This is a genomic window from Desulfobacter curvatus DSM 3379, assembly GCF_000373985.1.
Taxonomy (GTDB): Bacteria; Desulfobacterota; Desulfobacteria; order Desulfobacterales; family Desulfobacteraceae; genus Desulfobacter; species Desulfobacter curvatus.
The window spans coordinates 1-57,671 of record NZ_KB893024.1 but is presented as its reverse complement, the minus strand read 5'-3'; the positions used below and the strand labels follow the sequence as shown (position 1 = coordinate 57,671).

Here is a 57,671-nt window from a genome sequence, read left to right as displayed (position 1 = left end):
CGACGTAGGCTAACATGGCGTGCTGGGTAATAAAACTCAGGAATGTGTTCAGATAATGGTGCATGGGATTTTTTCCTTTGCATCGGTTTTGATGAGTTGAAGCAGCCGACAGGTGATAGGGTTGATCGTCCGAATCAACCGTTTGTTTAAGGGCATCAAAAATATTGGAGCCAAGTCCGTGAATCCGGCGCTTAATAAGCTATCCACAAGGTTCCCCGCCAAGCCGTCGTTGGCGCCATGTATTAAGGGCAAGGCCCACCATAGCCAAAGCTGCAAAGGCTGCACCCGTATAGAAAGCAAAGGCTGCACCGAAACGATTCCACAACAGCCCGGCTGCAGCACTGGCGATCAACATGGCGATGCCGCCATCCAATCGTAAAATCCGGATTTTTCCGGCATGACACCTATGGAACGGCGAATGGCAACGGCGTTCTCAGCCGGATCGCTCCCCAGCACACGGATACGGCCGCTTTGCCGGGAACACAGCCCCAGAAGGGAGAAGATGGTGGTAGATTTGCCGGCTCCGTTCGGCCCCAGCAGTCCATAAATTTCTCCAGACGCCAGGTGCATATCAATGCCTTTAAGAATTTCTTTGCCTTCGACAGTTAATCGAAGGTTCTCTATACTGATCATGGCATAATACTCCTATTTTATTCTCAAACCGGTAGCCGCAATGGCCGCCGCACAGGCGAATTTCCTCAATGTCCCGTTGGTCAATCGGGAAAACCTTGCAGGCATCGGGACGACACATCCCATAGACAAGACATTTACCCTGCTTTGTCAGTGCGGGACAGGTAAAAAGCAGATTGCAGCAGGTTCCGCATTGTCGGCAACTGCCCCGGCGGTTAAAAAGCTGGGTTTGAACGTATTGTTTTTTGAAATGAACCAGCCGAAAGCGCCGAATCTTTCCGATGCCGTGGAGAACAATGCGGCTGTCGGTGAAAACCCGGGCAACAGCGCCGGCCAACCGGTCAAATGAGGCCGTCAAAACGGAAGTCCGGCCGGCCCATCTATCTATATTTAAACCAAATGATTTCATATTTGTTCCTATTGTAATAACTGATAATCGTTTCAGACCCCGGATACCTTCTATGAAAGTACCAATAAGTTGTTATATTACTTTCATGTTTTGTTGTGGGGTTAAAGCCTGAGTGTTGATAGACCAAATCGGCCCATGGCTGTTATTGAATCCATATCTTCTCCGCCGTCAGTAGGAATACCGTCGTGACCACGGCAATGGCCACCCGGTAATAACCGAAGACTTCCAGGCCGTGCCTGGACAGGTAACGCACCATCCACTTCACGGAAACCAGAGCGGCGAAGAAGGCAACCGCCACCCCGACAATCAGCGAATAATGATCAAAAATCTGCAGCATCATCCGGCCATGTTTCAAAACATCGTACGCCGTGGCGGCCCCAAGCGTCACAACCCCCAGCAAAAAGCTGTATTCAACGGCCGCCTCCATGGTCAGGCCGACCAGCAAACCGCCCATAATGGTGATCAGACTGCGGCTGACACCCGGCCACATGGCGATGCATTGGGCAAAACCGATGACTAATGCCATTTTCCAGGTCATATCATCTACCGGGATGCAGAATCGTTTTTCCTGAGACGTTCTTCGATTACGCCGGCTCACAGCCAAAATGGCAATGCCTCCGGCCAGCCAGGCAGCCACGACTGGCCAGGGCCCGAACAAGTATGTTTTGATCGCATGATTGAACAATAGACCGATAACAGCCGCCGGGAGAAACCCTGCCGCCACGCTGATCAGCAAACGGCGCCCGCCGGCATCATTACCCGATATTCCCAGCACCATTTGTTTGAGCCGGCCAAAGTAGAGCCAAAGTACGGCCAAAATCGCCCCAACTTGAATGCAGATGGTATACGCATCCAAAGCGTCCTTGACTTGCAGCCTTTGGGCCGGAGATAAATACGGATTCCGGCTGATGCCCAAAATTTTTTCCGCCAGTAACAGATGACCGGTGGAACTGACCGGCAGGTATTCGGTCACGCCTTCGACAACCCCCAAAACTATGGCCTGGGGGGTTGTCATGATCTTTTGCTCAACCGCCGCAGCATTGCTTCCGGATAATCCCCGGGTATTTGCAATGGAAAAAAAGAGCGGCAGAATCGCCATAGCCGAGAGGGCGATGGCGAAGATTCGTTTATCCATGGGCATGACCGCCCTTTATTTGTGACGGCGTAGAATTCAATGTATCAATGACTGTAAGCAATGAATGAAGAGATTCCTGACAGGCAACGCTATCCTGATGGAATGCCCGAAGCTGCCTTAGAACGGTATCAATTGCATCATCGACCTCCGCCCACTTTTCTTTGTTCATGCGCTTGAGTGCGCCGGCCGCATTGTCCCAGGCAGTTTCCAGATCTCTTACCTTTGTTTTTGCGGCGGACAGATTTCCGGAATCAACGAGTTCAAGGGTGGCCACGGTTATCGTTTTGAAAGGCGATAAGTCCCCCAGGGGCCGAAGATCTGATGCCGAAGTTTGTCCCAGGGCCTGTGTGGCTTCGGCTGTGGTGGAGATTTGGAGCCCGGCACGAAGCCAATGGTATCCGCCCCAGCAAATAAAAACCAGCGAGCTCAAAACCACCACAACCTGGGCGAACACAGTTCTCGGGGAGGAATTGACTTTCTTGTCGCCATCATCATTTTTGACAATCATATCCCGTTTGGTAATCGTCAAAAAGATAACAGTAAACAATATGGCTGAAAGAAAGATCGCGCTTGTCAGTGTCGGACCTAAATCAAGCCCGCCGTTAGCAGTCGATTGAGACATGTAATCGCCAAGACATGCGCCGAGCGGTCTGGTCATAATGTAAATGATCCAGAAAGAGAGGATTGAATCAAGTCCTGATTTCCAGGCGACTGAAATGACGAAAACCAGGCAGCAGACGAGGATGCCGGTAACCAGGTATCCCAAACCAAGCCCTTCGGCCATAAGGTCGCCTGTAGCGGTTCCCAGGGCAAATGTAAAAAGGATGGCAATCCAGTAGAACGACTCTCTTCGTGCCGTGAAAATCGAATGAATGGAAAGTGTCTTTTCGAACCCATACCAGACCGCAAAGGTGACAGCCAAAGCCGCACTGAAAAAAAGTGTGCTTGTTTCAAGCGGGACCTGTAGTGCGTCGGTAAGAAGGTCGGTAACCAAGGTCCCGAAAATACTTATGAGCACAACCGTCAGCCAGTATATGCCGGGAACGTATTTAGGTGCCCGGTATTGGAAAACAAGAACGATCGTGAGCAAGACGCCCATGACGGCAGAGGTTCCGCCAAGACCAAACCCGAGACCCATATTAAGAAAATCCGCAGCTGTTTCTCCAACTGTCGTACAAAGCACTTTGATGACCCAGAAGTAAATGGTTACCTCCGGGACTTTACTCAGCAATTGTCCTAATTGCTTTTTTTCAAGGGAATTCATTACCACTCCTTTAAATTTATTTATTCCATTATGTGCAACAATGTGCCGGCCGGGGAACAATTCCCGTTTACAGTGAACTTGCTGGTGAATATACCGTACGGGAGTTTACTGGAACATTCGCTAAAGTTTACTTTTTGGTAAACTTCAGGAATAATGCCGCGAAGATGGGGAAGCCGGCAGAAGAAAGGTGAAGGTGGCGCCTTGGTCTGAACTCGTTACCGTAATATCACCGCCATGGGCATGAATGATGGCCATGGCCAGGCTGAGCCCTAACCCGTTTCCTGAAGTCGACCGGCTTTTGTCGCCGCGGAAGAAACGCTCGAAAATATGAGGGAGGTCGCTTTCGCTGATGCCGATGCCTGTGTCGGAGATTGAGACCCTCACATCCCCGGCGTCACTCTTGATTGTCACGGTTATGATGCCGCCATGAGGCGTATATTTGACGGCATTATCCAGGATGTTCGATACCACACGTTGAAGCCTCCGCCGGTCACCGGTGACCTTCGCCGCCATAGCAGGTTTATTCAGGCGGATATGAATGCGCTTATCCTCGGCTACGGGCATAAAGAGGTCAACCGCGTCTTCCACAAGTTCAATAAGGTCCAAAGAAACCGGATCAAAATCGAAATTGCCGGAGTCTGTCTTCGCGATTTCGAGCATGGTGCCGATAATCTCAATGAGATCGTCGCATCCGTCAATGACCGAAGCCATTGTTTCCTTATACTCGATTAGATTATCGTCTCCCTTGAGTGTTGTTTCAGCCATTCCCCGGATTCGGGTGATGGGGGTACGCAATTCGTGGGCGACATTGTCGGTGACCTGCCGCACCTCACTAAAAAGGATCTCGATCCGTTCGAGCATGGCATTGAACGCCCGGGCCAAGGCGGTTATCTCTTCCCCCTCATCACCCAGCGGCACCCTTCCGGCCAGATCGCTTCTTCCGATACCCGTTGCCGTATCCGTGATCCTTTGTACGCCTGCCATGGCCTTCCGGGCCAGCAAAAAACTGAGAAGGCCGCCGAGACTGCCCATGACCATGAGCGCAACGCCGAAGGTTTCTCGATATTTCTCCAGAATGAGTTCCTCGCTGTAAAGGGTCTTACCGACTTGAAGCACTTCTCCGCCACCGATCGGCATGGAGATCATTCTGATTTGAAAATCCCGTTCATCCTCTTCACCCTTTCGGCCATGCTCCTCTTCGGGCTTTCGCAGGTGGAACGTATAATACGCCGACCGGGTTCCCTGGGCCGCAGGTTTGCTGGGGATAGATAAACCGCTCTCCCGTAATTTACTCAAATCAGAGGATGCCAGGGGCGTTCCATCGGACGAAAGCAATCGGAAAAATACACGGCCCGAGCCTTGGGACTCCGCCTCGCGCTCGAACTCATACTGAAGCGCCGCAATGCCCTGTTGCCGATAAATTGCAGCAGATTCTTCTGAAGTAGTCAGGAGAGCCTTGTCCATCTGTTTCTGAAGGCGCAGGGCCAGGGACGCATAAACGACAAGGAACACCGCAACGGAAAGGGTGGTGAACACTCCAAGATTCAAGAAGGTCAATCGAAAGGTTGTCGTTTGAAAAAATCGGATGTAAATCGAGGCTGACAGCCAAGGTTGCATAAATTTATACGCCTCGGCCAATATGCGTCGAATGCTCTGCCAACGCATCTTTGCCATGTGGCGGAGTCTCGGAAGAAAATCACTCATCCCTTTCTTCCAGACTATATCCGACGCCCCGGACCGTGTGAATGAGTTTTTTTGCGAATGAACGGTCAACCTTGTCCCGCAGCCGGCATACCCGCGCTTCCACAACGGAAGTCCGGGGATCGAAGTTGTAATCCCAAACGTGCTCCATGATCATCGTCTTCGATACCACTTTCCCTTGGTTCCTCATCAAATACTCAAGCAATGCAAACTCCTTGGGCTGCAAATCTATGGATACGCCTTTCCGAAAGACCTTTCGCCTTGCCAGATCCATTTCGAGGTTGCCGACGGTGAGAGATGTCGGGTCATCCTCGCGGGTGGCCCTTCTGATGAGGGCCTGAATGCGCACGACCAGCTCAGAAAAAGCGAAAGGCTTTACCAGATAGTCGTCACCACCCGCCTGCAATCCTTTGATACGGTCATCCACCGATCCCCTGGCGCTTAAAACGATAACAGGGGTATGAACCCTGTTACGGCGCGCCTCATCAATCAACGTCAGCCCATCCAGTTTGGGGAGCATAATATCAATCACTGCAGCATCATAGGGCTCTGTCAATAAAAAATGAAGTCCGTCTTCGCCATTGGATGCGAGGTCCACGGCAAAGCCTTCTTGTCTCAGACCTTTTGAGATAAAGTGGGCGGTCTGTCCGTCATCTTCAACGATTAATACCCTCACGCCACCTCCCTGAAAGATTCCTGATTCATTTTTGTTCAGTTTTCAATTCGGATAGACAGGACGCCGGCCCGACCCGGTGTGAATCCACAGGGAAATCACTATATTCCGGTTGGATGCCATCATTGCCCAGGAGTATTGTCCGCCGTGAACGGCTTTTCCATTTGCGCCAATAAAAGAACACGATGCCAGCGCAGGCGACAACCAAAAACAGGGTGACCCAGCTCAAATTTTGCAGCACAAGCTGTTCGTTACGGCCGAACCAGTACCCCAAACCGGCCAGCAGCGACACCCATAGCCCCGCCCCCAGAACCGTGGCCGCGCAAAAGGAGAAAATATTCATTCGAGATAAGCCGGCCGGCAAAGAAATATATTGGCGGATTCCCGGCAGCAGGCGCCCGATGAACATGCTGATATGGCCGTGACGATTAAAAAAGCGATCGGCTTTTTCCAGGGACCCGGGGCTGACCAGCAGGTATCGCCCGTACTTTTCAAAAAACGGCCGTCCGAACCTCAGGGTAATCCAGTAGTTGAACAAAGCACCCAGCAGACTTCCCAGTGTTCCGCAGAGAAGGACCATGCCGATGTTCATTTTTCCCGTGGCCGCAAGATATGCGGCCGGCGGGATGACCACCTCACTAGGAAAGGGGAAGAAAGAGGATTCCAAAGCCATAAGCATCACGATACCGGAATATCCCCACTGCCCAACAGTATTTGCAAGCCAGGCGACAAATTGGTGAAACATCTTACACTCCTTTGATACGGTAAACATTATACCGATTTTTTTCAACCTATTGATTTCACAAGGTTCATGACTTTCAGATTGAATAAAACCAACCCGTTGGTCCAAATCGGTATAATGTATAGTAAAGTCATACCCCGAATCAGATCGACACGCTGCTGTTCAGGATACACTGATTGGATTAGTCCTCATGACCCCGGTCATTATCTTCCCCGGCATCACGATCCTCATCATCATCCCTGTGATCCCGCTCCATGGCCAGCACCTTGCCGGAACCGGCATCCACTTTTACGTCCATGACGGCCTTGTCGGCGGTCACCACTTCAATTCCGTAAACCAGAAAACCGTTTTCATCCTCAAGTTCCGTTTTCAAAACCCGGCCCTGAACAGAGGCCAGGGCTTGCTGAACAGCCTGATCCATCGAAATTTTTGCCATTGAAGGAAATTCGGCTTCAGACTGTTTTTCAATCCGGATGGTGCCGTTGCGGATCTCAGTTTTATCGGAACCGGCCAAACTCACCCCGGCCACTGCGATACTGAGGAATAATGTCCCGGCGCCAGCCATAACAATTAATCTTTTTTTCATGATGATATCTCCTGTTTTTAGATTACAGCGGCAGCGGTATCACCAGTCTAAGCCTCACGCTAGCCTGGCGGCTGCCGTTTTTATCAATATACTCTCACCATTATGAAGAAAGTATGAACAAAAAGAGGCCGAATTTTGCCGGTTTGTATAGAGAGGTTTTTCGAATTCGGGAAGGGCTAAGCCCAAAACCGAGGTACATAACCCACCACAGGATTGATCATCTCGTTTCTAAATTTTAATTTTTCCTGCAAATCTTCACGAAATCTTCATTTTAATGGTCTATTTTATAGGTGCGTCATGGATCTTTAAGTTTGTCGAAGAAAGGAGAACAATATGATTACAAAACGGATGGTCTCTAATTACAATAATTCTAAGTTTTCCTTTTGCTATTTTTAATCAATATTCCATATCGTCTCAAAAAGAGGAAGCGTTATGAAAAAAGTGTTCCTGATTTTAGTTTTGTTTTCATTAATTATGACGGGATTTTTTTGGCAAGTACTCCAAAAGGGCTTGAAAAAAGGGATAATACTCACAAAGGAAGTAGTATATTAATACAGGGTAATTCATATCCCCAATGGATCTCTGCTTTTTTCCTTTTAGCCTTTTTAAGTATCGACAGGTATTCTTTATCAAGCCATGCTTTATTCGATGTAAATTAAAAAAATACCTCCAAGGCAAAAAAAGACCAGATTGCTGACCCAGGCGGCCACCATCGGCGGCAGGATTTTGGAGTATCCTAGAGCGGTGCACAGTCCGAAAGCAAACCAATACAAAAAGCTGATGACTATGCCCACCCCGACCGCTACGGGCAGATTTTTTCGGGATAGGGAACTCATACCCGTCGCCGCCCCGGCCAGGGCCAGGATCACACTGATAAACGGAAACGCAAGCTTTCCATTCATGTCCACCCTGTAGGTTGTGGCGTCATATCCTTCTGCCGTAATTTGCCGGATATAGGCCCGAAGCTGAGACCAGCTCATTTCTTCAGATTGAAGAACCACGGCCCCTAAGTTTTTGGGGTTAATGCCCAACTGCAGCTCCATGGTTGGCAGATTCCGGACTATATAGTCTTTTTTTTCAGAGCTGAGTACCTGCTCGGTTACCTCTGTCAAGCGCCATTTTCCATCATGGTATTCACCGGTTTTGGCATCAACTCTTCGAAGTATTTTGGACCCCTTTCCCAGAGTGGTTGCAGTGATCCCCGCGATTCGTTCATGGACCGGGTCGAAAAAGTCAATATGAAGCATGCGTTGATCCGATTTAATCCAGATATCCGACCGTCTATGCGAAACGTTTTGGTTTCCCGACCTTTCTTGATTCCAGATATGATTGGAAAGGCCCATGGCCGACGGAACAACGGTTTCCCCCAGGAAAAATGCAGCCAGCGCAAGGACTGAGCCGGCAAGAAGCGCAGGCTTGATCAGGAAATATACAGAAATACCTGAGGCCTTCAGCGCCATCAGTTCTCTGTTCCGGTTCATGACGCCAAAGGTGTAGATTACTGCCAAAAGCAGGCAGGCCGGTGCAAACTGGACAACCATGAAGGGCAGCTTCAGCAGGACACACAACAGCCCCCGGGTCATGGTGACATCGGAATTAAAAAAGTCATCAATCCTGGACAGGTAGTCGATAAAAATAAAAATGGTCAGCAGAATGATCTGAATGATGCAAAAATATCTTGAAAATTCTTTGAGCCAGTATCTGTGCAGGCAGGCTTTCATAGAGACAGATCCTTTACGCCGTTACCACGGCCTTCCAGTCTGGTGTTGGTTTTCATACCAGACCTTTTTGCCGTGAATACGGCAGATGGACGATGACTTTTGTCCATTCGTCCATACGGCTTTCAGGGGTCACTTTAGAAAAATCCCGGTTTTAACAGTCATGGTCTCCCCTCTTTCCCAGCTGCTCATGCTGAGCGGGTGATCAGCCAGACCCCGCTGCAGATAACGGCAATTCCGATCCAGCGCGTCAGGCTGATGCTTTCCTGGAAGAAGAACCATCCGGCAAAAGCCGTGACAATGTAGCCGATGGACAGCAGAGGATAGGCATAACTGACCTCAACCCTGGAAAGCACCAGGAGCCAGACCACCACACTGATGACGTAACAGGACAATCCGGCAAGAATATAGGGACTTGAGGCCACGGCAAAAAAAATGTGGCTGCTGTTCTGCAGGGAAAATTCAAAGTAACCGATTTGCCTCATGCCCTGCTTGAGTGCCAGTTGGGCGGCCGCGTTCAGCAGGACGCCGAAAATAATCAAAGGAAGATAGCTGGTCATGTTTTTTCCTTTTAATACCGCCAGAACACATACCCTGTGGGACCGTTCTGGTCTTGAAAAACAGGGGTGGGAAGTTGGCTCTGCCATTGCGCCGCATGTCTGATTCGGGCAACCAAAACCGTCTTCCCGGGGTTTTTTCGAATCAGGTCGGCCGCGGCTTTGACATCAAGCTGCCTTCCATTGGCATCCGGGTATGTCAATCCGTAATCCATTTCACCGGCCCCGCCGAGTATATAGACATCGCTTCGTTTCAAATACCAGCAAACCGCCCTGAGCGAATTCTCATCGGAAATGATGATGTTGTCACGGGTAACGCTTTGCCTGTATTTTTCCAGAATAGGTCCGGGGGATTTGACTTCACGGGTCAGATCCGGAATGGTGAAGTGAACCATGAAAAAGAAAAACAGGGGGGCGGCCCCAAATAGAAGGAGCTTGCCCCGCAGATGACGGCTTTTTAAAGACCAGACACAGAGCAGCACAAAAAAGGCCAGGCCGTTAATGACCATTATCACCTTCCAGGATTCTCTGAAAGGCCGGAACCCGTCGAAGCCAAAAAACTGGACCAGGGGGAAGGCAAGCAGAAGGACTGCGAACAGCATGGCGGTTACAGCCGTCCCTCCCTGAAAAAGCCGGTTCGGCCCCGACGTTTTAAACAGGTGCCGGAGCCCGGACGCCATGAGAATGGCAAAGGGCGGAAAACAGGGCAGAATATAGGTGAGAAGCTTTCCCCTGGACAAAGAGAAGAACAAAAAAGGCAGGACCAGCCAGCAGAGGCTGACCCGCAGCAGCCGGTTTTTTGGATCGTCCCCGCTGAACTGGGCAGCGATCCCCCGGACAGCGGCCGGGGTAACAAATGTCCATGGAATGAACATCGCCGGAGCGGTTAAAAAGAAAAACCAGAAGGATTCGCGGTGCTGGGCGTTATCTGCCAGGAACCTGCGGATATGTTCGTTCCAGAAGAAAAAATGCCAGAAATCCGGTTCTTTTAAATGAATCATGATACCCCAGGGCGCGGCGACAATCACAGCCGTCAGGATCGGCAGCCAACTCATCCGGAACAGATCCTTGTATCTTCGTTCCAAAACCAGATAGGGGGCAAGAGTCAGTACCGGTACGGCCAAAGCAAGAAACCCCTTGGTCAGGAAAGCAAAACCGCAAAAAAGACCGGACACCAGGAGCAGTAACTTTTCCCGTATCGAACCCGGCACAGCTTCTGACGATAGAAAAAAACAGGCTACGGTGGCTGTCAGAAAAAATGAAAACAGATTGTCCAGTACAGCGGTATTGCCCACACCAAAAACCTCAAAACAAGACAGAAAGATCAGTGGGGCCAGCAGGTTGTAAAACCTGTCCTCTTCATCCTCCCGGCGGCCTGCATTGCGCATCAGCAAAAAGATCAGGACCGCGGACAGGCCGACAGAAAGCGCTGACGGAAAGCGCACGGCAAAGTTGTTCTCCCCGAAAGCTTTAAGGGATGCGGCATGAACCCAGTAGCCCATGACCGGCTTTTCAAAGTAGCGCAGCCCGTTGATATGGGGGGTAATCCAGTCGCCGCCTGCGATCATCTCCCTTGGTACCTCGGCATATCTGGTTTCATCCGGCACCACAAGATCTCTGACCCCCAAAGGCAGGATATAGGCCAGCAGGAAAAAAGAGACCAGCAGCAGGACGGTAAATTTGTTTATGTTGCTCATCGGGACAATTCCTCCAGGTGGGCGCAGGGTTCGGACAGAACATCCTGGCAGGAGATCCATCCCTCCCTGCCGGGCGCAGTCGCTTGAGTCATGTATGATATTTCAATCTCAGGGATGCCGGCATATACCTCACCCAAGGGGGCAAAGCCGATTTTCCGCTGCCCGGCGCGGCTCAAAAAATCATCGAACAGGTCCAGGCAGATGATGCCCTCCGCCTCGGCATGAATGGTCAGCACGTTAAACCGGCCGGGTTGAATCAAACTCAGCAGATGATCGTTGTAGTTTTCCGGCGTGCATTGCCGGCCCACCAGTTCATCATAGGTCGGCAGGGTGGTTGGGATCTGGGGGTGGCAATAGCAGCGCCGGTCTATTACCGGATAAAAGGGGGTTGTTCCCCGGCAGTTGGACTCAAACCGGAAGGGAAACTGTTCCAGAGCGGACAGGGCCTGCGGGGTGACCTTCCAGGCCGGGGCGGCAAAACAGTCCGGTGCCCTGCCGATGATCTTCTCCAGCAGTTCATACCCTTTGCGGATTTCTCTTGCAACGGCGGCCGTGTCCAGTTTTTCAACGTTAATCTGCCAGCGGTGGTGGTCCCAGGCGTGGAGTCCCACCTCATGGCCCTCTTTTGCAGCCCTGCACATGGGTTCAGGGCTCTTTTCGCCGATAACGGGTCCGGGGCACAGGGTTCCCTTAAGTAAAATGTCCCATCCGTAGAGGCCGGCAGCCTTTGTCCTGAACATTTTCACCAGAAAAGCCGGCCGCACCAGCCGCCAAAGGTGGCGGCCCATATTGTCCGGCCCCACGGAGAAAAAGAAGGTGGCACGGACCTGATGACGCGCCAGCAGGTCCAGCAGCGCCGGAACCCCTTTTCGGGTGCCGCGCAGGGTATCCACATCTATTCTTAAGCCGACCCGGGTCTTCATTCTTGAGTTTCCACGACAGCCACAGAGTTAAGGAAATATTCCAGGGTCTCTGCCACGGATTGTTCAAAGGGAACCGTTGGGGTCCATCCCAGTATTTTTTGGGATAACCGAATGGATGGACGCCGGTGCTGGACATCCTGGTAACCGTCCCCGTAATAGGTCCGGGCTTCGATGCATTCTGTACCGCTGTCCGGCGGGAACTGAGACCTTCGTGGATGTGCTGCGAATTTTTCTCTGAGAATGTCGGCAAGGTCGGCCATGCTGTATTCGTTATCCGGGTTGCCGATATTGAAAATTTGCCCGTTGCATTGGCCGTTTTTATCTTCAATAATTTTAAACAGGCATTCCACCCCGTCTCTGTAATCGGTGAAGCAGCGTTTCTGCAGACCTCCGTCCACCAGGCGGATGGGCGAACCCTCCACCAAGTTTAAGATAAACTGGGTAATCACCCGGGAACTGCCGATTCTGGCCGATTTGAGGGAGTCCAGTTTGGGACCGACCCAGTTGAAGGGCCGGAAAATGGTGAAGGGCAGTCCCTGGGTTTTCCCATAGGCCCAGATAACCCGGTCCAGCATCTGTTTGCTGCAGGAGTAAATCCAGCGCTGCTTATGGATGGGACCCAGGACAAAGTTGGAACGATCCTCGTCAAATTCATCATCAGCGCACATACCGTACACTTCTGAAGTGGATGGAAAAATCAGCCGCTTCTTATATTTAACGCAGTACCGGACGATACGCAGGTTCTCTTCAAAATCCAGCTCAAAGACCCGCAGGGGGTTCCTGACATACTCGATGGGGGTAGCAATCGCCACCAGAGGCAGGACAATATCGCACTTTCGAACGTGGTACTCAATCCACTCCCGCATAATGGAGATATCGCCCTCCTTGTAGTGAAAATCCGGATGTGCAATTAGATCCTGAATGCAGTCCGACCTTAGATCCATGCCGTGGACCTCATAGCGCCCGCTGTCCAGAAGCCGTTTGCTCAGGTGGTTGCCGATAAAGCCGTTGACGCCGAGAATCAGGATATGCCGCTTGCGGCGCACGCCGACTACAGACTCTGTTTTGCCGTCAAAAAGCATGCCCGGAGCAAGTTTCATCTCCTGGGCAAGCTGTGTTCCTCTCATGTAGAGACCGTTTTCCTCCTGGCCATACCGCACCTCCACCGCATCGGTACCGCAGGCGATACACAAAGGATCTATGGAGAGGATAGTGCCCGGAGGCGCATCCGGCACCGAGGGTGTCTCTGCCACATCCCAGAAAAGGCATTTCCGGGTACCCAGGAAGGAAAAGGCCCCGGGATAAGGACGGGTCACGGCCCTAATCAGGTTCCTGACATCATGTGCACTCCGGGTCCAGTCGATCTGTCCGTCTTCGGGCCTTCGGCCTCCGAAATAGCTGGCCATGGCGTTGTCCTGGGGGATACGCGGTGCGCGGCCGGCAAGAATTTCGGGCAAAAGCGCCGCCAGCAGGCCTTCGGCAGCCGTACCGATTTTATGGTGCAGGGTCAGGGCCGTGTCCGTTTCATGGATAGACACCTGTTTTTGCCCCACGATGTCCCCGTCATCGGGCCGGGGGGTCATGTGGTGGAGGGTGACGCCTGTCTCGGTCTCCCCGTTGACCAGGGCCCAGTTAACAGGACACCGGCCCCGGTAGCGGGGAAGAAGAGAGCCGTGCAGGTTCATGCATCCCTGGGAAGGGATGGCCAGGATTTCGGGCCCCACCATATGGCGGTAGTAAAAGGAAAAAATCTGATCCGGGGCCAGGTTCCTGATCCGCTCAACCCAGAGGGGGTGGTTGATATCTTCGGGGGCATAGACCGGGATACCGTTGGCTGCAGCCAGTTCAGCCACAGACTCAAACCAGACGGCTTCATGGGGATCATCTTCATGGGTAAAGACCGCCTGAATTTCGTATCCGTGGTCCAAAAGTGCGTTGATGCCGATGCATCCGATATTGTGATAGGCCAGTACAATCGTTTTCATAATAATTACTCCTTGGTATCATCAAGGTCTGTTTGAGATCCACAGTTTGCACCTGTGATTTCCTGGATAAAAAAGCGGGGACGTTCCCGCACATCGTGATAGATCCGTCCGAGATACTCCCCGAGAAGCCCCATGCCGACAAACTGGGCTCCGATAAAGAAAAAGAGTATTGCAAACAGGGTGAATATGCCTTCGGCAGCCCACTGGGACCCCCAGACGAACCGCAACACGATCAGCAGCAGACCGAAGCCGATGCCGCCGGCCGCGATCACCGATCCGATCAGAGACAGAAGCCGAAGTGGGTAGGTGGACATGGAAGTGAGCAGATCAAACTGAAGGGAAATCAGCTTGAAAAAGCTGTACTTGGACTCTCCGTGTTCCCGTGAAGCGTGATTCACAGGGATCTCAACGGTACTGCCGGCAAAACTGTTGGCCAGAATGGGAATAAAGGTGGACCGTTCACGGCACTGGAGCATGGCCTGGATAATGGGTCGCCGGTAGGCCCTGAGCATGCAGCCGTAATCGGTCATCATCACGCCGGTGGCCTGCCGGACAAGCCGGTTGATCACGGAGGATGCGCCACGGCGGAACAGGGAATCCTGACGATTCTGACGTACCGTGCCGACCACGTCCACACCGCGGTCCATCTCCGCCACCAACCTGGGAATCTCTTCCGGCGGGTTCTGGAGGTCCGCATCCAGAGTGACCACAATGTGGCCGCTGCTATGTTCCAGTCCGGCAAAAACCGCCGGATGCTGGCCGTAATTCCGATTTAAAAGAATCCCCACGATTTCCGGGTGATGGTCGGCTGCGTGCCGAATAAGCTCCCGGGAACCGTCCCGGCTGCCGTCATCCACCAGGATGATTTCAAAGGACCTTCCTATGGGCTTCAAGGCGGAAAGGCAGCGGTCCACAAGTTCAGGGAGATTTTCCCTTTCGTTATATACCGGGATGACAATGGAAATATCCGGTTCCTTCACGCCAGCACCTCCTTAATGGCGTCCACAACGCTGTCAACGTCTTCCGGCGTCATGCCGGGAAACAGGGGCATAGAGCAGATCCGGTCTGAATTCCACTGGGTGTGGGGCAGTTTTTCCCCGGCAAAGGGCATGGTTTCCCGATAATATTTCTGGGTATGGACGGCCTTAAAGTGGATGCCGGTGCCGATATTTCTACTTTTAAGTTCATCCATAAAGGTTGCCCGGTCCATACGCGCCCCTTTTGTATCCAGACGAACCACAAACAGATGCCAGGCATGGCGCATGGGGTAAGAAGGCATGGACAGGGGCAAAATTTCATCCACCTGGGCCAGACGTTCCAGGTAGCGGCGGGCCAGCAGGGTCCTTTTTTCGATAAATCCCTCCAACCTTTTCAGCTGGCCCATGCCCAGGACCGCCGCAATGTCGGTGAGGTTATACTTAAATCCGGGAGCCAGCACTTCCGCCTGGGGCGACCGGCCCTGCATGGTCCTGTCATAGGCGTCCACCCCAAGGCCGTGAAATTTAAGCCGGCGGACCGCTGACAAAAGTTCGGGATCATCTGAGCAGACCATGCCGCCTTCGCCGGATGTCATATTTTTAATGGGGTGAAAGGAAAAAATGGCCGTTCCCCTGCAGCCGATCCGCTCTCCCCGGTATTCAGTGCCTGCAGCATGGGCCGCATCTTCGACCAGAGGTATCTTTTGTTCCCGGGCCAGGCGGCGTAAGGGTTCCATGTTTGCTGCGGCACCTGCAAAATGCACCGGAATGATCAACCTTGTCCGTTCCGTGATGAGCGGTTCGACGGTCTCAGCAGAGATCATCAGCGTGTCACGGTCTGCATCTGCAAAGACGGGGACGGCACCGGCCAGCTTGATGAGGTTGACTGTGGAGACCCAGGTCATGGACGGGGTGATCACCTCGTCTCCGGGGCCGATACCCAGGGCTGTCAGCACAAGATGCATTCCGCCCGTGGCCGAGCACAGGGCAACCCCACCCTCTGCACGGCAGTAGGCAGAAAACGCGTCTTCAAATTCAGCCGCCTTTGGCCCGGTCGTGATCCAACCGGATCGCAGGACATTTGCGACGGCTTCAATTTCAGGCTCGCTAATGGATGGTCTGGAAAACGGCAGAAAGTCAGGTCTCATATGCCCCCTTTTTTTTGAACTATTTATTTTCAAACAAAACACCTTTCGGATATATGACTTTAGGTAGAGCCTAAACGAAAACCCGTGATTGGACGAAAAATCATCAGATAAGCAGGCGACTATGGCCCATAACTATGTCATCCAGACAATGAAGATTTTATGAAGAAGTTGAACATAATGCTGACTCCGAACGAATAACACCCAGCCACCACAGCGAACTTTATAGAACTTTATAGATTGATGAATCACGTTAAATCGCCGGAGCGGCTGGTGTGACAATGCATATTTGCATCAAGTCTTCTCTAAAAAAAAAAGTCCGCCTGTCCATCCCTCGGGGGGACAGACAGGCGGACAGGATAATTTAGATAAGCAGGTTCAGGTTCAGTATGAGAGCATCAGCATCAGGATCAACAATTATCCAAAAATTTACCGCTTCTATATTATCGAAATTTATTCAAGTCAATGAAAAAATCATAAACAATTTAAAAAAATCAGGTAAATTAAACGGTGATCAACGGATAAAACTCATCTTTCGGCGGGGCTCAAATTCCGGATCGGGAACCCTATAAAAATTGGTCCCACCGGGAGACCAATTGAAAACAGCCGGCAATTCCCATCTGACCTTAAGCCGGGCCGACGAACCAATTCGGCCGGGAATTGACCTTTCAAAAATCGGTACTATTTTTTAATTATTGGTTCAGCATTTCACTTATGAAGGAGAGGTGCGGTATGGGGAAAAAACTTAGAGCCTGTAAGGCATGTAAAAATAAAAAAGAACATTTGCGCAAATCATCCGATACATCAAAAGCCTTTGTCTGTAAAAATTGTGGTGCATCGTCAACCGAAGCCAAGATGGTTTGCAAACCGGTCATGCAGAAATTGACCTATTCATGTCAAAAATGCAAAAGATTGTCAGATAAACCCAAACGGTTGTGCAAACCTGACAAAATCACCTAACGTTCATCTTAACGATGGGCACATGGCATCAAAATTTTGATATTAATCCTGAACCGGTGGAGCACCCCCCTTTTTTATAATACGCCTGCATCACCGGCTCAGGCACCATGCCCCCGCCCGTAGCCCAGACGAGGTGGGTGGCCTCTGCCATATTTTCAATTAACCCCTGACGGCGAATGTAGACTCTGCCTTCCGGCGAATTCAATAGCCCCGTGGGCCCTGACAATCCTGCAGCGGCAGAGGGCTCAAGAGAAATGGACTCCTGATCCGCCATAGTGTGCAAAAGCCGGTAAAGGGTTTCGTCTGTCATCGTATATGAGCCGCTGATCAACATTCCCAGGGTTTTGCCCACAAGGCCCGAGGGACGTCCCACGGCCAAACCGTCCGCATCCGTGAGATTGGACAATCCGAAATCGTGCACACAGACCTTATCATGAAGCCCTGTCATCAGACCGATGAGCATACAGGCCGAAGCGGTGGGTTCTGCAAAAAAACAGTGGACATGATCACCAAAAACGAGCTTGAGCCCCAGTGTTATCCCGCCGGGCGCACCGCCCACCCCACAGGGTAGGTAAACAAACAGCGGATGTTTTTCATCCACCACCCGGCCTAAACCGTCGAACTGCTCTTTCAGACGGCCAGCGGCCGTAGCATACCCCAACAGCAGATCCAAAGAATTTTCATCATCAATAAAATGCATCGTGGGATCGGATTGGGCCTGTTTTCGGCCTGCTGCCACAGCCCGGTTGTAATCGGTTTCATACTCCACCACGGTGACACCGCACTGCCTTAAGCGCTCTTTTTTCCAAAGGGCGGCATCGGCAGACATATGCACAACCACCTTAAACCCAAGGGCGGCACCCATGATGCCGATACTCAAGCCCAGGTTACCGGTGGACCCCACGGCAATGGCATAATTGGAAAAAAACCGCTTAAACTTGTCCGTGGCAAAAATTGAATAATCATCCCCAAAACCAAGCAGCCCCTTATCAACAGCCAGGGATTCGGCGGTCTTCAAAACCTCATAGATCCCACCCCTGGCCTTAATGGAACCGGACACGGCAAGCAGGTTGTCGCATTTGAGCAAAAGTGTTCCACAAACAGGAAATTTCCCCTGTAAATTCAGTTTTGCCTTCATGTTAGGGATTGACCGCAACGGCGATTCAATAATGCCGTTATCCCCACGGGTCCGGGGGAAGACCTTTGCAATAAACGGGGTAAACCGTTTCAGCCTTGCTTGCGCATCGGCCACATCTTTGTATGACAAGGCAATGGACTTAAATGCGGCGTTTACGGGCCGGCACTCCGGATTTGACCAAAACACCTCTTGACCTGCCATAATCTCTTTAAGCAGGGGAAGAGTCTTCTGCCATTGTTCAATTGTTTTTCCTGCAATACGTTCAGTGTTCAAAATCAGTGTTCAAAATTTTTTAAATATCGATATTTAATCATATATGGTATGTACGAGCTAATATTAACAGGATGCTGTTACTATGGACACCGAAAAAGATAAATCATTCCGGGGAAATTATGATCTGTTCAGGGAACTGGACCCGGATGTTCTTCAAAAAAAATTTCTAAATGCACTGCTCGAAATCCAGAACGTCAGACGTGGATCAATCTGGATCAAACGAGGCCGGACCTATGTCTGTGTGGAGGCCGCCGGTATTGACAGCGAAAATATAGTGGGGGTTACCCTGGATGCAGGCTCACCCTCCATTGTGGGCTGGGTGATTGAAAACGGCAGAATGACCATTGCCAAAGCGGGCTCCGACCGCCGTCACAACCGGGAGGTGGAAGCCAATTTTGCCATAAAAAGCAACCAGATCCTGTGTTTCCCCTTGCTGATAGACGGACAGGTTTTTGGGGCGGTACAGATCATTGACACCACCCCTGACAGTATTCAACTTAATCTGGATTCTTCATACCTTGCCCATGTTCAATCCCTGGTTGAAATCTGTTCCATCGCCCTGGGTAACGCTCTATCTTACTCAAGGGAACGGAAAAAAAATCGCAGGCTTTCTTCGGCCCTGTCCAGAATGGAAAAGGAAAACATTATTATCGGCCAAAGCAAAGCCTTTCACAAAAGCATGGATCTTATCAAAAGCTATGCAGATACCGACTTTAATGTGCTGATAACGGGCGAAAGCGGCACGGGCAAGGAACTTGTGGCAGAGCGTCTTCACACGGGCAGCGCCAGGGCGGATTATCCCTTTTTGGTCCAGAACTGTTCGGCCATTCCCGAAACCCTTCTGGAAAGCGAATTATTCGGGTATAAAAAAGGCGCATTTACCGGTGCAACCCGGGACCGGGCCGGGTTGTTTGAAGCGGCTGACGGCGGCACAGTGTTCCTGGACGAAATCGGAGATATGCCCATGAACACCCAGGCCGGACTCCTGCGGGTGCTGCAGAAAAATGAGATCAAACCATTGGGCGCCAGCCAAATCCGGCATATCAATGTCAGAATCGTTGCCGCCACCAATAAGGATCTTGCCGGAATGATCCGGGAAAATCGATTCAGACAGGATCTTTATTACCGCCTGTCCGTATTGCCGGTTCACCTGCCGCCATTGCGGGAACGTAAGGAAGATATTCCGTTGCTGGTCCGACATTTTTTGACCACGGAAGGCCGGAAAACAAAAATTTTTGAAAAAAAAATATCCCCTGACACCATACATCACCTGGTGGCTTATACATGGCCGGGAAATATCCGTGAGCTGGAAAATCTTATCCGGTATTTAATGGTTACAGCCCCAAAAGACGTTATAAGACCGGAGGATCTGCCCGAACATATCCGTAAATCCGGCCAGGATGGGACCACAGAAGACACGGACACAATGGATTCAGCGCCCCAGGCAAGTGGGGCACAATGCCTGCACGATATTTCCGCCATGACCTGGCCGGATCTTGAAAAGGCCTATGTCAAGGCGCTCATGGAAAAATTTAACTGGAATATCACCTGGGCGGCAAAGGCATCGGGTATCAACCGCTCAACCTTTGCCTCGCGCATGCGCAAACTTAAGATTCACCGGGGTACGGGGGCATCGTCATAGATAGCACCAGACACGTCAAAATATTTTTATCAACGTCATAAATGTTCTGTTTTTTTTCAATTGTATTCTATGTTATAGTGCATCATCCTGAAATAATAAGAGAGTAGTGCCATGGCCAAAACATCAAATCGCACCGTAAGCGTTTCCTGCCGTCTCAAAGAACTGCGGACCCAAAAAAAAATGACCCAGTCTGAACTTGCCGGCCTTGTGGGAATCAAGCGCCAGGCTGTTTATGATATCGAAGCCGGCCGTTACCTGCCCAATACCGGTGTTGCCCTTGCAATGGCCCAGGTGCTGGGCTGCCGGGTGGAGGATATCTTTTATCAGGCAGCGGGCCAGGCCCGGGACGTGGTCCTGGTGGACGAAGAATTTGCCTGGGGTCCGCGGGTGAACATCGCCAAGGTCCGGGAACGCCACTTTGCATACCCCCTTGTGGGCACCCATGCCAGGATGGAGGACATGGGCGCTGCAGACGGATTGCTTGAACCGGGCCAGGCCAGGGCAAAGATATTATTACCCGAAGAACGGGTGGCATCCACAGCCCTGCTTCTGGGCTGTGATCCGGCCTTTTCCGTCCTGGGTCACCGGGTCCGTGAGACCCCGGGAAATGCAGGCCTGAATGTCAGATTTGCGTCCAGTCAACAGGCTGTCATCCGGGTGGCCGCAGGCCAGGCCCATATCGCAGGGACCCACATGCATACCCGGGGAGGTGATGATGGAAACAAATTTCTGGTCACCCAGACAATGAAAGATATCTCAGGTTTTCTGATTGCATTTTCCGCCTTTGAGGAAGGGCTGCTGGTTGCCCCTGGGAATCCTAAGGGGATTCAGGGCGTTGCCCACCTGGCACGCAAGGACGTCCGGCTTGCCAACCGGGAGGAAGGGGCTGCGCTCCGCAGTCTCCTGGATGATTTGCTTGAAGAGGGCAACATTCCTGCAACGGCAATCCTGGGATATGAATACCTGGTGCATAGCCATGCCCAGGGGGCCGAGGCCGTGCGCCATCACGTCTGTGATGTTGCCCTGGGATTGCGGGCCGTGGCCGTGACCTATGGGTTGGATTTCATCCCCCTTTCCCATGTTCGCTGTGATCTTGTCATTCCTTCTGACCTGATGACCCATCCCGGTGTTGCAGCAGCCCTGGATATTATCCAGACCCGGGCATTCAGAGAGGAGCTTGCCTGCCTGCCCGGTTATGAAACTTCGGACACCGGCCGTATTATTGCAGAATTGTAAGATGAAATATTAGTAGAATTGTTAAAACGATATATTCATTAAATTTAAGCATTTTCTTTACCGTTTCTATTAATTCTAACAATAACGTTTTTACCTCTATCTCTTTACAAAAACACAAAATTGTTGTCTTGTATTTTTACAGCATGCTAAATTCATTTTCACCCCTTATCTTTGCTCATTAAGTAACCCATTTGTTTTTCAGATAAATTTTAAAAATTATTTTTAAATTTATTTTTAGAACCAAAAGGCACATTTTGTGCATATTTTAAAATTCATTAAAAAAACTATTGAAAAGCAGTTAAAAATAGAATAGATGTTCCGGTCCCTAAGCTCTATGCCGGTTTTTCATAACAAATAAACAGACAATAATGTTGGATAAAATTTATACTTCTAAAAAAATGACAAAGGTGCTGTTTTCGCTGGACACCCCTTGGACAACCTGGTGCCTGTATTAAGAAAATTGTTGGAGCCGATCATGAAATTTTCAAATTATAAGCCGACAGAATACTATGATGAACTCTTCCACAAGGACGGCACTGTCAGGGACGGTGCTAAAAAACTAATCAATCAAATAGAGTCCCTGCCGGAAAATGCGCTGTTATTAAAGCAACAATCTGCGGAAACCTCACTTCTGCAGTTAGGTAACACCTTTAATGTGTATGGAAGTGAGGAAGGAACAGAAAAGATCCTGCCCTTTGACATTATCCCAAGAATCATTGAGGACAGGGAGTGGCAACACATTGAAAGCGGGTTGCGGCAGCGTATCCATGCCCTGAATCTGTTTCTTGAAGATATCTACCACGATAAAAAAATTATTAAGGACAAGGTAGTCCCCGAAGATCTGATCATGTCCTGCGCCGCTTACCGCAAACAGATGGAAGGGTTTACACCGCCCAAAGGCGTCTGGTGCCATGTCACGGGCACGGATTTGATCCGGGATACGGACGGCGAGTTTTATGTACTTGAGGACAATCTGCGCTGTCCATCCGGCGTATCCTATGTGCTTGAAAACCGCCAGGTCCTTAAACGCACGTTTCCCGAAGTTTTTGCAAGCTCACAGGTCCGGGCCGTGGATGAATATCCCCACAAACTTCTGGCCACCCTTGAAAACCTTTTGCCCTCCACAGGCTCCAACCACAAGATCGGGGTGCTTACCCCGGGGCGGTATAATTCCGCCTATTTTGAACATTCATTCCTTGCCCAGCAGATGGGCATTGAATTGGTGGAAGGCCAGGACCTTGTGGTGTCCGATGACAGGCTTTATATGCGGACCACTAAGGGACTTTCACCCATTGAGGTTCTTTACCGCCGCATTGATGATGATTTCATTGACCCCAAAGTGTTCCGGTCCGATTCCATGCTCGGGGTTCCGGGTATTATGTCGGCCTATTTCAAGGGCCGGGTGGCCATGGCCAACGCACCGGGCACCGGCGTAGCGGATGACAAGGCCGTGTATGCGTATGTGCCGAAAATTATTTCATATTACCTGGGGGAAGATCCCATTTTACCCAATGTGCCTACTTATGTGTGCTGGGATGAAAAGGACCGCGCCCATGTGCTTGACAATCTGGATAAATTTGTGGTCAAGGCAGCCAATGAAAGCGGCGGATACGGTATGATGATCGGCCCCCATGCCGACAAGGCCGAGCGCGAGGAGTTTGCCCGCCGTATCAAGGCCAGCCCCAGGACCTATATTGCCCAGCCCACCATCAGCCTTTCCCAGGTGCCCACCATTGTGGGGGATCATTTTGAAGGGCGGCATGTGGACCTTCGCCCCTACATTCTTTACGGCGAGGATATCTATGTGCTTCCCGGCGGGCTGACACGGGTGGCCTTGAGAAAAGGATCTTTGGTGGTGAACTCGTCCCAGGGGGGTGGCACAAAAGACTCCTGGGTTTTAAGTGGCACAGATTAATTATTGGGGTAAAAATTAGGGAGATATCATGTTAAGCCGCGTTGCAGATTCCATCTACTGGATGACCCGTTATATTGAAAGAGCCGAAAATATAGCTCGTTTTATTAATGTAAACCTTAACCTGTCCCTGGACATGGCCTCAGGAATGGCCGGGGCCTGGCAGCCCCTGGTAATGACCACAGGCGACCATGAAGTGTTTGAAAAACGGTACGGTACAGATTATTCCAGGGAAAATGTGATCCAGTTCCTGGCCCTGGACAGGGAATACGGCAACTCCATTATTTCCTGTGTAGCCGCTGCCAGGGAAAACGCCCGAAGCGTCAGGGAAATCATCTCATCGAGCATATGGGAACAGATTAACCGCTCCTATCTTCTGCTCAAGGATGCAACCCAAAACCGTGTGGCCCACAAGGACCCACACGGCTTTTTCAAAGGCATCACCGATATGAGCCATATGTTCACAGGCCTGTTGCATGCCACCATGTCCCGGGGGGAGGCCTTTCATTTTGCCTTGCTCAGCCAATTTCTCGAACGGGCTGATAAGACCTCCCGAATACTGGACGTTAAATACTTCATGCTGTTACCCACACCCGAAAATGTCAACTCCCCTTACGATGTGATCCAGTGGGGCGCTGTGCTCAAATCCACCTCCGGGTTTGAAATCTATCGGAAACAATTTCACCGGATTGTACCCAAACAGGTGTGCGACTTTCTAATCTTTGATCCGGACTTTCCCAGATCCATCCACTGCTGCCTGACAAACGCCAAGAGCGCCCTGCACGAAATCACCGGTACCCCCAGGGCTGCTGTATCCAATCCGGCGGAAAAAAGCCTGGGCCGGTTATGCGCGGATCTGGATTATTCGGATATTGATGATGTAATTTCCACAGGCATGCACGAATACCTTGATGATCTGCAGACAAAGATTAACCAGGTTGGGATCGGCATCCGCGAGGTATTTTTCAAAATTCCCGACAACCAGACGGAACAGACCTCTGTCCAAGTCCAGTAAAACAAACCGGACCTACCCTTTAAGGAGTATTTACATCCATGGCAATTCAAGTGGCCTTGTATCATAAAACCGAATATAAATATGATCGCAAAATCCAATTAGGCCCCCAGGTGATCCGGCTGCGCCCCGCCCCCCACTGCCGGACCCCGATTTTAAGCTACAACCAGACGGTTTTACCGGACGACCATTTTATCAACTGGCAGCAGGATCCTTTTTCCAACTATCTGTCCAGGCTTAATTTCCAGGAAAAGACCGATCATTTTTCCATTGTTGTGGATCTTGTTGCCGAAATGGTCACCATTAACCCCTTTGATTTTTTTCTGGAGGAGTATGCCCGGGAATATCCATTTAAATATTCATCGGAGGTCAAAAAGGACTTGGGGCCTTTTTTACAAAAAACCCGTGTGGGCAGCAAATTTACCGCCTATCTTTCCCAGATCAGCCGCAAAAAAGAGAACACCATTGATTTCCTGGTCCGTGTGAACCAGGATCTGCAAAAGGCCATCAGCTATAATATCCGCATGGAGCCCAATGTCCAGACCTGTGAGGAGACATTGACCAAGCGGTCGGGCTCCTGCAGGGATTCGGCCTGGCTGCTGGTCAACATTTTACGCCATCTTGGATTAGCATCCCGGTTTGTATCCGGGTACCTGATCCAGCTCGCCGCCGATGTCAAATCCCTTGAAGGGCCTTCGGGACCGGAACAGGACTTCACAGACCTTCATGCCTGGGTAGAGGTGTTTCTACCCGGAGCCGGCTGGGTGGGGCTGGACCCCACATCCGGACTTTTGGCCGGTGAAGGCCATATCCCCCTTGCCTGTACCCCGTTTCCCAAAAGCGCGGCGCCTGTCACAGGGGGGCTTGAGAAGTGCGAGGTAGAATTTTCCCACACCATGCGCGTGACACGCATCCACGAAGATCCCAGATCCACCAAACCCTATCCCGAGGAGATCTGGACAAAAATTCACGATCTTGGCTTCCGGGTGGATGAAGAGATTAAAAAGGAAAACATCACCTTGACCATGGGCGGAGAACCCACCTTTGTATCGGCCACGGACATGGACGCCGATGAATGGAACACCGCCGCCGTGGGGCCCACCAAAAAAATCAAGGCCATGGAACTGCTACAGCGCCTGCGGGGCAAATGGGCCCCGGGCAGCCTGCTACACATCGGCCAGGGCAAATGGTATCCGGGCGAGTCCCTGCCCCGCTGGGCCCTGGGTTGTTACTGGCGAAGGGACGGCACCCCCCTTTGGCAGGATCCGTCCCTTCTGGCGGATGACACCAGGGACTACGGTTTCGGCCCTGCCCATGCACAAGTCTTGATCCAGACCGTCACCCAGGTACTGGGGGTGGATGAACAATATATCATACCGGCCTATGAAGATGTATTCTACTGGCTCTTAAAGGAGCAGCGCCTGCCGGTCAATGTTACCCCGGAAGACTCCCGGCTGAAAGATCCCGAGGAGCGCGCCCGTATGTCCCGGGTATTTGAACAGGGCATTGGGACGGTCACGGGCTTTGTACTGCCCATTAAGAAAGGATCATGGAAAAGCTGCGCCTGGGACTTGCGTTCCAGCAATTTATTTCTGGTGCCCGGAGATTCGCCCATGGGGCTTCGTTTGCCCCTGGACAGTCTGCCCTGGATATCTCCCAAAAAGTATCCCCATGTGGTGGAAGAGGACCCCATGGGAATCCACGGCCCGTTCCCTGATCCGTTGACAACCGATTCGGACAAGGAACAGTTGCGCCGGGTGGAAAGGGAAAAGGACGGTCAATTCAATATCCCGGGACAACCGGAAACACAAACCCGGGATGATGTTGTCTCCCAAACCCTTGGGCCCGTAGTCCATCCGGCCTATGACGCCGACGGCACCGAGCCGGTCATCCGGACGGCCATTTGTATCCAGCCCAGGGACGGACGGCTCTATGTATTCATGCCTCCCATGGCCAGTGCAACAGATTATTTCGAACTGATTGCCGCAGTGGAACAGGCCGCCCGCACCACAGGTTTTCCTGTAATCATTGAAGGCTACACCCCGCCCTTTGATCACCGGATCAACGTCCTCAACGTCACCCCGGACCCCGGGGTAATTGAAGTGAACATTCACCCGGCAACCACCTGGGGCCAGATGGTGGATGTGACCTGTGATCTGTACGAAGAGGCGAGACAATCAGGCCTTGGCACGGAAAAGTTCATGCTAGACGGACGGCACTCCGGCACCGGCGGCGGCAACCACATTGTCATGGGCGGCCCCAGTCCCGGCCAAAGCCCCTGGCTTGCCCGGCCGGACCTGTTGCGCAGTTTTTTAGCGTTCTGGAATAATCATCCATCGTTGTCCTTTCTCTTTTCAGGGTTGTTCATGGGGCCCACCAGCCAGTCCCCAAGGATTGATGAAGCACGCCACGACACCCTGGATGAACTGGACATTGCCTTTGCCGAGCTTGACAACCAGATGTCATCCTATCAATCCAATTTTCTGCCCGGCTCAGATATTGGATTGCCGTGTCCGCCCTGGCTGGTGGACCGGTTGTTCCGCCACCTGCTCACGGATCTTACCGGCAACACCCACCGGGCTGAATTCTGCATTGACAAATTGTACTCCCCGGACTCCGCTTCCGGGCGGCTGGGGCTGTTGGAGTTTCGCTCCTTTGAGATGCCGCCCCATGCCAGAATGAGCCTTGCCCAGCAGTTGCTGCTGCGCATATTCATGCTCAAATTCTGGAAAACACCTTACAAAGAAAAACTGGTGCGGTGGGGAACGACCCTGCACGACAAGTTCATGCTGCCCTTTTATGTGTGGCAGGATTTCTGCGATGTGCTGGATATTCTGCGCCGGGACGGCTATGACCTGACGCCCGCATGTTTTCACCCCCACTTTGAATTCAGGTTCCCCTTTATCGGAAAAGTCTGCCATGCAGGTGTGGAAATGGAACTGCGCACCGCCATTGAACCCTGGCATGTACTGGGGGAAGAACCCGGCGGCGGGGGTACGGCCAGATATGTAGACTCCTCTTTAGAGCGCCTCCAGATCAAGGTAACCGGCATGACGGATGACCGTTACCAGGTGCTTTGCAACGGGCGCCCCGTACCCTTTCACCCCACAGAGATCAATGCCCAGTCCGTGGCCGGAATCCGGTACCGGGCCTGGCAGCCCCCGTCCTGCCTGCACCCCACCATCGGTGTACATACCCCGTTGGTCTTTGACCTGGTGGATACCTGGAGTATGCGGTCACTGGGCGGATGCACCTATCATGCATTCCACCCGGGTGGGCGAGGTTATGACATTTTTCCAATTAACGCCCTGGAAGCCGAAGGCCGACGGATTTCCCGGTTCAGGGATATTGGTCACACCCCGGGCCCGTTGAACCAGATACCCAACGAACCGTTAAACCCAAGGTTTCCATATACCCTGGACTTAAGGACCCGCTATTAACAGCATGAGCCGAGCAACTGATAGACCAGGCTCGGCTCATGACTGATTTTAAAAATTAAGCGACGTCTGAATATTCGGCATCAATGATATCATCATCGTCCTTGGACACTGTGTTCCCGGTGGTTTCGCCGGGACCTGAAGACGGTCCCTGGGCCTGGGAATACGCAGCCTGGCTCATGGTGTTCAAAGCCTGATTCAGGCGTTCAGTTGCTGTGTTTATCCGGTTCACATCATCTGACTTTACTGCCTCTTTCAAATCATTGGACAATCCTTCCAAACGGCCCCGGGTATCTGCATCCACAGGGATCTGTGATCCGCTGATTATTTTTTCAGTCTGGTAGATCAGTTGATCCGCCTGGTTTCTGGCCGTTACCAGATCTTTTTTGCGTTTATCCTCTTCTGCATGACGCTCAGCATCTTTAACCAGGGCGTCGATCTCTTCCTTTGAAAGACCTGAGGAAGACGTAATCTGGATGGACTGCGCCTTGCCTGTTGCCTTATCTTTGGCAGACACGTTAACAATACCGTTGGCATCAATGTCAAAGGTGACTTCAATCTGAGGGGTACCTCTGGGGGCGGCAGCAATACCGGTCAATTCAAACTGGCCAAGCAATTTATTATCTGAAGCCATCTCACGCTCACCCTGGAGCACATGTATGGTAACAGCCGGCTGATTGTCTTCAGCCGTGGAAAAGACCTCACTTTTCTGCACCGGGATGGTGGTATTTTTCTCGATCAGCCGCGTCATCACACCACCCATGGTCTCAATACCTAGAGACAGCGGCGTAACATCCAGCAGCAGTACATCTTCCAAATCGCCTTTGAGGATACCGCCCTGGATGGCGGCACCCAACGCCACCACTTCGTCCGGGTTTACCCCCTTGTCCGCAGGTTTGCCAAAGATCTTTTCCACCCTGGACTGAACCGCAGGCATCCGGGTCATGCCGCCCACAAGGATCACCTTGTCGATGTCGGAAAAATTAAGACCCGCATCTTTAACGGCTGTTGCACACGGCCCTTCCAGCCGGTCCAGCAGGTCGGACACCAGACTTTCAACTTTGGCCCGGGTCAGCTTAATATTTAAATGTTTCGGGCCTGAGGCATCTGCGGTGATAAAGGGCAGATTAATCTCTGTTTCCAAAGAAGAGGAGAGTTCCTGTTTTGCCTTTTCCGCCGCCTCTTTAAGCCGCTGAAGCGCCATAGCATCATTTCGCAGATCAATACCCTGATCTTTTTTGAACTCATCGGCCAAATAGTTGACAATCTGCAGGTCAAAATCCTCGCCGCCCAGATGGGTATCGCCATTGGTGGCCTTTACTTCAAAGACACCGCCGCCAAGCTCCAGAATGGAGATGTCAAAGGTGCCGCCCCCAAGGTCAAACACGGCAATCTTCTGTTCATCTTTCTTCTCCAGCCCAAAGGCCAGGGAGGCCGCTGTGGGCTCGTTGATGATGCGCAGCACATTCAGTCCCGCAATTTTTCCGGCATCCTTTGTGGCCTGGCGCTGGCTGTCGTTAAAATAAGCCGGAACTGTGATCACGGCATCCGTCACCTTTTCCCCGAGATACTCTTCAGCCGTTTTTTTGATATTGGCCAGAATAAAAGAGGAGATCTCCGCCGGGGTGTGATCCTTGCCGTTCATCTGAACAGCCACCCCGCCGTTGCCGGCCTTCTTAATTTTATAAGGAAGAATGGAGATGTCCGCCTGAACTTCAGGGGAATCAAAATGCCGCCCGATTAAACGTTTTACCCCAAATACCGTATTTTCCGGGTTGGTCACGGCCTGGCGCCGGGCTGCCTGCCCCACCAGACGCTCCCCGTTTTGGGTCACGGCCACCACCGATGGTGTGGTTCTTCCCCCTTCGGGGTTTGTAATAACAACTGGTTTACTGTTTTCGAGTATGGATACGCAAGAGTTTGTGGTACCCAGGTCGATTCCGATTATATGACTCATGTCTTACCTCCGTTGGTTTATTGTTTACGGGATAAAGGTATGACACGATCAATCCATGTCAATAAATTCTCATTACTTTTTTACATTTTTATTTTCAAGTAATGTGAATATTCTTAACTTAAAGCATGGAATAGGGATCCACATCAACTGCAATGGACACAGACGAAACCTTTTGAATTGCAGGGTCCCGGACCATGGCGGACACCATCCTGCTAAGATTACCCGATGAAGCGCCCTTGATAAGAATCTGCCATCGATAACGGGCGGAAATTTTCTGGATAGCCGCTTCAATGGGTCCCAAAATCTGGGCTTTGGGTTCCAGGGTATTGAGTTGTTCAAGGATATCTGCGGCAAGCCGGGCATGATCCCTTGTTTTATCTGCATTTTTTCCTGAAATCTTGAGCTGGATCATCCGGGAAAACGGGGGATACATTAACGCCTTTCTAAAGGGGGTTTCCTGGTTAAAAAATTCAAGGTAATCCTGATTTTGGGCGGCTTTAATGGTGAAGTGTTCCGGGTTAAAGGTCTGCATGATCACCTGGCCCGGTTCTTCTCCCCGGCCGGCCCGGCCCGCCACTTGTGCCAGCAGTTGGAAGGTGCGTTCACTTGCCCTAAAATCGGGCAGGCTTAAGCTTAGGTCCGCACAGATCACCCCCACCAGGGTAATGGCCGGATAATCGTGACCCTTGGCCAGCATCTGGGTGCCCACAATAATATCCACGGTGCGGTTGCGGATTTGACGTAAAATGGTCAGGGTGCTGCCCTTTCTGGCCGTGGAATCCTGGTCCATCCGGGCCACCCGGGCATCTGGAAACAGGGTTTTCAGCATGGATTCAATTTTCTCCGTGCCAAACCCGAAATTCCTGATTTTCCCGGTGCCGCAGTCAGGGCAGCGGATATCAGAGGTAAAAATATGACCGCACAAATGACATTTATAATGATCCGCGCCCTTGTGGAGGGTCATGGTCACATCACAATGGGGACAGCCCAGGGTCTTGCCGCATGAGGCGCAGACCGGAAAGGTGGAAAACCCCCGGCGGTTTAAAAAGATCAAAGCCTGGTTACCTTTTTCAAGGCAGGCACGGATGCCCCGGCCAAGCTCCGGGGTAATAATACTGTCTGTTCCCCAGGTTCCCTGGTACTTTTTCATATCCACCAGGGTGATCTCAGGCAGCGTCTGGTTATTCACCCGCCGGGTCAGTTCCAGCTTGAATAATTTTTCCAACATCACATTCCGGCAGGACTGCACCGAAGGCGTGGCAGACCCTAACACCACAGGACAGTTGTGCATTTTCGCCCGGACCACGGCAAGATCCCGGGCATTATACCTCAAGCCCGATTCCTGTTTATAGGAGTAGTCATGTTCCTCATCCACAATAATGATACCGATCTCCCGGATGGGCGCAAAAATCGCAGACCTTGCACCAATAACGATATTGACCTTGCCAAGGCTGATTTTCCGCCATTGATCCAGGCGCTCACCCTGGGAAAGCATGGAGTGGATCACCGCAATTTTCTCGCCAAACCTTGCCCTGAAACGCCTTTCGGTCTGGGAAATCAAGGCAATTTCCGGCACCAGTACAATGGCCCCCCTGCCCTTCTCCACAGCATCGGCAACCAGGCGCATATACACTTCAGTCTTACCGGAGCCTGTCACCCCCACCAGCAAACAGGGGAAGAAGTGACCTGCGCGGTCCTGAATCTCTTTTACAACAGCTGCCTGTTCATCGGTGAGTTCAGGCGGGGTATCCGGTGTTACCGGGTCCCCTAAAGGCCCCCTGAACACCCGGCGGCTGACCACATTCAGCCACCCGGCCTGGGCCAGGGGTTTGACCAAATTGGGTGCTGTGGGGACTTGCCGCCTAAGGATTGTCAAAGAAATTTCACCAGCCTCCCGGACAATGGAAAGAATCTTCTGACGTTTGACCGACATCCGGATTTGCCGGATCGGCGTCTGCCCGGGCAGGGAAATGAATTTTTCGGTTTTTATCCCGGCGGTCTCCTTTTGAAGTATGGCAGTGACCTGCACCAGCTCTTTTTTTTCAAGCCGGCGCAGAACAGCAGCCCCTGCAGGGTCCCGGCGGGAAAGGGATTTTAAAGAAATTCCGTCCTTTTCAGCGGCCAAACCCAGTACCCTGGCCTCTTCATGGGACAGGTCCCCGGCATCAAGAGCCTTTGCACCCTTTACCGTGACAAAGGCGCAAGAGACATCCATGCAGGAAAGACCCGCAGGTATTGCCGCTTTGATGGTTTCCCCTAAAGGATAGATATAATATGCTGCCACCCATTTAAAAAAAGCAATGTCGAATTCGGGAAACAGGGGATGGTCATCCAGCAAATCCAGCATATCTTTGGTCTGATATGGCCCGCTCTCCTTTTTTCCAGATAGGATATAGCCGGTAATCCGACGCCGTCCAAAGGGCACCAGAACACGCATGCCCGGGCAGGCATCAGCCCGGAACCTATCGGGAAGCCCGTAAACATAAGTCTGGTTCACAGGCAGGGTCACAGCAACCTCAATGTAGTCCGTGGAAATCATGGTGGGCATTGTGAAGGATAACTTTATGAATTTCAATATCCAAGTGACGGTCCCCAATAACAAAAGGAGTAAACCCCTTTTACCAGCAAGGGTTACACACCACATAAATACCGGTCAGTCAATTTTATGTTCTATTAAATTGACTTGTGGCTTTTTAAAGCAGACACAACATATTGCGGTTAAAAGGGTTTCTAAAAATCCCGGACTCATAGACATAGCCGTCACTCAATTCCTATCCTAAAAAACCTAAAAATTAAGGACAACAGCCCGGTTCAATATGTAGAGTATGGTTCGCCTATTGAAATTATTTCTGCTTATCATTGATTAACTTTGCAAACAAACTGAAAAAAACTGAGATGGGCCTCAATAATTGATGGATATCGTATTCAATATGGCTAAGCTAAATAAGGTTTTTAGACTTAACTTATCGGAATAATAGCAACGCGCTTTTTGATTTCGCCGAGAGGTAATCTTTTATTTGCCGTGTCCAGAAAATCAATACGAAAAAATTTAACATCATTATATCATCATGTTATGGGATCTCCATCAATAATTTGACCACATTCTCATCAGTGATCTTGACCAAAATTCGGGCATTTGGCCAGTTTTTCGCTTATAAAAAGGCCTTTTCCCATCAACCCCAGGGGGGCGTGTCATAATATATTATTTTTTCAAATCGTTAATAAATAGCCAATCCTTTTACGTGGCCACAATAACATCAAAAACCAAGACCGCGCTCAAACAACTATTATATCCCAGGGTTCGGGTTTGTTTATCATTGATAAAATTCATGGTTCCATGCTGTACAACCATTGTAAACCTGTCATCTTCACTGTTCTTTTCTAAATTTTTCAGTAATGGTGTTATTCGCAGCGTTGTTAAGAATTCTTGGACGATTGCTGTGGGAAACATCCCATGCCTGCCAACTGCAAACGGATTTGTTGCTCCCACACTGGACCAAAGGGGGTATTCGTACGAAAAAATACGGTTTCAATCTTGATCTTTTGGGGCGTTGTGTCAATATAGGATTCAACTAAACATTTAGGGCAAATTCCCCACGGATTTTACCTAAATCTTTAATAGCTTTATTTTGAATATTCCCAAAGAAACGGGATCTTATTTTGTATCGTGTCGGTATATTTTTTTGCTGGATGGCTCAACCGGCACGTTGAAAATATTGAGGTACCGCTTGTGAGGATGTGCTATGGTTTTTGTTCTGAAAACAGAAATTCCGGGGGTTTTAGGCTTAGACCCCAATAAAAGAGTTTTTTAGGCCTTCATATCAATTTAAACTAAAAAGAGAGGTCTGAGAGATGAGAAAAGTAACGCTTATACTTGTTGCAGTGGCTATTTCTTTGTCCTTATCAGCAATATTATCGAATGCGCAGCAAATGAGCAATATTCAGCAAGCTGATAGCATGCTGGGTCAGGGTAATGATCTTTTGCAGAGAGGTGATTGTGCTAATGCGAGAATGATGCTTATAAGGGCGTCCAATATGTATAACGATCTTTTTAAATCTTCCGGGCGGAGCGACAAGGAAACAATATTCTTCGGCCAAAGGACTGGCAGATCGGAAATAACCAGGGCAAAAGCCGAGCAATGCCTGGGTAATCATACCGAAGCCGTGGCTATAGCCAATAAATGGATGCCGCTGGGACAAAAGATTGGCGACGGTTACATTATTGAAAATGCTGCCAGAATCCTTAATTCCGAACAGCAGCAGCCAGGATATCAGAGCATGCAGCCTCCGGTCGGATATCCGCAGCAGCAATATCCGCAACAGCAGCAATATCCGCAACAGCAGCAATATCCGCAGCAACCGGGTAATAATGCCCAATATCAGAATGATAAAGACAAACAGCGATCTGACGATTATGGTAAATGTATCGAGAGATGCAATCAGATGTATCCAGGTATAGGTTTAGACGACATAACTGGCCTTGGTAACTGTTGGAATGATTGCCAAATGGACTACTTTCGTAGTGGAGAGTAATGTCCGGTTAGTTTTTTTGCTTTCTCGTTAACGTAACTACAATAAGTTACGTAAAAAACAAAGCTGGACAGTGGGGACATCCGTGCAAAAAGGTACGGTTTTGATCTTATTAAATAAGACATTATAACCGTAAGTTTCTGTTCAAATGTTCCCGCTGGTCCTTTACGGGACAAGTTCCTTTTTGAGGGGCGACAAATATAACATTGATTCCCCAGGACACGATTTCTATCAAGTCGATTTTTCAGAGACTGAGCATTGATGGTATGATTGAACTCTTTTTCTGAAATTATCCGACCACCAGATATTGTATCTGCCCGCAAACGCCACCAGTAAATTTTATATATTATTAACTTGGGCTCAGCTGATACAGTTGAACATCCATAATGTTGGTATCTTGGGTCGCCACAGGCACTTGCCCAAAGATCCCGTATAAATGAACTTGACTAAAAAATCCGGATGAATATGTCTCTAACATATATTTTTTTTTGATTAAAACTTCATCGAAGCCCTGTTCCCATCTTTATTTTTCTGGTTGATTCACTACAATCGGTGACCTGATGATTCTTCGTTTTAATAAGGAGCCGATCCTGTGACCCAACAATCAAAAGCTGCGGGTGTTGCCTTTCTCATTATCTGCCTGCTGACCATAGTCAAGTTTCTCCTGTACTGGATTTCCGGCAGTCTGGGTGTCCTGTCCGAGGCCTGGCACAGTCTTGCAGACATCGGTACCACTATGCTGGTCTTTATCTCTATTATTCTCCAGAAAAAAAAGGATTCGATTTCGGTATCAGGCGTTTCCATTGATCAGAAAACGTCTGATACCGAAAAGAAAAAAAATATTTTAGCCCGGGCATGGCAAAAAATCAGTACCGTCAATACCGAGCTCAAGGTAGCCATGACCATTGGTCTGATCCTGACGGTTGCTGCAATTTCAATTTTTGCAAAAGCAATATTTGCCGGCAAAGTGGCAGTCACAGCTCCGTTGACAACAGGCCTTATCTTTGTAGGCCTTTCCTTTGGTTCTTATTTTTTATCCCGGTTTGAAGAATTTGTCGGAAACTCACAAGATTCCGCTGCACTGATTGCCGACAGCCATCACAACCGCGCAGACATGGCAATCTCGCTGATAACCGGTATTTCCCTTATCCTTTATTACTTCAAAATCAATATGGACCGCTGGGTCGGTGTTATTATCTCTCTATATATCCTGACCTTTGCCCTTGAATTGCTGGTTAACTCAATGAAGGCCATTATCAAGGGCCGGCAGAAGATGAGTGTTGAACAAAAATTTACTTCCATAATCTGGAAAGCATGCAGAATTTCGACCTATAAAACCCATTGGTCCAACCTGGAAACCCAGCTAAACCTGGGCGACAAATCAAAAAATTTCCTGCATATCTTTTTCAAATGTATTCACAAAACAGCGCGATGGTCAGTCTGCGCCGCAACTGCAGCCCTTGTCATATGGTGGTGTTCAACAGCATTGTACACAGTGAAAAGCAATGAAAAAGCGTTGCTGTTTCGTTTCGGCTCAGTAATAAACAATTCTTATGATATTGGTCCCGGACTGCACCTTAAGTTCCCTTACCCCATAGACCGTGAAATCATCTTTAACACGGAGTCCATTCAATCCCTGGTCGTCGGCAATAGCACAACCGAAGAATCAGCCATGATTTGGAATACGGAGCATGGGGATAATAAAGCCTTTATTTCAGGCGATAATAACCTTTTTCTACCCTATATTATCATTCACTACAGAGTTAAAGACTACCACGGCTACTATCTCCACTATGAAAACGGCGTTCCTGAAAAAATGCTGTCATCACTGTCCCTGCAATTACTCAACCATATGTTTTCCAAAACAGCCTTTTATGACTTGATTCTAAACAAGCGGGGCCTTTGGACCAAGCAATTGTGCGGCCAACTGCAGCAACAAAGTGATGAACTGGGAATCGGGGTGGAAATTGTTTCCTTCTGCCTGCGGGATCTGCATCCGCCAATCAACCTGGCAGAGTCCTTTGAAAATGTTGTTGCCGCCAACCAACTCAAGGTCACCAGCCTGAACTATGCAGAACGAAAAGGTGCTTCCATTCAATCCAGAGAGCGCGTCAGGAGACGACGGACAATCAGTGAAGCCCAAGGCTATGTCATTGAAAAAAAACAGACCGCACAAGGAGAGGCCGCCAATTATCATTTGCGCTATCAAGCCTTTCAACAGGGGAAAAAAGTAATGAAAAAATTAATGTACCTGAAATCCGCAGCCAAAACACTTGACGGAAAAAAACTCTTACTTGTAGATCCGAAAAGCGGCGTTACCGAAGACCTCTTGTACATAGAAAATTTTATTGTACCACGCAGCTATTCTAAAGGAAGTGATTCATAATGAAGATTTCAGTTATCTCACAAATATTCAGATTACGGATTGCGATAATCTGCATCGGGCTTCCGGTGGCACTGGTGGGTTATTTTTCCCTGTTTACAGTGGCTGAAAATGAACTGGTCATACTCACCCGGTTCGGCAGACCTGTCCGTATCATCGAAAATGCAGGATTACAAATCAAACTGCCCGGTTTTTTTGAAAATGTAAATCGGTTCAACAAACGGTCGGATCTGTTTGAAACCCAGCCGACCCAATTGTTGCTTGGCGATAAAAAGCCAATCATAATAAGCTGCTATGTATTATGGAAAATTTATGACCCATTATTGTTTTTCCAAGCCATGGGGCAGGCATCCAATGCCGTGCTCAAACTTGGCGATATAGTCAACTCAAAATTGAGTATTGTTCTGGCCGATTACACCATTGACAACATCATCAATACGAATGCCGAGAACGTTCTTCTTGATAAAATTGAGGAACAAATCACCGAAACAGCCAATAAAAACAGCATCAAAAAATATGGTATCAAAATACAGCGTACCGGCGTGCAGCGGCTTGCCTATCCGTCAGTGGTCATCAATTCAGTATATGAACGGATGCGGTCAGAACGCATCAAGGAAGCGGATAAAATAAAGGCAGAAGGATATGAGGCGGCCGAAAAAATATCCATTGAAGCTGAAAAGCAGGCCCGGGAAATAAAAGCAAAAGCCCAGAAAGAAGCCCTTATCCTTAAAGGGGAAGGCGATAAGCAGTCCATGGAGATATACACCAAGGCTTACCAGGAAGGCGGTGAGTTTTTTAACTTTCTTCAGTCTCTTGAAACCTACAGCACCATACTGGGAAAAGACACCACCCTGATTCTTTCCACCGATTCCGAACTGTTTAAATATCTGCAGTTGGATGCCAAAGAGGCCCTGGGAAACAATTAATGCAAAAAGACGGAACCATACCACAGGCTCTGACAAAAGCAGGCCGGCAGCTGATAAGCATTTATTTAAAATGGCTTTTGCTGCTGGCGTTGTTCATATATTGTCTGAGCGGAATATATCAGATTAAAGGGGATGCGGTGGGCGTGCTTTCCCGTTTTGGCAAAATAGTTGAGCCGAGGGTCCTGCCCGGCCTGCATTACAAATTGCCATGGCCCATAGACAACATTGCAATTGTACCGACCAGAGAGGTCAAAACCCTGGTTATAAGTGATTTTAGTTCCGGGTTCGAAAATCAAGAAAAAAACAATGGTGCCTCCGGTTCCTTTTTCCGGAAAACCAAACTGGTCCCCTATTGTATCACCGGAGACAACAATATTATTGCCATCACTTTGGTCATCAAATACACAATTGATGACCCGGTACAATATCTTTATGGGATAACCAACCCTGATTACTTTATGGAACGTTGCACAGCCGACTTGATTGTCCACCATTTAGCCTGTTTGGAAATTGACAAAATTTTAACCTTTGGGAAAAAACAGCTTGAGTTTGATATCCAAAAGGAGCTGATTAATAAACTTGCGCAATTTAACACCGGCATACGCCTGACATTTCTGGAAATCAAGGAAATTATCCCTCCGGAAAAGGTGCAGCAGTATTTTGATAAAGTGATCAACGCAGAGGTGGAAAAGAAAAAAGTACTTAATCAGGCCCAGGGGAAATATAACCGCGCTGTTCCTGCGGCCAGATCAGAGGCCAATGCCATCGTTCAGAACGCCCGTTCATATAAAAGTAAAAAAGTCCTTGCCGCCGAAGGGGAAGCATCACGATTTTCTTCCCGTTATCAAGCATACAAAGAAAATCCCAAAGCAAATCTTGAGAAAATTTATCTGGAATTCATTAAGACCTTATATCCAAATCTTGGCGAAATCCGTGTTGTTAAGAACCATGGGCATGACCCCATAAACACGCTTTTAATCCCACCTATTACAAAAAAATAACTACAAGCCGCTTCTAAATTTCAGCAATCCGATTCCCAATTAAATTTTAATTTGTTGGCAATGTTTAATGAACATTGCCTTGATATAGCTTTCATTGTTTGTTGTGGGTTGAGTCTGGGCGTTGATAGACCAGGTCGGCCCATGGCCGTTATTTTAATGTACTAAAATCGTGGAGGGATTTTGATGAAAAAAGGAGCAATAGCACTTTCAGTAGGCTTACTACTGGGTATGTTAGCAAATCAAGCCGAAGCAGCGGATACAGTTACAGGTAAAGTATTCTGGGACCGGAACGAAAATGGTATTCAGGAGACTTGGGAACGTGGAATTCCTAAAGTCTGTGTGTCAAATGGCAGGGAAGTCACCCAAACCGACAGAAAAGGTATATATCAGTTACCTGCCTATGATGACATGGTCGTTTTTGTCATCAAGCCCAGTGGCTGGATGACACCTGTGGATGAAAATAACCTGCCGCAGTTCAGTTATATCCATAAACCGGCGGGTTCTCCGGATGAAATTCAACGATTCAGGGGGATTGAACCCACTGGATTACTGCCGAACATGGTTAATTTTCCTTTGTACAGAGTCGGTAAAGAATTTTCTTTCAAGGCCATTATCACCGGTGATACACAGGTCTACAATGACCGTGAAATTAACTTTTTAAGAGATTCTTTGGTTAAAGAAGTACAAGGTACAAAGGCAAGTTTCTGTATTTCCATGGGTGATAACGTTGGTGATGATTTAAGCCTCTATCCCCGTTATCTGGACGTAATGTCCCAAATGGGTATTCCCGTCTATTATGTACCCGGCAACCATGATCTGGATTTTGACGCCCCCAGCGATGAAGATTCCTTTGATACGTTGAAAAGCTACATGGGTGCCAGCTATTATTCTTTCAACTATGGCGATGTCCATTTTGTCATCCTTGACAGTGTTGAGTATCCCAGCGAAAGCTCCAGCAGCTATAATGGTAAAATCAGCGATGCTGAAATGGAATGGCTAGCCAATGACCTGGCCTATGTTCCCAAGGATAAACTTATTGTCCTGAATATGCATATTCCCATCGTATCCGACCTTGACCGCGGAAATGAGCAGCATCAGGTGGATAACCGTGAAGCGCTTTATGCACTTCTGGACGGCCGCAAGGTTGTCTCACTGGGCGGGCATACCCATACCCTGTCACACTTTAAAGCCGGTGATGAGCTTGACGGCTGGGGGCAACAAACGCCTTTTGACCAGATTATCGTCGGCGCAGCCTGCGGCAGCTGGTGGTCCGGTGACCTGGATGATACCGGGGTGCCCGTATCCTATATGAGGGACGGTGTCCCCCGTGGCCACATGGTCTTCTCTTTCAACGGCAACAACTACGAAGATATCTACAAGGCCGGTGCCAAGGCATATGATAAGCAGATTCACCTTGCCTTCCTGACAGATGATTTCCAGTCATGGTATGACAGCAGAGCTGCCGGCGAAAACGTAACCATCACGGATCTTGAAAACAGGAATATCGTTTCAAGTGCTCAGCTTTCAAACGTGAAGCTGGTGGCAAACGTCTGGGGAGCCAACAAAGAAGATAACGTTGTTTTCATCTTTGATAAGAATACTGTGGTTACTGCAGAATACTCAGAGGATGTGATGGACCCCTATGCCCTGCCTCTGGAAATGTATGTTCTCCGCGGTGTCCCCGGGTTTGCTCTTTTTGATAAAAACTGGGACGACGGCACTTTTATGGGAACCCAGTACGGACCCGGTGAAGCCGTTGACCTTGGCGAGTGGCTCCATACCACAGCAGGACGTTCCACCCATTTATTCCAATGCAACGTTCCCGCCGACCTGGAAGCAGGTGCTCATAGTGTTGAGGTTGTCACCAGAAACACCCATGGCAAGGTCTTCAGGGAAACACTCGTTTTTGAAGTCGAATAGCTGAATTACAAAACAAAATAATCGGACAGAACTAAGTATTGAAACATATTGCCTTCAACCAGAAATACAGTTGCGGCATTTTGTGCCTGTATTTCTGGTTGACCGGCCATAGAGTCGGACCAAGCAAACTCGTGTAACGATTTGTTAATCAAAAGCTTTTTTGAACAATCGGCTTGATTCGACCCATCCATTGAGCTGAGGGGCCGAGTCTGGTTCTAACAGGCAGTATCGTCAGAATTATCTGGTAATTTCGAGTGCCATGTCAGGCCAGGCAACGGCAAGAATGATGCCTACAATTACCACAAAACGGCCCCGACTTTTTGGATCAGGGTGCACTCTGAAAATCTCTCTTTTTGCGTAATATTCTTTTAAGCGCTTAAATTCTTCTTCTCATGCCTGCACCTGCACAAAACAACAACCCACAAAAAGTCAACAACAGTGATGACGGTACAGGCACGGCTGACGTCATAATCTTTAAACCAACCACATCGCTGATGAAATCGGCGTCACCACTATAATAGCCTCCGTTTCCATCAAGATACCAAAGGCCTTCAACTAAGCTTAACGCGTAATGCTGGAGGCCATAGTAGTCCCATCCGTTATCATCTGAGTCCGTAACATAGATTCCTGTATAATTGCCCAACTCATCATATTCAAAGCCCCAGGCAGTGATGGAGTGCCCTCCTATATCTGCGTTAAATATACCTAAAGAGACACCGTAGCCTTCCTCCATCCACGCGTCAATCAAGGACAATGCATTGCTGAAACCGTCGGCACCAGCGGCTTCAACCCTCATATAATCATCAACGTCCAAATCAGTATAAAAAGCACCTGCACTGGGATCTTCTACCTGGGCCCAGTCACTTTCCCCCTGGGGAACATAGGTTCCGGAAAACCACCACTCATAAGCATAATTTTCAAGGCTGCCCCCGTTACTGAATGCATTGTTAAAATAACTAAAAAGATCAGCCGCAGAACTGCCGGCCACAGCACCCCAGCCAGTATAATTGAGAACATTTGATGAAGCGGCAGCCCAACAAAGCGATGAGTCGTCAGCCCCTGACTTATCCACATCCGTCCATGTTCCGCCCCAGTCATCATAAATAAAATATGTGGCCGCAAATGCGTTGGCCGAGCTGAGCAGAACCAGGGCAACACCAACCATTAAAATCTTTTTGAAACGTCCCAACAACGAATAAAACCTTTTCATAACATATGAATCTCCTTTTCAATTAATGTACATAGAAATGAATACAAAGATGGAACATCTTTGAAAGTGAAGACATCCTTTCTAACAATTATTTTTTTCTGTTTTTAATCCTTTCATTTTGAATCTTCTGCATTTGTTTTGTTCTTTCGGCTAAAGAATCTAAACCAATTTCTTCTCGTAACCTATCAACAATCTGAGGATTTTCAATGGGAAGAGGCACGACCTCCCCGTTTTTGATAATGTCAAATTGAGTGCCATATTTTTAGTTCCGAGTTCACCGTTATCGTGCAGTTCTTTCAAGATCCGTTGATCTTCATCAGCCATCGCTACAAGTTCATTTCTGAGATTTATGTCCATTATTTCCTTTGGCTAATCTAACCAGATAACATGAATATGTTGAAGGTTAAGCCTTCTTGATAACGAAACGCAAGAATAAATATAACTGTTCCAGGGAATGGACTCAATTAAAATTGGCATTAAATTGCAGGCAAGGTAATTGCCCAGAACCCCGCATAAATAAGCTTGACTAAGAAATCCGGGTTTACTAATCTTGTCAGGATTCACCCTGTATATTAATGTTGTCAAATAAAGGGAGGCGATATGCCCGTATATGTGGAGGACCATCCGCTAATAAAACATAAGCTGGGGTTGATGCGTCAAAAAGATATCAGCACCAAGGATTTCAGGGATCTGGCCTCGGAAGTGGCCCGCCTGCTCACCTACGAAGCCACCCAGGATCTTGAGACCGAGCAAAAGGTCATCGAGGGCTGGGCAGGAGAGGTTGAGATCGAAATAATAAAAGGTAAAAAAATTACCATTGTTCCCATCTTGAGAGCGGGTTTAGGCATGATGGACGGGGTGCTTGACCTGATCCCTTCTGCCAAGGTGTCTGTGGTGGGATTTTATAGAAATGAAGAGACGTTAAAGCCTGTACAGTACTATTTTAAAACCGCCTCTGCCATGGAAGAGCGTACCGCACTGATCCTGGACCCCATGCTGGCCACCGGCGGGACTTTAATCGCCACCATTGACCTGCTCAAAGAAGCCGGATGCAAAAGGATCAAGGGGCTGTTTCTTGTGGCCGCCCCGGAGGGCATTGCAGCAGTGGAGAGAAAACACCCTGACGTTGACATCTACACGGCAAGCATTGATGCGCGCCTTAACGACGTGGGATATATTCTGCCCGGGTTGGGGGATGCCGGGGATAAAATATTCGGCACCAAGTAATGTTAAAATAACGGCCATAGGCCGACCTGGTCTATCACCGCCCAGTCCCAGCCCACAGCAAAACATGAAAGTAACTCTGCAACTGGTTGGTACTCTCATTTAAGAAGGAAAATAAAAAAATGCCAGACAATCTGCCGTCATCCACAGATTACAACTTCCAGGTTAAGGACTGTTTCCTGGGGGCCCAGATGCTCTTTGTGGCATTTGGCGCCCTGGTGCTGGTGCCCTTGCTCACAGGACTGAACCCCAATGTGGCATTGTTCACTGCGGGCTTAGGCACCCTGGTGTTCCAGGTCATTACCCGGGGCAAAGTGCCCATCTTTCTGGCCTCTTCCTTTGCCTTTATCGCCCCCATCCAGTACGGCGCCGAGACCTGGGGGATTCCCGGCACCATGTGCGGCCTGGCAGCGGCCGGCGTGGTTTATATCATACTGAGTACCCTGGTGAGGATACGGGGCAGCGAAGTGATCCAGCGGGTGCTCCCAGCTGTGGTCACCGGCCCGGTCATTATGGTTATCGGCTTGAAACTGGCACCGGTGGCCGTGGGAATGGCCACAAGCGGCAGTGACCACTATTCCAAGGCCGCAGCCATGACGGTGGCCTTTATTGCGCTTGCGACCACTGTCCTGGTCTCTTTGCTTGCAAGAGGCATGATAAAACTGATCCCGATTCTGGTGGGCATTGCTGTGGGATACGTTGTGGCCCTTGTCATGGGCATGGTTAGTTTTGATGCCGTGATCTCTGCACCCTGGGTTGCCATACCCGCCTTTGTTCTGCCCCAGTGGAACCTTCAAGCCGTCTTCTATATTATTCCCGTGGCCATTGCCCCGGCCATTGAGCATTTCGGCGACATCGTGGCCATCGGCAGAGTTACGGGAAAAGATTACTTAAAAGACCCCGGCATCCAGAACACCATGCTGGGCGACGGTGTTGCCACCTCTCTGGCAGCATTTCTGGGCGGCCCGCCCAACACCACCTACTCCGAAGTGACAGGCGCGGTAACCCTGACCCGTGCGTTTAACCCGGCCATCATGACCTGGGCCGCCATTACCGCCATCCTGCTTGCCTTTATCGGCAAGCTGGGCGCATTGCTGCAGACCATCCCCGCCCCTGTTATGGGTGGTATCATGCTGCTGCTGTTCGGGGCCATTGCCGTGGTGGGTTTGAACACCCTTGCCCAGGCCCGGGAAGATCTTGTGGCACCGCGAAATCTGAGCATCATAGCCCTGATTCTGGTTTCCGGCATTGGGGGGCTGGCCGTCAAGTTCGGTAATTTTGAACTGTCCGGTATCGGCCTTGCCGGTGTGCTCGGCGTGCTGCTCAATGTGATACTGCCAAGGCCTAAAGAATAGTTTTACTCAAACAAATGAAATAACGCTTGGGTGCCGTTTAATCCGGCGCCCTGGTCTTCCATCTGTTTATAGAGTTTGTAAGCCATATCAAGGCCCGGGGTCTTCATGCCCATGGTTTCGGCTGCAGAAAGGGCAATGCCCATATCCTTTACAAAATGCCGGATGAAAAATCCCGGTGCATCATCCCCCTGGATCATCTTTGGCCCAAGGTTATTCAGGCTCCAGGATGCAGCTGCGCCCTTGCCGATGGATTCAAGTACGGTTTCAGGATCCAGCCCCGCGTGCCTTGCATAGGAGATGGATTCACACACGGCAATCATGGTGGAGGCGATGGCAATCTGGTTGGCCATCTTGGTGTGCTGGCCGCTGCCTGCCTTGCCTTGGTGGACAATATTGGTTCCCATGGTCTTAAAAATGGGCAGGGCACGGTAAAAATCATCCGCCTCCCCGCCCACCATAATTGAAAGCGACGCATTCCGAGCCCCGATATCCCCGCCGGAAACCGGCGCATCCAGCACACGGATATCTTTCTGCCGCCCCTCCTCCCACAATTTTTCTGCAAGGGCAGGATTCGATGTGGTCATATCAATGGCAAGGGCACCGGCGGAGGCATTTTCCAGGATACCGGCCGGGCCTGTGAACACCTCTGTTACATCTGCCGGATATCCCACAATGGAAATAATGACATCCGATGATCCTGCCAGCTCCGCCACACTGTCACACCAGACCGCCCCCTTATCAACCAAGGCGTCGGCCTTCTGTCTTGTACGGTTGTACACACGAACATTGAAGCCTGCGGCCAAAATATGCCCGGCCATGGACTGCCCCATAACGCCCAGTCCGATGAAGCCGATATTTTTATCTGTCATGAGTTCTCCTCTTAAAACAGCTTAACTGTCATTATTGAACATTTTTTCAGGGTGTTATCAATAGCTTTAGCCCCGATATCATAAAGATTAATTTTCGTTCGATCCTAACACAATTTTAGTAATTTGCTGATATACATACAACACTATTGTAACTCAAAGCATAGCTGAAATGACATATGATTTTTAAAGGAGCCCCGGAATACGAATGGAAACGGATATAGATGCAGAAGAGATCAATTTAGAAGAAACCGTTTTAGAAGAAGCTGTTGATTTAAGCACAACCAATCGCTATATCAACAGGGAGCTTTCCTGGCTACAGTTCAATCGCAGGGTCCTTGAAGAAGCCCTGAATCCCAACCACCCCCTGATGGAACGTGTTCGGTTTCTCTCCATTTCCGCCTCCAATCTGGATGAATTTTTCATGGTCCGGGTGGCGGGTCTTAAAGCCCAGGTAAACAAAGGCGCAACAAGTGCAAGCCCGGACAATATGACCCCGTCCGAACAACTTAAGGCCATAGAAGAAGCCGTCATAGAACTCAACAACATTACCCGGGGATGTATTAAGGAGCTGACCTCTGATCTGGAGGCAGCCAATGTTTTTGTTGTCAAGCCCGAACAGCTTACCATGGAGGACCGGGAAAACCTGCTCTTGGAATTCCAGACAAAACTATTCCCTGTGCTCAGCCCCCTTGCTGTGGATCCGGCCCATCCATTTCCCTTTATTCCCAACCTGGGCCATGGCATGATCATGGATCTTATAGATGAAGAGAGCGGGGATGCCATGTTCGCCCTTGTCATCGTCCCTTCCCAGCTCAAGCGTTACATCAGGATACCCGGCAAGTCCATTCGCTTTATCCGCCTGGTATCGGTCATCAGCATGTTCTATGATCACCTGTTCCCCGGATACCGGTTGACGGGATCAGGGGCGTTCCAGTTAATCCGCGACTCAGAACTTGAAATTGATGAGGCGGCTGAAGACCTTGTACGCACCTTCCAATCCGCCTTGAACCGCCGCCGCCGGGGCAATGTAATCCGCCTGCGGGTGGATACCGGGATGCCGGACAATTTAACCACGTTCATCACGAATCAATTCGAGATGACCCCCGAAGATGTGTTCAAATCAGAATATGTGGCGCTGTCCGCGATCAAGGAACTGATATGTGATGACCGCCCGGATCTAATGTTTAGAAAATACCATGCCAGGTTCCCGGAACGTATCCGGGATTTTGGCGGGGACTGCTTTGAAGCCATCTTAAAAAAGGATATTATTGTTCACCACCCCTATGAAAGCTTTGATGTGGTAGTCCAGTTCATCCACCAGGCCAGCCAGGACAGCAACGTGGTTTCCATCAAGCAGACGCTTTACCGCACCAGCAAGGATTCTCCCATTGTCCAGGCCCTGGTGGAAGCGGCAGAGGCGGGAATAAATGTTACAGCCATGGTTGAACTCAAGGCGCGGTTTGATGAAGAGGCCAACATTGAATTGGCTAGAAAGCTGGAACTTGCCGGAGCCCAGGTGGTTTACGGAATCATTGACCTGAAGACCCATGCCAAGCTCTCCCTGGTGGTGCGCAGGGAAGACGGCAAGTTTACATCCTATGCCCATCTTGGTACGGGCAACTATCATCCCATTACGGCCAAAATTTACACGGATCTCTCTTTTTTCACCCATGATCCGCAGATCTGCGCAGAAGTGATGCAGATTTTCAACTACATGACCGGATATGCCAAACCAGCCAACCTTAAAGTTCTGGACATTGCCCCCCTGACCTTGCGCAAACGCATTGTTGAAAATATACAAAGGGAAATCGAATTTGCCGAACAGGGGAAACCGGCCCATATCTGGGCAAAAATGAATTCCCTTGTGGATCCGGTGATCATTGACACCCTTTACCAGGCATCCCAGGCAGGAGTCAGTGTAGACCTTGTCATCCGGGGCATCTGCTGCTTGCGGCCGGGCATTCCCGGACTCAGCGAAAACATACGGGTGAAATCCATTGTGGGCCGGTTTCTGGAACACTCCAGAATTGCCTGCTTTGGCAACGGTCATGAATTGCCGTCGCCCCATGCCAAGGTTTATATATCCTCGGCAGACTGGATGCCCAGAAACCTTGACCGGCGCATTGAAACCCTGGTGCCCATCCTTACCCCCACGGTCCACCGCCAGGTCCTGGACCAGATTATGGTGGCCAATTTAAGGGATAATGAACAAAGCTGGACCCTGAACAGTGACGGCACCTACACCCGAATCGAACCCGAGAAGGAACCCTTCAATGCCCATAACTTTTTCATGACCAACCCCAGCCTGTCCGGCCGGGGATCGGCCCTGCGCCCGGAATTGTTAAAAACCCGGCAGAAACGGTTTCACAAGCCCAAAAGAAAGGCAAAAAAGCCCTGATTAAACAACTTATTTATTAGGGACCCGGGAACAATCATCTGGTTCATCTCTTTTTTTTCTTTGGTTTTTCCAGATAATCGACGCCTTCATCGTTAAGTTCCTTGAGCTTGGCCTCAATTGTTGTGCACAATGTCTTGAGTACTTTGATACGGGCAAAATATTTATTATTCGCCTCTATCATGGTCCATGGGGCATAATGTGTGCTGGTCCTGTCCACCATATCTGTAACCGCCAGTTCGTACTGTTCCCATTTTTTCCGATTACGCCAGTCTTCTTCCGTGATTTTGAACCGCTTGAAGCCGGTTTGCTCTCTGGCATGGAATCTTTGCAACTGCTCTTCTTTAGTAATAGTCAACCAGAACTTGACCACCACCATGCGATGACGGGTGATCTGCAACTCAAACTCGTTTATTTCACTGTAGGCCCTCATCCAGTCGGCCTCCGAACAGAATTGCTCTACCCGCTCCACCAGTACTCGACCATACCAGGATCGGTCAAATATAGTTACGCGGCCTTTACGGGGCAAATGTCGCCAGAATCTCCAGAGATAGGGCTGTTCCCTTTCTTCTTCTGTAGGTGCGGCAATGGGGATAATCTGATACCCGCGTGCATCAAGCGCCCCTGTAATACGACGTATGGCCCCTCCTTTTCCTGCGGCGTCATTGCCCTCAAACACGGCTATGACTGAGGTATATTTAAACTTTGGATCCCTGATCAGCAAATTGAGTTTTCTCTGGTATTTTTTCAGCTTTTTCTGGTACGCCTCCTTTGTTAGGGATTGCGTCATATCTAACGTCTTCAACACGTTGACATTATCAATAGACGGCATAAGGGGAGGAGCGAGGATTTCCGAAGAAGGCTGAGCATCCTTGTTCAACCGTTCTTGAATCGCGTTGAGGATCAGCTTACCGACGGTTAAGTTCCGGTAGCAGGCATCTGATCCTTCAATGATCAACCAGGGAGCTTCAGCGGTTGAGGTCTGACGAATGACCTTTTCGTAAACTTCACGAAACTTGTCGTACTTCTTGAAATGCTCCCAGTCACGCTTGGTGACCTTCCAACGGGTCAATGGGTCTTTTTCCAGCGATTGGAGTCGTTTTTTCTGTTCTTCCTTGGAAAGATGAAACCAGAATTTAATGACCAGTGCCCCCTCATCCACCAACATTTTTTCTAATTTTACTGCCCGGCCCATGCTCTGCTCCAGATCCGCATCCTTTGTTTTGCCATGGACCCTGTTCAGCATCGGCCACGTGTACCAGGACCCCAGGAAAACACCAATTTTACCTTTTGGCGGCAAGGCCATCCAGAACCGCCACATCATGGGGCGATCAAGTTCCTCGTCCGTGGGTTCCCCCATGCCGTGGGTTTGAATAAAGCGGGGATCCATCCATTCGTTCAACAGATTCACAGTGGCTCCGCGGCCTGCACCGTCCAATCCGCCGACTAGGATAATCACTTGAAAAGAGGATGATTCGTTCAATTCCAACTGCACATTGAGAAGTTCCTCACGCAGGGCAGGCACTTCTTTCTTGTAGTCGGATTTAGGTATCTTATGTCCCAACTCGGCAGATTCAAACATGCAGTTGCTCCTTTATGTCGGTTAAATCTCATTTATTTCATACAAAACCAAATAAAAAATTTAACCGGCCATGTTTGGCAATGTCAAGCCTAAAATGCACGCTTATTTGATGCTGTCGAATCCAACCCCCTTCTTTAAAACAGTCATGGGCTGATCTGGTCTATCAGCACCGGGATTCAGCCCAGACCGAGTCCTTTTCACATTACTACTTCAACCCCATGCAATTGGCATAGAAAGAAACAGTCGCCGGCCAGTCGGAAAACACACCAATGACTCCGACATCCTGGGCCAGCACATTGAGCACTTTCAGCATATCTCCGTCGTTGTCAATGGCCGAAGTAATGCTCTGGTAGTACCAGCCGCCGCCTTCTTTCAGCAGACCGGATCGCTCCAGGGTCCAGGTGATGATGTCCAAACCGGACGCTTTGGCGTTCAGGGCATACTCCGAAGCAATGATCTGGTTGTCATTATCAACGGTCAGCAGCGCCCAGATCGGCGGCGCGATGATGTTTACCCCTTGCGCTTTCAGATCCGCCAAATCAGTAACGCAATGACAGTTAGGCGACTATTAACTTTTTATTACCTGGGATCAAGTAAGCGTCAGTAAAAGGCGGGCATATACAACATGCTCAGTAATTTGACCGGGGGGACATCCCAATGAGCTGCTGCTTGGCTTCTGACAACAATATGGGCGACTTTCGGCAGGACGCCATGAACAATTTGTGCCGGACGGTTCCTGAAATATAAACTCTCAGATATGCGGGATGTGCCGCTAACACAATTCTTATATTCTTAGTTTATATTGCTTCAGGTTATTGATCACGTTCATTAACAGCGTGGGGACCTTCATAAAACGGCCACGGGCCGTCCTTGGTCTATCTACACCCAGACTTCGGCCCACAACGAAAGTTGAAAGATCTGTTTTGGTTACACAGATCTTTCTTATAACAGCCATGGGCTGACCTGACATGTCAACACCGAGGTGCAGCCCACAACAAAGTAAGAAAGTATTTCAGTATCTTATGGGGACTTTCTTATAAAAATAGAACTATGTGAGCAAATCTGATATAATATTTTGTAGTGTTGGGGTAAAATAATTTGGAGAACATCATGTCCCTTGATGAACAGAAGAATTTAATAGAACATCACCCGACTCAGGCGAAACAACAAATTTCCACGGACTTTGACCTGAAATCTCCGAAATGGTTCCTGAACAGAGAACTGACCTGGCTGGAATTCAACCGCCGGGTCCTCCATGAAGGGCAGGATTCACGTAACCCCCTTCTGGAGCGGGTCTTCTTTCTCTCAATCGTTGGTTCGAATCTTGATGAATTTTTCATGAAACGTATCGGTGGGCTCAAACAACTGGTAGGGGCCGGGGTCAAAAAGCTGAGTGTCGACGGGCGGACACCGCAGGAGCAGATTGATGACTGCCATATTGTTGTTCAGGACATCTTAAAACAGAACCAAATGTTGGAAGTGGAGTTAAAGACACTGCTCGCTGAAGAGGGCATTATTCTTATCGGCTACGACCAATTGACAAAAGAGCAGAAGACATTTGCCAACATGTTTTTTTTCGATAATGTATATCCACTCCTAACGCCCCAAGGAATGGATCCGGCGCATCCGTTTCCTTTTATCTCCAACCTATCTTTGAATCTTCTGGTCAAGGTAAGCTATCCAAATACGGAGCACGCGTACCTCAACAGAATCAAGGTTCCGGTCGACTCCGGGCTCTCTCCGCGGTTTATAAAGATTGGCGAAGAAGACTTATATGTACCGATAGAGGATGTTATCGCCAACAACCTTGACTTGCTTTTCCCAGGTATGGTTATTGAATCGTGTGATTTCTTCCGGGTGACCAGGAATGCCATTACTGAACGAGACCAGGAGCAGGCTAACGATCTCCTGTCTATGATCGAATCCGCCCTCCGCGACAGAAAATTTGCTGAAATCGTCCGGCTTGAGGTGAACCCGAATATGAGCATGCCTCTACGAGGCATGCTGGCCGCAGAACTCAACATTGATGAAGAAAAGGATGTTTTCGAAGTTGAGGGAATCATGGCGAAGAGGCACCTGATGGACATTGCCGGACTTGACCGGCAGGATTTGCACTTTCCGCTTCATCAACCCGTCGATCATCCGGAGCTGCTTGAAGAGGATCCTAATATCTTTCATATCATAAAGGAAAAAGGGTCCATTCTCTTGCAGCATCCATACGAATCGTTTGATACCTCAGTGGAACGGTTTATAAAGGAGGCCAGTCGGGACCCCAAAGTTCTAGCCGTTAAAATGACACTATACCGGACAGCCGAGCAATCCAGAGTCATACAGTACCTGATTGACGCAGCCCAGAACGGTAAGCAGGTCGCCGTGGTTGTGGAACTGAAGGCTCGTTTCGATGAGTCGGCCAACATCCGCTGGGCCAGATCCCTGGAAGAGGTGGGTATCCATGTGACCTACGGGGTTGTGGACTTGAAAACCCACTCAAAAGTTATCTTTGTGGTACGCAAGGATTTTGACGGTTTGCATCGCTACGCCCATATAGGAACCGGCAACTATCATGCCGGTACTGCCCGGGGATACAGCGACCTTGGTCTCTTTACCTGTGATTCAGTCATCGGTTCCGACCTCACGAAGCTATTCAATTATCTGACGACCGGATATACGGTCGCCCGTAAGTACAAGAAGCTTTTACCCTGCCCCTATATTTTGAAAAAAAAGTTATTGGAGAAGATTGACCGGGAGAGCAAGTTGCAGGCTGAAGGTAAGAAAGGGCTAATCCAATTAAAAACAAATGCCCTTGAGGACAAAGATATCACCACTGCACTGTACAAGGCATCTCAGGCCGGCGTTCACATTGATCTCATCGTCCGTGATTCATGTCGGTTGCGGCCAGGCATTCCAGGACTCTCTGAAAATGTTCGCGTTATTTCCATCGTCGGCCGGTTTCTGGAGCATTCAAGAATTTTTTACTTTCGCAATGATGGTAAGGAAGAATACTTTATAGCTTCGGCCGACCTGATGAAACGAAACCTTGAGAGCCGGGTCGAGGTCTGCGCGCCTGTTGAATCTCCACGCCTGCAGGCCTTATTGCGGGAGATGCTTGATATCCAGCTGAACGACAGGCACAGTTGCTGGGAAATGCAAAGTGACGGCAGCTATGTTCAACTGAAGCCGAAACAGGGTGAAGATGCGCGCAGTTCCTTTGAGCAGCTAATTAAAAATGCGGAAAAGAGGCTGAAAACGACACACCGAATGGTGGTAAAAAAAGGGAAGTCCGCGTTACAGAAGAAATAAGCCTTTATAAGAAACTCTCTGTAACCTACAGAGATGTTTCAATATTCGTTGTGATCCGAACCACGGTCAAAGACCAAGGAGTCAGTGACCGTTATAAAGTAATCCTACAATGTGCGTCAATTTTCAGCAGGCTGGTATAGGAGACTGTCGACCATTTCCAGCCGCCGGAACATGGAGCGTTTTTTCACTTGATGCACATCCTAATACTCTTCTAACACAACTCATATAATTAATAAGCATGGAAGATCTAAAAGGATTGGATTTGACCTTTTTTAACGCTATAGGGAGGACCGGACTTGACCATCAATTGAGTGGTATCTTTTAGCGTTTTCCCCATAACTTTGGTGCTGTTCATATTTTCCAAATTATAATAAATAGAACGCGCCCTCTGTTACATATTACCTATCGATTGATAAAGATCCGTTAGTAAACTTATCCTTAATGACCATAGAAGGGGGGGGTAAAATGGAGCATGAAGTGGATATTGACTGGGTAATTGAGCAATTGAAGGACCGGTACCTTGAGCGGCTGACTGAATTGAAGACAGCCGACAAAAAAGAAAAACCCCTGCTGCATTGCATCGTCATTGGCTATGAATCATCGTTGCAGCTTTTGGGCCAGAAAGATTGGCTACAGGAATACCCGTTCGAACCTTGAAAAACAGGGACACCATAATCAATCTGTGCCGGACGATTCCTGGAATATGGAAATTTATAATGGATATCAAGATGAAGAAAAATGTTTTATTTGTTTGCGCTCATAATTCGGCCAGAAGTCAGACGGCAGAAGCTTATTTCAAAAAAGCAGGCTCAAAAAAATTTGAGGAATCCTACAATGTGCGTGGTACCCTAATGTCGTTTTCTTAATCGGGAATACCGTTTTCGGCAAGGCTTTTATTTTTATACTGAGCATCTTCAGTCACTTCCGCCCCAAACCATTGGGGCGGAACAAACGCCCCGGCTTGCTCCTGGTCACCGAATTCCACCTCACATAAAAAAAGGCCTGCAAGAGCACCTGAAAATTCATCAATCTCTGCAGTGAAGCCGCTATCAAGAACGACTTTGGACCGTTGCTTTTCCACCTGCCGGCCCTGGGTCAACGGCCACAGATAATTGAAGTCCGCTTCATCAATCCTGATTTCCGCTTCGTCCCGGATAAGACCCTGTCCCCGTTTAAAGGTCATGAAAAATGCATCACCTTTCTGGCGAAGCCTGATCTCAACAGAATCCCGGGATTTGGAAATATAGCCCTGCCGAATACAGGTGGTTGACTGCAAAACAATTTCCGGCATCTTTGGCAGCAGGAACTTTCGTTCTATTTCTTTCATTGTACGCTGTTCCCTTAATTTTGAACTTCCTGCCACAATTGTGAATAGGCTGCCACAGCCGCTTCCTTTCCGGCATAGGACAGGGCCGGTGCCCTGTGAACACCCATGCGCTCGATATGTGTAGAAAAAGGTATCCAGGAGTTCATCACCTGTTTATTGCCGGCCCGGATCTCTTCCATGGTCTCAAGGTGCAGGGATTTGCTCTGCTGGACCATGGAAAAAAACGGAAAGATTTTGGATGACTGATAACCCTGTTTTTTAAAAAACACATACAGTTGTTCAAGGGTTCTTTGGGACAGGGTGGTGGGGATCACCGGCACCACAATGCGGTCTGCCACCTTGAAAACATTTTCCGAAAGCAGAGAGATATTGGGGGGGCAGTCCAGTAGAACAATGTCATATTCGCCATCAACCGGTTTCAACGCCTTGTTCAGCCTGGAGCGGCTCTTTTTCATCCGGGATAAAAAAATATCAAAATCCCTGAAGCTCATATTGGCCGGCAAAAGATCCAAATTGTGAAAATCGCTTGCTCTGATGGCATTTGCAAATTTTTTCGTATCTTCAAAAAAAGTATTATTTTTCAATTTTTCGGATGGCTTCACACGGAAATAAAATCCTGAGGCTCCCTGGGGATCAAGGTCGCACAAAAGTGTCCGATTGCCGCTTAATGCACTGGCATATGCCAGGTTGACCGAAGCAGCGGTTTTTCCCACTCCGCCTTTGTTGGAATAACAGGCAATAAGTTTCATAAATCTTTATCTCCCTATGAATCAACCTGGGTGTTGTCTTGTTTACTATCTGTGTTCTTTAAATCAAACAGAGCATTAAACGCCCCCTGTGTATCCGGGCTGTAAAACCGGGACAGATTTTCAATAATCATCCGGCGTTCTGCCAACTGTTTGCGGTAAAGCATGGCCGTCAACGCCCCGATGCTTTCGGCCAGGGCCTTGGCGTTGGCTCCGGTGCCCGGGTAACGGTCAAGACACTGGGCCAGGGTAGCCTGCTGGACAGATTGGTCATTGAAACTTCCCAGGTGCTCCTGTAACCCTTTAAGATTTTTTAGCAGGCGTTTTACCTGTTTGTCGTCGAATAAAGGCTGGGCCGATTCAATCAGGTACCGCAGCTTTTTGCACTGGATGCGCAATGCATGAATGGTCTCGTCCGGGGTCTTATCGCTAATATTGCCGGCAAGCGTGCACACCTTTTTATATCGTTTCAAAATAAGGCCGGCAGCAAAAACTTTGGACGGCGCATCGGCCTTGGGGCCTTTGGGCAAGGCTTTAGGATTCTCAAATAACTTTTGGATGGCTTTTATCTGTTTTTTGTACCTCTTGGATTTAAGCATGGTCTTAACCTTTCCAAAAGCCTCATTCCGATCCTGTTGCAGTAGGTCGAAAAGGACCTCAAGGCCCGGGTGGGCCTGGGGCGGAACCAGGGCAAAATAATCGTCCTTGGATAAAAGATAAACATCCCGGTCCCGCATCAGGTTGGTATCCTGCATAATATCCTTGAAATCCTGCTTCAACTGAACAAGGGTTTCTGTGGCCACCACCCCTTTGAATAAGGTAAGCACGGAACGTACCTTGCGTAGACTGACCCGCCACTGGTGAAGAAATTCAGTGTCCAGATCATCAATCAGTCCTGGTTCGTTGCGGCGTGTCACCTGCAAAAAAGTCTGGACAATCGCACAAAGGCTTTTCCTGGCAGGGGCATTTTCAGACAGACGAATAACCGGCTTGGATGTATAATCCGAGATCTCAAGTTTCAGCACGCCAGCCGGGAGCCCAGGTTTTTCCAATTTTTTCAAAATGTCGCAGATCAAGGCATGGCTGTCGTTGTACCCGCGCATGGGACGGGTCCGAAGCCAGGACCAGGTATTGTTCCCACGATTCAAAGAGACCGATTCAATGCGGCAGCAGGTTTTCTGCTCGTCATCCAGAAGAAGCAATGTATCCCGAATAAGGGTCACCTGACCTGCCGGTGTAAACGCCCGCAAAGGGGACTGATCCAATAGCAGATCCCTGACAGGCCCCAGGGGAAGATCCCGGGCAAATTGCCATCCGGATTCCGGTGCAGTCTGTGCCATTATATCACCTGACCAGCAGATCCTGATTAAATCGGACTCCGTCTGAATTAAAAGGGCATCGGAGTTGTAAACCGCGGCATCAAATGTATCCAGAAGAGTTCCCTCTTGCGGCTCACAGGTATTTCCAGTAAGGGTCATATCTGCATCTTTTAGCTTGGCATTTATCTTTTCGAGATTTATGCCGGTCGGCAGCATAAAAGTTTGCGAAGGAGGCAAATTCATTGTTCTGATTTTCCCTTATTCTTTTTGATGTATTCATGGATCAGATTTTCAATAATGGCCTGAACACTGGTCTCTTTTTCAATGGCCAAAATTTTAAGTGCCTTGAGCACTTTTTTTTCCAGCCTTAGGGAAGTATTCACCTTTCTGATTTTTACCATATTAGATCCTTGTTAATCTTTGTTTCACGCCTTGATATAATGACGTCATTAAACTATGATGTCAACTATTATGGATTCAATGACAAAATACGCCGCCATAGACATCGGTTCCAACGCCGTGCGCCTGCTTTTAGCCATGGTATCGAAAGAAGAGTTCGGACTCAGGGTAAAAAAGATCTCTTGGATGCGCATGCCTATCCGCTTAGGTGAGGATGCCTTTTTACAGGGCGTGATCTCGGATGAACGGGCCTGCAAACTGACAAAAACCATGAATGGTTTTGCAAAACTCATTGATGCGTACCAGCCCGTAGCCGTCAAGGCCTGTGCCACCTCGGCCATGAGGACCGCCAAAAACGGCAGACAGGTATGCCGCAGAATCAAGGAACAGGCCGGTATAGATATTGAAATCATTAACGGCAGACAAGAAGCCCGGTATCTTTTTCAAAACCGCCACAAAATAATGACCTCCTCGGAAAAGGCGGCTTTGTTTGTGGATGTGGGTGGCGGCAGTACGGAAATCACTTTATTCTGTGACGGCAGGGTCCAGGCCAGCCGTTCCTTTAACTTGGGCACCATCCGTTTGCTCAACAACCGGGCCCGGCAGCAGGATTGGGATATTATGAAATCCTGGTTGAAAAAAATCACCCGGGGGCACGAGCCTGTGGAGGCCATTGGCAGTGGCGGCAACATCAACAAGCTGTTTAAGCTGGCCAAGGGCCGTCCCGGCACATGGGTGAAGCTGAAAAAGATAAAAAAAATCCGGGATGAACTGGCTGATTATGCACTGGAAGAACGGATGAAACGCTTTAATTTAAAACCTGACCGGGCAGACGTTATCATCCCAGGGGCGCGGATCTATATTAAAGCCATGACCTGGGGCCGTTGTGAAAAAATTCATGTCCCCATGCAGGGACTTGCCGACGGCATGATCAGGGTCTTGCATGACCAGAGAATGCAGGTAAAGTCAATGGAAAAACACATGCATGCACCCACAATTGAACCGGTACAAGATGAGGCCATAGTCATAGAAGGACCGGATTATAGGATAGTCTGAAAAAATAACAATCGAGAATCCATCATGGCTCTGAATGACGAACCCTCTGAATGACGAACCCATGGACAAGGTGATCTGCATCTGTAAAATACAAAAAGCCCTGATCAAGGTATCCTTGGTCAGGGCTTTTAGAAAAAGAACCGGCGGCGTTCTACTCTCCCACATAGTCTCCCATGCAGTACCATCGACGCTAAAGAGCTTAACTTCCGTGTTCGAGATGGGTACGGGTGTGGCCTCTTCGCCATCGCCACCGGTTACACTGGTCGGACCTGGAACTTCAGAAAGTTCTATTCTTGTCATGTTCCATGGATCCAAATATGTAATCTGTTGCAGTAAATCAATATCAAAATATTGCTATGTTGCAGTCGGATGAAATTTTAGTGAAAATCAAGGCGCAAGCAAAGTCTTTAAATAAGCTGT

The 57,671-nt window shown here is 49.3% G+C and carries 47 protein-coding genes and 1 rRNA gene (1 of these 48 running past the window's edge); 19 read left to right on the top strand and 29 right to left on the bottom strand.

All coding sequences use genetic code 11. The features are described from left to right. The 3 genes from B147_RS28035 to B147_RS0109740 all read right to left on the bottom strand — a co-directional run. Positions 1–64: the beginning of a bifunctional DedA family/phosphatase PAP2 family protein gene (locus B147_RS28035; protein WP_020587024.1), read on the bottom strand. It extends 1,979 nt beyond the left edge of the window; only the first 64 of its 2,043 coding nucleotides appear in the window; the start codon lies at positions 62–64; the stop codon falls past the left edge of the window. 135 nt (positions 65–199) lie between these two features. Then, a complete protein-coding gene (locus tag B147_RS31740; protein WP_020587023.1) occupies positions 200–355 on the bottom strand; it encodes a hypothetical protein in 156 nt (51 codons plus the stop codon). After that, positions 349–633, bottom strand: a complete 285-nt coding sequence (locus B147_RS0109740) for an ATP-binding cassette domain-containing protein (protein ID WP_020587022.1) — start codon at positions 631–633, stop codon at positions 349–351. The genes B147_RS31740 and B147_RS0109740 overlap by 7 nt, the downstream gene beginning before the upstream one ends. A 40-nt stretch (positions 634–673) precedes the next feature. Here B147_RS0109740 and B147_RS31735 point away from each other — a divergent pair, with 40 nt between their 5' ends. Next, positions 674–979, top strand: a complete 306-nt coding sequence (locus B147_RS31735; RefSeq protein ID WP_020587021.1) for a hypothetical protein — start codon at positions 674–676, stop codon at positions 977–979. A gap of 202 nt (positions 980–1,181) precedes the next feature. Here B147_RS31735 and B147_RS0109730 read toward each other — a convergent pair whose 3' ends face one another. The 13 genes from B147_RS0109730 to B147_RS0109665 all read right to left on the bottom strand — a co-directional run bounded on the left by B147_RS0109730 (position 1,182) and on the right by B147_RS0109665 (position 16,145). Continuing rightward, positions 1,182–2,174 (bottom strand): undecaprenyl-diphosphate phosphatase, encoded by a 993-nt coding sequence (locus B147_RS0109730; protein ID WP_211216932.1) that lies wholly within the window; start codon positions 2,172–2,174, stop codon positions 1,182–1,184. Then, positions 2,167–3,438: a COG4705 family protein gene (locus B147_RS0109725; RefSeq protein ID WP_020587019.1), complete on the bottom strand. Its 1,272-nt coding sequence runs from the start codon at positions 3,436–3,438 to the stop codon at positions 2,167–2,169. Before B147_RS0109725 ends, B147_RS0109730 begins: the two co-directional genes overlap by 8 nt. A 144-nt stretch (positions 3,439–3,582) precedes the next feature. After that, the gene (locus tag B147_RS30235; RefSeq protein ID WP_020587018.1) at positions 3,583–5,142 is read right to left on the bottom strand and encodes a sensor histidine kinase; all 1,560 of its coding nucleotides are present in this window, start codon (positions 5,140–5,142) and stop codon (positions 3,583–3,585) included. Further along, the gene (locus B147_RS0109715) at positions 5,135–5,815 is read right to left on the bottom strand and encodes a response regulator (RefSeq protein ID WP_020587017.1); all 681 of its coding nucleotides are present in this window, start codon (positions 5,813–5,815) and stop codon (positions 5,135–5,137) included. Before B147_RS0109715 ends, B147_RS30235 begins: the two co-directional genes overlap by 8 nt. Before the next feature lie 25 nt (positions 5,816–5,840). After that, positions 5,841–6,557 (bottom strand): DedA family protein, encoded by a 717-nt coding sequence (locus tag B147_RS28025; protein WP_020587016.1) that lies wholly within the window; start codon positions 6,555–6,557, stop codon positions 5,841–5,843. A 178-nt stretch (positions 6,558–6,735) separates the two neighbouring features. Beyond that, positions 6,736–7,140: a PepSY domain-containing protein gene (locus B147_RS28020; RefSeq protein ID WP_020587015.1), complete on the bottom strand. Its 405-nt coding sequence runs from the start codon at positions 7,138–7,140 to the stop codon at positions 6,736–6,738. A 641-nt stretch (positions 7,141–7,781) separates the two neighbouring features. After that, entirely contained in the window at positions 7,782–8,861 is a 1,080-nt protein-coding gene (lptG, locus tag B147_RS0109695; RefSeq protein ID WP_020587013.1) for an LPS export ABC transporter permease LptG, read from the bottom strand. Between the two features lie 185 nt (positions 8,862–9,046). Beyond that, positions 9,047–9,418, bottom strand: coding sequence for an SMR family transporter (locus B147_RS0109690; protein WP_020587012.1), 372 nt, complete (start codon positions 9,416–9,418; stop codon positions 9,047–9,049). An 11-nt stretch (positions 9,419–9,429) separates the two neighbouring features. Beyond that, positions 9,430–11,112, bottom strand: coding sequence for a phospholipid carrier-dependent glycosyltransferase (locus B147_RS28015; protein WP_020587011.1), 1,683 nt, complete (start codon positions 11,110–11,112; stop codon positions 9,430–9,432). Next, entirely contained in the window at positions 11,109–12,035 is a 927-nt protein-coding gene (locus tag B147_RS28010) for a polysaccharide deacetylase family protein (RefSeq protein WP_020587010.1), read from the bottom strand. Before B147_RS28010 ends, B147_RS28015 begins: the two co-directional genes overlap by 4 nt. Then, positions 12,032–14,020, bottom strand: a complete 1,989-nt coding sequence (gene arnA, locus B147_RS0109675; protein WP_020587009.1) for a bifunctional UDP-4-amino-4-deoxy-L-arabinose formyltransferase/UDP-glucuronic acid oxidase ArnA — start codon at positions 14,018–14,020, stop codon at positions 12,032–12,034. Before arnA ends, B147_RS28010 begins: the two co-directional genes overlap by 4 nt. Positions 14,021–14,025: 5 nt before the next feature. Next, positions 14,026–15,000: a glycosyltransferase gene (locus B147_RS28005; protein ID WP_020587008.1), complete on the bottom strand. Its 975-nt coding sequence runs from the start codon at positions 14,998–15,000 to the stop codon at positions 14,026–14,028. Beyond that, on the bottom strand, positions 14,997–16,145 hold the full coding sequence (locus tag B147_RS0109665; protein WP_020587007.1) for an aminotransferase class I/II-fold pyridoxal phosphate-dependent enzyme: 1,149 nt from the start codon (positions 16,143–16,145) through the stop codon (positions 14,997–14,999). The genes B147_RS28005 and B147_RS0109665 overlap by 4 nt, the downstream gene beginning before the upstream one ends. Positions 16,146–16,874: 729 nt before the next feature. Here B147_RS0109665 and B147_RS0109650 point away from each other — a divergent pair. After that, positions 16,875–17,102 carry a hypothetical protein gene (locus B147_RS0109650; protein WP_020587004.1) on the top strand — a complete coding sequence of 76 codons (228 nt, stop codon included), beginning with the start codon at positions 16,875–16,877 and terminating at the stop codon, positions 17,100–17,102. Between the two features lie 28 nt (positions 17,103–17,130). Here the strand turns inward: B147_RS0109650 and B147_RS0109645 are convergent, their stop codons facing one another. After that, positions 17,131–18,513, bottom strand: a complete 1,383-nt coding sequence (locus tag B147_RS0109645; RefSeq protein WP_026259590.1) for a D-serine ammonia-lyase — start codon at positions 18,511–18,513, stop codon at positions 17,131–17,133. 82 nt (positions 18,514–18,595) lie between these two features. Between B147_RS0109645 and B147_RS0109640 the strand changes: the two genes are divergently transcribed. The 5 genes from B147_RS0109640 to B147_RS0109620 all read left to right on the top strand — a co-directional run bounded on the left by B147_RS0109640 (position 18,596) and on the right by B147_RS0109620 (position 27,755). After that, positions 18,596–20,155: a sigma-54 interaction domain-containing protein gene (locus B147_RS0109640; protein WP_020587002.1), complete on the top strand. Its 1,560-nt coding sequence runs from the start codon at positions 18,596–18,598 to the stop codon at positions 20,153–20,155. Between the two features lie 111 nt (positions 20,156–20,266). Further along, positions 20,267–21,391 (top strand): substrate-binding domain-containing protein, encoded by a 1,125-nt coding sequence (locus B147_RS0109635; RefSeq protein ID WP_020587001.1) that lies wholly within the window; start codon positions 20,267–20,269, stop codon positions 21,389–21,391. Positions 21,392–21,866: 475 nt separating this feature from the next. Continuing rightward, on the top strand, positions 21,867–23,306 hold the full coding sequence (locus B147_RS0109630) for a circularly permuted type 2 ATP-grasp protein (protein ID WP_020587000.1): 1,440 nt from the start codon (positions 21,867–21,869) through the stop codon (positions 23,304–23,306). Positions 23,307–23,334: 28 nt separating this feature from the next. Next, on the top strand, positions 23,335–24,318 hold the full coding sequence (locus B147_RS0109625) for an alpha-E domain-containing protein (protein ID WP_020586999.1): 984 nt from the start codon (positions 23,335–23,337) through the stop codon (positions 24,316–24,318). 38 nt (positions 24,319–24,356) lie between these two features. Then, on the top strand, positions 24,357–27,755 hold the full coding sequence (locus tag B147_RS0109620; RefSeq protein ID WP_020586998.1) for a transglutaminase family protein: 3,399 nt from the start codon (positions 24,357–24,359) through the stop codon (positions 27,753–27,755). A gap of 55 nt (positions 27,756–27,810) precedes the next feature. Here the strand turns inward: B147_RS0109620 and dnaK are convergent, their stop codons facing one another. Both dnaK and priA read right to left on the bottom strand, forming a co-directional pair. Then, entirely contained in the window at positions 27,811–29,709 is a 1,899-nt protein-coding gene (gene dnaK, locus B147_RS0109615) for a molecular chaperone DnaK (protein WP_020586997.1), read from the bottom strand. Positions 29,710–29,827: 118 nt separating this feature from the next. After that, complete coding sequence (gene priA, locus B147_RS0109610) at positions 29,828–32,257, bottom strand: replication restart helicase PriA (protein WP_020586996.1); 2,430 nt, start codon at positions 32,255–32,257, stop codon at positions 29,828–29,830. A gap of 1,304 nt (positions 32,258–33,561) precedes the next feature. Between priA and B147_RS0109595 the strand changes: the two genes are divergently transcribed. The 5 genes from B147_RS0109595 to B147_RS28000 all read left to right on the top strand — a co-directional run bounded on the left by B147_RS0109595 (position 33,562) and on the right by B147_RS28000 (position 40,469). Next, a complete protein-coding gene (locus B147_RS0109595) occupies positions 33,562–34,242 on the top strand; it encodes a hypothetical protein (RefSeq protein WP_020586993.1) in 681 nt (226 codons plus the stop codon). 589 nt (positions 34,243–34,831) lie between these two features. Further along, entirely contained in the window at positions 34,832–36,625 is a 1,794-nt protein-coding gene (locus B147_RS0109590) for a cation efflux transmembrane domain-containing protein (protein WP_020586992.1), read from the top strand. Further along, entirely contained in the window at positions 36,625–37,548 is a 924-nt protein-coding gene (gene hflC / locus B147_RS0109585; protein WP_020586991.1) for a protease modulator HflC, read from the top strand. The genes B147_RS0109590 and hflC overlap by 1 nt, the downstream gene beginning before the upstream one ends. Beyond that, entirely contained in the window at positions 37,548–38,549 is a 1,002-nt protein-coding gene (gene hflK, locus B147_RS0109580; RefSeq protein WP_020586990.1) for an FtsH protease activity modulator HflK, read from the top strand. Before hflC ends, hflK begins: the two co-directional genes overlap by 1 nt. A 228-nt stretch (positions 38,550–38,777) precedes the next feature. Then, positions 38,778–40,469, top strand: coding sequence for a calcineurin-like phosphoesterase C-terminal domain-containing protein (locus B147_RS28000; RefSeq protein ID WP_020586989.1), 1,692 nt, complete (start codon positions 38,778–38,780; stop codon positions 40,467–40,469). A 376-nt stretch (positions 40,470–40,845) separates the two neighbouring features. Here the strand turns inward: B147_RS28000 and B147_RS0109565 are convergent, their stop codons facing one another. Both B147_RS0109565 and B147_RS33165 read right to left on the bottom strand, forming a co-directional pair. Next, entirely contained in the window at positions 40,846–41,679 is an 834-nt protein-coding gene (locus B147_RS0109565; protein ID WP_020586987.1) for an IdeS/Mac family cysteine endopeptidase, read from the bottom strand. A gap of 88 nt (positions 41,680–41,767) precedes the next feature. Further along, entirely contained in the window at positions 41,768–41,899 is a 132-nt protein-coding gene (locus B147_RS33165; RefSeq protein ID WP_281167878.1) for a hypothetical protein, read from the bottom strand. 380 nt (positions 41,900–42,279) lie between these two features. On the opposite strand from B147_RS33165, the gene upp reads away from it, so the two are divergent. Together upp and B147_RS0109550 are read left to right on the top strand one after the other, a co-directional pair. Beyond that, a complete protein-coding gene (upp, locus tag B147_RS0109555) occupies positions 42,280–42,906 on the top strand; it encodes a uracil phosphoribosyltransferase (RefSeq protein WP_020586985.1) in 627 nt (208 codons plus the stop codon). A 119-nt stretch (positions 42,907–43,025) separates the two neighbouring features. Beyond that, a complete protein-coding gene (locus B147_RS0109550) occupies positions 43,026–44,258 on the top strand; it encodes a uracil-xanthine permease family protein (RefSeq protein WP_020586984.1) in 1,233 nt (410 codons plus the stop codon). A 2-nt stretch (positions 44,259–44,260) separates the two neighbouring features. Here B147_RS0109550 and B147_RS0109545 read toward each other — a convergent pair whose 3' ends face one another. Further along, positions 44,261–45,127 (bottom strand): NAD(P)-dependent oxidoreductase, encoded by an 867-nt coding sequence (locus tag B147_RS0109545; RefSeq protein ID WP_020586983.1) that lies wholly within the window; start codon positions 45,125–45,127, stop codon positions 44,261–44,263. Positions 45,128–45,332: 205 nt separating this feature from the next. Here B147_RS0109545 and B147_RS0109540 point away from each other — a divergent pair, with 205 nt between their 5' ends. Next, complete coding sequence (locus B147_RS0109540; protein ID WP_020586982.1) at positions 45,333–47,525, top strand: RNA degradosome polyphosphate kinase; 2,193 nt, start codon at positions 45,333–45,335, stop codon at positions 47,523–47,525. 43 nt (positions 47,526–47,568) lie between these two features. On the opposite strand, the gene pap is transcribed toward B147_RS0109540, so the two are convergent. Then, positions 47,569–49,104 carry a polyphosphate:AMP phosphotransferase gene (pap, locus tag B147_RS0109535; protein WP_020586981.1) on the bottom strand — a complete coding sequence of 512 codons (1,536 nt, stop codon included), beginning with the start codon at positions 49,102–49,104 and terminating at the stop codon, positions 47,569–47,571. 205 nt (positions 49,105–49,309) lie between these two features. After that, positions 49,310–49,642, bottom strand: coding sequence for a PI-PLC domain-containing protein (locus B147_RS0109530; protein ID WP_020586980.1), 333 nt, complete (start codon positions 49,640–49,642; stop codon positions 49,310–49,312). A gap of 572 nt (positions 49,643–50,214) precedes the next feature. Between B147_RS0109530 and ppk1 the strand changes: the two genes are divergently transcribed. The 3 genes from ppk1 to B147_RS31135 all read left to right on the top strand — a co-directional run bounded on the left by ppk1 (position 50,215) and on the right by B147_RS31135 (position 53,270). Further along, positions 50,215–52,404, top strand: a complete 2,190-nt coding sequence (gene ppk1, locus B147_RS0109525; RefSeq protein ID WP_020586979.1) for a polyphosphate kinase 1 — start codon at positions 50,215–50,217, stop codon at positions 52,402–52,404. Between the two features lie 465 nt (positions 52,405–52,869). Next, positions 52,870–53,061, top strand: coding sequence for a hypothetical protein (locus tag B147_RS0109520; RefSeq protein ID WP_020586978.1), 192 nt, complete (start codon positions 52,870–52,872; stop codon positions 53,059–53,061). 59 nt (positions 53,062–53,120) lie between these two features. Beyond that, positions 53,121–53,270 (top strand): arsenate-mycothiol transferase ArsC, encoded by a 150-nt coding sequence (locus B147_RS31135; protein WP_245568985.1) that lies wholly within the window; start codon positions 53,121–53,123, stop codon positions 53,268–53,270. Here the strand turns inward: B147_RS31135 and B147_RS0109510 are convergent. The 4 genes from B147_RS0109510 to B147_RS0109495 form a co-directional block, all read right to left on the bottom strand. Further along, positions 53,267–53,731, bottom strand: coding sequence for a CYTH domain-containing protein (locus B147_RS0109510; protein ID WP_020586976.1), 465 nt, complete (start codon positions 53,729–53,731; stop codon positions 53,267–53,269). The genes B147_RS31135 and B147_RS0109510 overlap by 4 nt on opposite strands. Before the next feature lie 14 nt (positions 53,732–53,745). Then, the gene (locus B147_RS0109505; protein WP_020586975.1) at positions 53,746–54,480 is read right to left on the bottom strand and encodes a ParA family protein; all 735 of its coding nucleotides are present in this window, start codon (positions 54,478–54,480) and stop codon (positions 53,746–53,748) included. 14 nt (positions 54,481–54,494) lie between these two features. Beyond that, positions 54,495–55,955: a CHAD domain-containing protein gene (locus B147_RS0109500; protein ID WP_245568984.1), complete on the bottom strand. Its 1,461-nt coding sequence runs from the start codon at positions 55,953–55,955 to the stop codon at positions 54,495–54,497. An 80-nt stretch (positions 55,956–56,035) separates the two neighbouring features. Then, positions 56,036–56,197 carry a ribbon-helix-helix domain-containing protein gene (locus tag B147_RS0109495; RefSeq protein WP_020586973.1) on the bottom strand — a complete coding sequence of 54 codons (162 nt, stop codon included), beginning with the start codon at positions 56,195–56,197 and terminating at the stop codon, positions 56,036–56,038. A gap of 79 nt (positions 56,198–56,276) precedes the next feature. Between B147_RS0109495 and B147_RS0109490 the strand changes: the two genes are divergently transcribed. Next, entirely contained in the window at positions 56,277–57,251 is a 975-nt protein-coding gene (locus B147_RS0109490; protein WP_020586972.1) for a Ppx/GppA phosphatase family protein, read from the top strand. A gap of 138 nt (positions 57,252–57,389) precedes the next feature. Here B147_RS0109490 and rrf read toward each other — a convergent pair. Further along, positions 57,390–57,506: ribosomal RNA gene (gene rrf, locus B147_RS0109485) — 5S ribosomal RNA — on the bottom strand. Between the last annotated feature and the right edge of the window lie 165 nt (positions 57,507–57,671).

Excerpts from the sequence above, each read along its gene's own strand:
- B147_RS0109505 (WP_020586975.1), bottom strand. The coding sequence starts at position 54,480 with ATGAAACTTATTGCCTGTTATTCCAACAAAGGCGGAGTGGGAAAAACC.
- priA (WP_020586996.1), bottom strand. The coding sequence starts at position 32,257 with ATGCCCACCATGATTTCCACGGACTACATTGAGGTTGCTGTGACCCTG.
- ppk1 (WP_020586979.1), top strand. The coding sequence starts at position 50,215 with ATGTCCCTTGATGAACAGAAGAATTTAATAGAACATCACCCGACTCAG.
- dnaK (WP_020586997.1), bottom strand. The coding sequence starts at position 29,709 with ATGAGTCATATAATCGGAATCGACCTGGGTACCACAAACTCTTGCGTA.
- B147_RS28020 (WP_020587015.1), bottom strand. The coding sequence starts at position 7,140 with ATGAAAAAAAGATTAATTGTTATGGCTGGCGCCGGGACATTATTCCTC.
- upp (WP_020586985.1), top strand. The coding sequence starts at position 42,280 with ATGCCCGTATATGTGGAGGACCATCCGCTAATAAAACATAAGCTGGGG.
- B147_RS0109520 (WP_020586978.1), top strand. The coding sequence starts at position 52,870 with ATGGAGCATGAAGTGGATATTGACTGGGTAATTGAGCAATTGAAGGAC.
- B147_RS0109545 (WP_020586983.1), bottom strand. The coding sequence starts at position 45,127 with ATGACAGATAAAAATATCGGCTTCATCGGACTGGGCGTTATGGGGCAG.
- B147_RS31735 (WP_020587021.1), top strand. The coding sequence starts at position 674 with ATGGCCGCCGCACAGGCGAATTTCCTCAATGTCCCGTTGGTCAATCGG.
- B147_RS0109625 (WP_020586999.1), top strand. The coding sequence starts at position 23,335 with ATGTTAAGCCGCGTTGCAGATTCCATCTACTGGATGACCCGTTATATT.
- B147_RS0109620 (WP_020586998.1), top strand. The coding sequence starts at position 24,357 with ATGGCAATTCAAGTGGCCTTGTATCATAAAACCGAATATAAATATGAT.
- B147_RS0109740 (WP_020587022.1), bottom strand. The coding sequence starts at position 633 with ATGATCAGTATAGAGAACCTTCGATTAACTGTCGAAGGCAAAGAAATT.
- pap (WP_020586981.1), bottom strand. The coding sequence starts at position 49,104 with ATGTTTGAATCTGCCGAGTTGGGACATAAGATACCTAAATCCGACTAC.
- B147_RS31740 (WP_020587023.1), bottom strand. The coding sequence starts at position 355 with ATGTTGATCGCCAGTGCTGCAGCCGGGCTGTTGTGGAATCGTTTCGGT.
- B147_RS0109635 (WP_020587001.1), top strand. The coding sequence starts at position 20,267 with ATGGCCAAAACATCAAATCGCACCGTAAGCGTTTCCTGCCGTCTCAAA.
- B147_RS0109630 (WP_020587000.1), top strand. The coding sequence starts at position 21,867 with ATGAAATTTTCAAATTATAAGCCGACAGAATACTATGATGAACTCTTC.
- B147_RS31135 (WP_245568985.1), top strand. The coding sequence starts at position 53,121 with ATGGATATCAAGATGAAGAAAAATGTTTTATTTGTTTGCGCTCATAAT.
- B147_RS0109650 (WP_020587004.1), top strand. The coding sequence starts at position 16,875 with ATGGGGAAAAAACTTAGAGCCTGTAAGGCATGTAAAAATAAAAAAGAA.
- B147_RS0109665 (WP_020587007.1), bottom strand. The coding sequence starts at position 16,145 with ATGAGACCTGACTTTCTGCCGTTTTCCAGACCATCCATTAGCGAGCCT.
- B147_RS0109540 (WP_020586982.1), top strand. The coding sequence starts at position 45,333 with ATGGAAACGGATATAGATGCAGAAGAGATCAATTTAGAAGAAACCGTT.
- lptG (WP_020587013.1), bottom strand. The coding sequence starts at position 8,861 with ATGAAAGCCTGCCTGCACAGATACTGGCTCAAAGAATTTTCAAGATAT.
- arnA (WP_020587009.1), bottom strand. The coding sequence starts at position 14,020 with ATGAAAACGATTGTACTGGCCTATCACAATATCGGATGCATCGGCATC.
- B147_RS0109595 (WP_020586993.1), top strand. The coding sequence starts at position 33,562 with ATGAGAAAAGTAACGCTTATACTTGTTGCAGTGGCTATTTCTTTGTCC.
- B147_RS28000 (WP_020586989.1), top strand. The coding sequence starts at position 38,778 with ATGTTAGCAAATCAAGCCGAAGCAGCGGATACAGTTACAGGTAAAGTA.
- B147_RS28010 (WP_020587010.1), bottom strand. The coding sequence starts at position 12,035 with ATGAAGACCCGGGTCGGCTTAAGAATAGATGTGGATACCCTGCGCGGC.
- B147_RS0109550 (WP_020586984.1), top strand. The coding sequence starts at position 43,026 with ATGCCAGACAATCTGCCGTCATCCACAGATTACAACTTCCAGGTTAAG.
- B147_RS0109690 (WP_020587012.1), bottom strand. The coding sequence starts at position 9,418 with ATGACCAGCTATCTTCCTTTGATTATTTTCGGCGTCCTGCTGAACGCG.
- B147_RS28025 (WP_020587016.1), bottom strand. The coding sequence starts at position 6,557 with ATGTTTCACCAATTTGTCGCCTGGCTTGCAAATACTGTTGGGCAGTGG.
- B147_RS0109725 (WP_020587019.1), bottom strand. The coding sequence starts at position 3,438 with ATGAATTCCCTTGAAAAAAAGCAATTAGGACAATTGCTGAGTAAAGTC.
- B147_RS28015 (WP_020587011.1), bottom strand. The coding sequence starts at position 11,112 with ATGAGCAACATAAACAAATTTACCGTCCTGCTGCTGGTCTCTTTTTTC.
- hflC (WP_020586991.1), top strand. The coding sequence starts at position 36,625 with ATGAAGATTTCAGTTATCTCACAAATATTCAGATTACGGATTGCGATA.
- B147_RS0109565 (WP_020586987.1), bottom strand. The coding sequence starts at position 41,679 with ATGAAAAGGTTTTATTCGTTGTTGGGACGTTTCAAAAAGATTTTAATG.
- B147_RS0109495 (WP_020586973.1), bottom strand. The coding sequence starts at position 56,197 with ATGGTAAAAATCAGAAAGGTGAATACTTCCCTAAGGCTGGAAAAAAAA.
- B147_RS0109500 (WP_245568984.1), bottom strand. The coding sequence starts at position 55,955 with ATGACCCTTACTGGAAATACCTGTGAGCCGCAAGAGGGAACTCTTCTG.
- B147_RS0109730 (WP_211216932.1), bottom strand. The coding sequence starts at position 2,174 with ATGGATAAACGAATCTTCGCCATCGCCCTCTCGGCTATGGCGATTCTG.
- hflK (WP_020586990.1), top strand. The coding sequence starts at position 37,548 with ATGCAAAAAGACGGAACCATACCACAGGCTCTGACAAAAGCAGGCCGG.
- B147_RS30235 (WP_020587018.1), bottom strand. The coding sequence starts at position 5,142 with ATGAGTGATTTTCTTCCGAGACTCCGCCACATGGCAAAGATGCGTTGG.
- B147_RS0109640 (WP_020587002.1), top strand. The coding sequence starts at position 18,596 with ATGGACACCGAAAAAGATAAATCATTCCGGGGAAATTATGATCTGTTC.
- B147_RS0109510 (WP_020586976.1), bottom strand. The coding sequence starts at position 53,731 with ATGAAAGAAATAGAACGAAAGTTCCTGCTGCCAAAGATGCCGGAAATT.
- B147_RS0109490 (WP_020586972.1), top strand. The coding sequence starts at position 56,277 with ATGACAAAATACGCCGCCATAGACATCGGTTCCAACGCCGTGCGCCTG.